54 protein-coding genes (2 of these 54 only partly in view) are annotated in these 57,010 nt (G+C 64.0%); 20 read left to right on the plus strand and 34 right to left on the minus strand.

Translation table 11 applies throughout. From position 1 onward, the window contains the following. Positions 1-143, plus strand: partial view of a DUF3309 family protein gene (locus UB31_RS40830; protein ID WP_007595743.1) — the 3' portion only. 22 nt of this gene lie to the left of the window's left edge; the window shows 143 of its 165 coding nt (coding positions 23-165); its start codon lies beyond the left edge, outside the window; the stop codon is at positions 141-143. A gap of 96 nt (positions 144-239) precedes the next feature. Here the strand turns inward: UB31_RS40830 and ligD are convergent, their stop codons facing one another. Further along, positions 240-2,903 carry a DNA ligase D gene (gene ligD, locus UB31_RS31555; protein WP_045013643.1) on the minus strand — a complete coding sequence of 888 codons (2,664 nt, stop codon included), beginning with the start codon at positions 2,901-2,903 and terminating at the stop codon, positions 240-242. A 118-nt stretch (positions 2,904-3,021) separates the two neighbouring features. Between ligD and ku the strand changes: the two genes are divergently transcribed. Further along, positions 3,022-3,906 carry a non-homologous end joining protein Ku gene (ku, locus tag UB31_RS31560; protein WP_045013644.1) on the plus strand — a complete coding sequence of 295 codons (885 nt, stop codon included), beginning with the start codon at positions 3,022-3,024 and terminating at the stop codon, positions 3,904-3,906. A 9-nt stretch (positions 3,907-3,915) separates the two neighbouring features. Here ku and UB31_RS31565 read toward each other — a convergent pair whose 3' ends face one another. The 6 genes from UB31_RS31565 to UB31_RS31590 form a co-directional block, all read right to left on the minus strand. Further along, on the minus strand, positions 3,916-4,605 hold the full coding sequence (locus tag UB31_RS31565) for a response regulator (protein WP_045002064.1): 690 nt from the start codon (positions 4,603-4,605) through the stop codon (positions 3,916-3,918). Further along, positions 4,602-7,325, minus strand: coding sequence for a DUF4118 domain-containing protein (locus UB31_RS31570; RefSeq protein ID WP_045013645.1), 2,724 nt, complete (start codon positions 7,323-7,325; stop codon positions 4,602-4,604). The genes UB31_RS31565 and UB31_RS31570 overlap by 4 nt, the downstream gene beginning before the upstream one ends. A 40-nt stretch (positions 7,326-7,365) precedes the next feature. Beyond that, complete coding sequence (locus UB31_RS31575; RefSeq protein ID WP_045013646.1) at positions 7,366-7,971, minus strand: K(+)-transporting ATPase subunit C; 606 nt, start codon at positions 7,969-7,971, stop codon at positions 7,366-7,368. Positions 7,972-8,031: 60 nt separating this feature from the next. Then, on the minus strand, positions 8,032-10,146 hold the full coding sequence (gene kdpB / locus UB31_RS31580) for a potassium-transporting ATPase subunit KdpB (RefSeq protein ID WP_045013647.1): 2,115 nt from the start codon (positions 10,144-10,146) through the stop codon (positions 8,032-8,034). 18 nt (positions 10,147-10,164) lie between these two features. Then, the gene (gene kdpA, locus UB31_RS31585; protein WP_045013648.1) at positions 10,165-11,868 is read right to left on the minus strand and encodes a potassium-transporting ATPase subunit KdpA; all 1,704 of its coding nucleotides are present in this window, start codon (positions 11,866-11,868) and stop codon (positions 10,165-10,167) included. A 112-nt stretch (positions 11,869-11,980) separates the two neighbouring features. Further along, the gene (locus tag UB31_RS31590; protein ID WP_038965694.1) at positions 11,981-12,070 is read right to left on the minus strand and encodes a K(+)-transporting ATPase subunit F; all 90 of its coding nucleotides are present in this window, start codon (positions 12,068-12,070) and stop codon (positions 11,981-11,983) included. 605 nt (positions 12,071-12,675) lie between these two features. Here UB31_RS31590 and UB31_RS31595 point away from each other — a divergent pair. The 9 genes from UB31_RS31595 (at position 12,676) to UB31_RS31630 (ending at position 18,014) form a co-directional block, all read left to right on the plus strand. After that, entirely contained in the window at positions 12,676-13,143 is a 468-nt protein-coding gene (locus UB31_RS31595; RefSeq protein ID WP_045013649.1) for a hypothetical protein, read from the plus strand. 58 nt (positions 13,144-13,201) lie between these two features. Further along, positions 13,202-13,462 (plus strand): hypothetical protein, encoded by a 261-nt coding sequence (locus tag UB31_RS31600; protein WP_045002053.1) that lies wholly within the window; start codon positions 13,202-13,204, stop codon positions 13,460-13,462. 132 nt (positions 13,463-13,594) lie between these two features. Beyond that, positions 13,595-13,843 (plus strand): hypothetical protein, encoded by a 249-nt coding sequence (locus UB31_RS31605; RefSeq protein WP_045002245.1) that lies wholly within the window; start codon positions 13,595-13,597, stop codon positions 13,841-13,843. A 24-nt stretch (positions 13,844-13,867) separates the two neighbouring features. After that, entirely contained in the window at positions 13,868-14,785 is a 918-nt protein-coding gene (gene dapA, locus UB31_RS31610) for a 4-hydroxy-tetrahydrodipicolinate synthase (protein ID WP_045013650.1), read from the plus strand. Between the two features lie 130 nt (positions 14,786-14,915). Continuing rightward, on the plus strand, positions 14,916-15,107 hold the full coding sequence (locus tag UB31_RS31615; RefSeq protein WP_045013651.1) for a hypothetical protein: 192 nt from the start codon (positions 14,916-14,918) through the stop codon (positions 15,105-15,107). 17 nt (positions 15,108-15,124) lie between these two features. Then, on the plus strand, positions 15,125-15,487 hold the full coding sequence (locus tag UB31_RS31620) for a hypothetical protein (protein WP_045013920.1): 363 nt from the start codon (positions 15,125-15,127) through the stop codon (positions 15,485-15,487). Position 15,488: 1 nt separating this feature from the next. Next, positions 15,489-15,617 (plus strand): hypothetical protein, encoded by a 129-nt coding sequence (locus UB31_RS42890; protein WP_283806017.1) that lies wholly within the window; start codon positions 15,489-15,491, stop codon positions 15,615-15,617. Positions 15,618-15,773: 156 nt separating this feature from the next. Further along, positions 15,774-16,409: a uracil phosphoribosyltransferase gene (gene upp / locus UB31_RS31625; RefSeq protein ID WP_045002048.1), complete on the plus strand. Its 636-nt coding sequence runs from the start codon at positions 15,774-15,776 to the stop codon at positions 16,407-16,409. A gap of 33 nt (positions 16,410-16,442) precedes the next feature. Beyond that, positions 16,443-18,014 carry an AMP-binding protein gene (locus UB31_RS31630; RefSeq protein ID WP_045013652.1) on the plus strand — a complete coding sequence of 524 codons (1,572 nt, stop codon included), beginning with the start codon at positions 16,443-16,445 and terminating at the stop codon, positions 18,012-18,014. Between the two features lie 27 nt (positions 18,015-18,041). Here UB31_RS31630 and UB31_RS31635 read toward each other — a convergent pair whose 3' ends face one another. The 12 genes from UB31_RS31635 to UB31_RS31690 form a co-directional block, all read right to left on the minus strand. Next, positions 18,042-20,330 (minus strand): tetratricopeptide repeat protein, encoded by a 2,289-nt coding sequence (locus tag UB31_RS31635; RefSeq protein WP_050044891.1) that lies wholly within the window; start codon positions 20,328-20,330, stop codon positions 18,042-18,044. Between the two features lie 223 nt (positions 20,331-20,553). Further along, the gene (locus UB31_RS31640) at positions 20,554-21,465 is read right to left on the minus strand and encodes a flagellin (RefSeq protein ID WP_045013653.1); all 912 of its coding nucleotides are present in this window, start codon (positions 21,463-21,465) and stop codon (positions 20,554-20,556) included. 17 nt (positions 21,466-21,482) lie between these two features. Further along, entirely contained in the window at positions 21,483-23,258 is a 1,776-nt protein-coding gene (gene flgK, locus UB31_RS31645) for a flagellar hook-associated protein FlgK (RefSeq protein WP_045013654.1), read from the minus strand. Positions 23,259-23,276: 18 nt separating this feature from the next. Then, positions 23,277-23,750: a hypothetical protein gene (locus UB31_RS31650; RefSeq protein WP_045002040.1), complete on the minus strand. Its 474-nt coding sequence runs from the start codon at positions 23,748-23,750 to the stop codon at positions 23,277-23,279. A gap of 9 nt (positions 23,751-23,759) precedes the next feature. Continuing rightward, positions 23,760-24,020 carry a hypothetical protein gene (locus UB31_RS31655; protein WP_045013655.1) on the minus strand — a complete coding sequence of 87 codons (261 nt, stop codon included), beginning with the start codon at positions 24,018-24,020 and terminating at the stop codon, positions 23,760-23,762. Between the two features lie 3 nt (positions 24,021-24,023). Beyond that, positions 24,024-25,289: a flagellar hook protein FlgE gene (flgE, locus tag UB31_RS31660; protein WP_045013656.1), complete on the minus strand. Its 1,266-nt coding sequence runs from the start codon at positions 25,287-25,289 to the stop codon at positions 24,024-24,026. Between the two features lie 31 nt (positions 25,290-25,320). Continuing rightward, on the minus strand, positions 25,321-25,989 hold the full coding sequence (locus tag UB31_RS31665; RefSeq protein WP_045013922.1) for a flagellar hook assembly protein FlgD: 669 nt from the start codon (positions 25,987-25,989) through the stop codon (positions 25,321-25,323). Positions 25,990-26,239: 250 nt separating this feature from the next. Beyond that, complete coding sequence (locus UB31_RS31670) at positions 26,240-26,512, minus strand: hypothetical protein (protein WP_045013657.1); 273 nt, start codon at positions 26,510-26,512, stop codon at positions 26,240-26,242. Positions 26,513-26,672: 160 nt separating this feature from the next. After that, positions 26,673-27,113, minus strand: coding sequence for a flagellar export chaperone FliS (locus UB31_RS31675; RefSeq protein ID WP_045013658.1), 441 nt, complete (start codon positions 27,111-27,113; stop codon positions 26,673-26,675). After that, positions 27,113-28,816 carry a flagellar filament capping protein FliD gene (gene fliD, locus UB31_RS31680; RefSeq protein WP_045013659.1) on the minus strand — a complete coding sequence of 568 codons (1,704 nt, stop codon included), beginning with the start codon at positions 28,814-28,816 and terminating at the stop codon, positions 27,113-27,115. The genes UB31_RS31675 and fliD overlap by 1 nt, the downstream gene beginning before the upstream one ends. A gap of 78 nt (positions 28,817-28,894) precedes the next feature. Further along, positions 28,895-29,719, minus strand: a complete 825-nt coding sequence (locus tag UB31_RS31685; RefSeq protein ID WP_045002027.1) for a flagellin — start codon at positions 29,717-29,719, stop codon at positions 28,895-28,897. 141 nt (positions 29,720-29,860) lie between these two features. Then, positions 29,861-30,559: an RNA polymerase sigma factor gene (locus tag UB31_RS31690; RefSeq protein WP_045002025.1), complete on the minus strand. Its 699-nt coding sequence runs from the start codon at positions 30,557-30,559 to the stop codon at positions 29,861-29,863. A gap of 513 nt (positions 30,560-31,072) precedes the next feature. Here UB31_RS31690 and UB31_RS31695 point away from each other — a divergent pair. The 3 genes from UB31_RS31695 to UB31_RS31705 all read left to right on the plus strand — a co-directional run bounded on the left by UB31_RS31695 (position 31,073) and on the right by UB31_RS31705 (position 35,447). Then, positions 31,073-33,487, plus strand: coding sequence for a hypothetical protein (locus UB31_RS31695; RefSeq protein ID WP_045013660.1), 2,415 nt, complete (start codon positions 31,073-31,075; stop codon positions 33,485-33,487). A gap of 91 nt (positions 33,488-33,578) precedes the next feature. Continuing rightward, positions 33,579-34,898: a hypothetical protein gene (locus UB31_RS31700; protein ID WP_045013661.1), complete on the plus strand. Its 1,320-nt coding sequence runs from the start codon at positions 33,579-33,581 to the stop codon at positions 34,896-34,898. A 12-nt stretch (positions 34,899-34,910) separates the two neighbouring features. Next, positions 34,911-35,447, plus strand: a complete 537-nt coding sequence (locus tag UB31_RS31705; protein WP_045013662.1) for a hypothetical protein — start codon at positions 34,911-34,913, stop codon at positions 35,445-35,447. Between the two features lies 1 nt (position 35,448). Here the strand turns inward: UB31_RS31705 and UB31_RS31710 are convergent, their stop codons facing one another. From UB31_RS31710 to UB31_RS31730, 5 genes are read right to left on the minus strand one after another with little or no spacing between them, the layout of a single operon-like run. Further along, on the minus strand, positions 35,449-36,699 hold the full coding sequence (locus tag UB31_RS31710) for an acetyl-CoA hydrolase/transferase family protein (RefSeq protein ID WP_045013663.1): 1,251 nt from the start codon (positions 36,697-36,699) through the stop codon (positions 35,449-35,451). A 31-nt stretch (positions 36,700-36,730) separates the two neighbouring features. Beyond that, complete coding sequence (locus UB31_RS31715; RefSeq protein WP_045013664.1) at positions 36,731-37,897, minus strand: acyl-CoA dehydrogenase family protein; 1,167 nt, start codon at positions 37,895-37,897, stop codon at positions 36,731-36,733. Positions 37,898-37,937: 40 nt separating this feature from the next. Next, entirely contained in the window at positions 37,938-39,227 is a 1,290-nt protein-coding gene (locus UB31_RS31720; RefSeq protein WP_045002019.1) for a TRAP transporter large permease, read from the minus strand. Between the two features lie 12 nt (positions 39,228-39,239). After that, positions 39,240-39,794 carry a TRAP transporter small permease gene (locus UB31_RS31725; protein ID WP_156175644.1) on the minus strand — a complete coding sequence of 185 codons (555 nt, stop codon included), beginning with the start codon at positions 39,792-39,794 and terminating at the stop codon, positions 39,240-39,242. Between the two features lie 30 nt (positions 39,795-39,824). Next, a complete protein-coding gene (locus UB31_RS31730; protein WP_045013665.1) occupies positions 39,825-40,850 on the minus strand; it encodes a TRAP transporter substrate-binding protein in 1,026 nt (341 codons plus the stop codon). Between the two features lie 226 nt (positions 40,851-41,076). Here UB31_RS31730 and UB31_RS31735 point away from each other — a divergent pair, with 226 nt between their 5' ends. From UB31_RS31735 to UB31_RS31750, 4 genes are read left to right on the plus strand one after another with little or no spacing between them, the layout of a single operon-like run. Beyond that, on the plus strand, positions 41,077-42,279 hold the full coding sequence (locus tag UB31_RS31735; RefSeq protein ID WP_045013666.1) for a CaiB/BaiF CoA transferase family protein: 1,203 nt from the start codon (positions 41,077-41,079) through the stop codon (positions 42,277-42,279). A gap of 16 nt (positions 42,280-42,295) precedes the next feature. Continuing rightward, positions 42,296-42,775: a MaoC family dehydratase gene (locus UB31_RS31740; RefSeq protein ID WP_349509926.1), complete on the plus strand. Its 480-nt coding sequence runs from the start codon at positions 42,296-42,298 to the stop codon at positions 42,773-42,775. Further along, the gene (locus tag UB31_RS31745; protein ID WP_045002237.1) at positions 42,775-43,626 is read left to right on the plus strand and encodes an HpcH/HpaI aldolase/citrate lyase family protein; all 852 of its coding nucleotides are present in this window, start codon (positions 42,775-42,777) and stop codon (positions 43,624-43,626) included. Before UB31_RS31740 ends, UB31_RS31745 begins: the two co-directional genes overlap by 1 nt. 33 nt (positions 43,627-43,659) lie before the next feature. Then, entirely contained in the window at positions 43,660-44,400 is a 741-nt protein-coding gene (locus UB31_RS31750; protein ID WP_045002013.1) for an IclR family transcriptional regulator, read from the plus strand. An 11-nt stretch (positions 44,401-44,411) separates the two neighbouring features. Here UB31_RS31750 and UB31_RS31755 read toward each other — a convergent pair whose 3' ends face one another. From UB31_RS31755 to UB31_RS31795, 9 genes are all read right to left on the minus strand, one after another. After that, positions 44,412-45,167: a transporter substrate-binding domain-containing protein gene (locus UB31_RS31755; protein ID WP_245306102.1), complete on the minus strand. Its 756-nt coding sequence runs from the start codon at positions 45,165-45,167 to the stop codon at positions 44,412-44,414. Between the two features lie 43 nt (positions 45,168-45,210). Continuing rightward, positions 45,211-46,002 (minus strand): fumarylacetoacetate hydrolase family protein, encoded by a 792-nt coding sequence (locus tag UB31_RS31760; RefSeq protein WP_045002010.1) that lies wholly within the window; start codon positions 46,000-46,002, stop codon positions 45,211-45,213. Positions 46,003-46,087: 85 nt separating this feature from the next. After that, a complete protein-coding gene (locus UB31_RS31765) occupies positions 46,088-46,906 on the minus strand; it encodes an alpha/beta fold hydrolase (protein WP_045013668.1) in 819 nt (272 codons plus the stop codon). Further along, entirely contained in the window at positions 46,906-47,694 is a 789-nt protein-coding gene (locus UB31_RS31770; RefSeq protein WP_045013669.1) for an SDR family oxidoreductase, read from the minus strand. The genes UB31_RS31765 and UB31_RS31770 overlap by 1 nt, the downstream gene beginning before the upstream one ends. 16 nt (positions 47,695-47,710) lie before the next feature. Continuing rightward, the gene (locus UB31_RS31775) at positions 47,711-48,682 is read right to left on the minus strand and encodes a Bug family tripartite tricarboxylate transporter substrate binding protein (protein WP_045013670.1); all 972 of its coding nucleotides are present in this window, start codon (positions 48,680-48,682) and stop codon (positions 47,711-47,713) included. 40 nt (positions 48,683-48,722) lie between these two features. Then, entirely contained in the window at positions 48,723-50,159 is a 1,437-nt protein-coding gene (locus tag UB31_RS31780; protein WP_045013671.1) for an MmgE/PrpD family protein, read from the minus strand. A 17-nt stretch (positions 50,160-50,176) separates the two neighbouring features. Next, a complete protein-coding gene (locus UB31_RS31785; RefSeq protein ID WP_045013672.1) occupies positions 50,177-51,631 on the minus strand; it encodes an MmgE/PrpD family protein in 1,455 nt (484 codons plus the stop codon). Beyond that, entirely contained in the window at positions 51,621-52,652 is a 1,032-nt protein-coding gene (locus UB31_RS31790) for a PdxA family dehydrogenase (RefSeq protein WP_045013673.1), read from the minus strand. Before UB31_RS31790 ends, UB31_RS31785 begins: the two co-directional genes overlap by 11 nt. 18 nt (positions 52,653-52,670) lie before the next feature. Further along, the gene (locus UB31_RS31795; RefSeq protein WP_045013924.1) at positions 52,671-53,984 is read right to left on the minus strand and encodes a cation:dicarboxylate symporter family transporter; all 1,314 of its coding nucleotides are present in this window, start codon (positions 53,982-53,984) and stop codon (positions 52,671-52,673) included. A gap of 133 nt (positions 53,985-54,117) precedes the next feature. Between UB31_RS31795 and UB31_RS31800 the strand changes: the two genes are divergently transcribed. After that, the gene (locus UB31_RS31800; protein ID WP_045002000.1) at positions 54,118-55,083 is read left to right on the plus strand and encodes a LysR family transcriptional regulator; all 966 of its coding nucleotides are present in this window, start codon (positions 54,118-54,120) and stop codon (positions 55,081-55,083) included. A 61-nt stretch (positions 55,084-55,144) separates the two neighbouring features. Then, a complete protein-coding gene (locus tag UB31_RS31805; RefSeq protein ID WP_045013674.1) occupies positions 55,145-56,044 on the plus strand; it encodes a LysR substrate-binding domain-containing protein in 900 nt (299 codons plus the stop codon). 3 nt (positions 56,045-56,047) lie between these two features. On the opposite strand, the gene UB31_RS31810 is transcribed toward UB31_RS31805, so the two are convergent. After that, positions 56,048-57,010, minus strand: partial view of an amidase gene (locus UB31_RS31810; RefSeq protein ID WP_045013675.1) — the 3' portion only. It continues 525 nt past the right edge of the window; the window shows 963 of its 1,488 coding nt (coding positions 526-1,488); the start codon falls outside the window, past its right edge; its stop codon occupies positions 56,048-56,050.

Here is a 57,010-nt window from a genome sequence, read left to right on the forward strand (position 1 = left end):
TGATCATCTTGGTTATCGCCCTGCTTGGCGGCTTCAGCGGCATCGGCGGTGGCCCGTTCTATGGCACCGGCTATTACGGCGGCGGCGGCCTCGGGCTCGTCATCGTTATCCTGCTGATATTGCTGTTGCTGGGACGGATCTAGCCGGCGGCTTCGTAGGGTGGGCAAAGGCGCAATGCGCCGTGCCCACCTCCTGCCGCAGTGCACGAAAGATGGTGGGCACGCTTCGCTTTGCCCACCCTACTTCTTCCCCGCGAGCTTCTTCATCGCGGCCTTGATCGACGCGGCAGCATCATCATATCCCTCCCAGGCTTTCGAGCGCGCCAGCAAACCCGGCACAGTCCGCACCGTATATCGCTTCGGATCGAGATCGCTCTTCACCTGCGCCCAGATGACAGGCATCGAGACAGTCGCACCATCACGCGCGCGAGGCGATAGCGGCGCCACGGCCGTCGACAAACGATCGTTGCGCAAATAGTCCAGAAAGATCTTCCCGTTGCGCAGCTTCTTCGACATGTTGAGCAGATAGCGCTCGGGATCATCATCGGCCATCCATTGGCAGACGCCTTGCGCAAAAGCCTTGGCTTCCTTCCAGCCCACTCTGTCGCGCGCGCCGTGAAGCAGCGGCACCACCACATGCAGGCCCTTGCCGCCGGTGGTCTTGCAAAAGCTCTCCATGCCGACATGGGTCAGCCGCTGCCGCATCTCCTTCGCCGCCTCGACGACATCGGCAAAATCGACGTCCGGAGCGGGATCGAGATCGAACACCAGCCGACCCGGCGTATCATAGGCGTCAGGCGCGCAATTCCAGGGATGCAGCTCCAGGCCGCCGATCTGCGCGACCGCGGCAAGGCCCTCGACGCGGTCGATCTGCAGGTAGGGCTTGCGGTCGCCCGCGACCTTGGCGAGTTCGAGCAGATTCGATGAGCCCTGCATGGCATGACGCTGGAAGAATTTTTCGCCGCCGATGCCATCGGGCGCACGCAGGATCGAGCAGGGACGCCCCTTCAGATGCACGATCATCCAGCTGCCGACCGCCTCGAAATAGCGGGCAAGGTCGAGCTTCGTCACGCCTTCGCCATCGCCGCCGTCCGGCCATAGCTCCTTGTCCGGCTTCGAGATGACGACGCCCATCACCTCGGCAGCGCCGGCGCCTTTTCCTTTGCCGGGCTTCGCTGGGGCGCGATTTCTGGCAGCAGGCTTGGCGAGCGCGGTGTCAACAGGCGTCTCCGCCTCGACCTCCTCCGCCGGCTTGTCCTGCCGCAGCCCCTTGAAGGCGGCCTGGCGGATATTGCCGTCGGCAGTGAAGCCGGCGAACTCGATCTCCGCGACGAGCTCGGGCTTCAGCCAATGCACATCACGGGTTTTCTTGGGTGCATTCTTGCCGCCGAACGGACTGTCGTTCGACGCGGCCTCCTTCAACAGCGGCATGATGCGCCTGACCTTGTCGGCGCCAAAGCCGGTGCCGACGATGCCGACATAGGCGAGATGATCGCCGCGATAGACGCCGGCCATCAGCGAGCGGAATTTCCCTGCCGTCGTCTTCCAGCCGCCGATCACGACCTCATGGCCGGCGCGACATTTTGCCTTGGTCCAGCTCTCCGTCCGCCCCGAGCGGTAGGGCGCGTCAAGTTTCTTCGACACGATGCCTTCCAGCTCGAGCTTGCAGGCCGATTGCAGCACTGCATCGCCGCCGCTGACGAAATGCTCGACATAGCGAATCTGGCTCGACTTCCGCCTACGCGCTTCCAGAAGCTTCTTGAGCCGTTCCTTGCGCTCGCCCAGCGGCAGCCGGCGATAATCGAGGCCTTCCGCAAACAGCAGATCGAAGGCAAAGAAGATGAGATCTTCGGTCTTGCCGTCCGACAGCGCAGCCTGAAGCGACGAAAAATTCGGTGCGCCGTTGTGGTCGAGCGCAACGATCTCGCCGTCGATCAGCGCGTCCGGCAGCGAACCCGCTTCCTTCGCGATCGACGCAAACTTGTCGGTCCAGTCGAGCCCCTTGCGGGTCTTGAGTGTTGCATTGCCGTCCTCGACGCGAAGCTGGACGCGGTAGCCGTCGAACTTGATCTCGTGGCACCAGCCATCGCCGGACGGTGGGCGCTCGACTGGCGTGCAGAGCTGCGGCGCCATGAAGTCCGGCATCTCCGAGACTTTTTTGGCGGTCGTCGCGGTCGTCGCTTTTTTCTTTGTGGTCTTGCGTGCCTTCAACGCTGTGCGAGGCGCCGGCTTTATCGTGCGCCCTTTCGTCTCCTCGGCGCGGTTCGACTGCCAGACCGCATCAGCCTTGCTCTTGGCGCCCTTCGCCAGCATGAAGGGCTTTGGTGCCCTCCCCTTGCCGTCGGCGATCTCGGCCATGGCGCGACCAGAGGCGACCGATTTGTCCTCGTTGAGGATGTCTTCACCCTCGCGCGCATAGTCGTCGCGATGCTTGATCAGGAGCCAGTTGGTGCGCTTGCCGCCAGTGCGATCGTTGCGCATGCGCACCAGCACCCAACTGCCGTGCAGCTTCTCGCCGTGCAGCGTGAACTTGAGGTCACCCTTCTTGAAGCCGCGCTCGGGATCATCGGATTCCCAGGTGCCGCGGTCCCACAGCATCACTGTGCCGCCGCCATACTGGCCTTCCGGAATCGTGCCTTCGAAATCGCCGTAGTCGAGCGGGTGGTCCTCCACCTCGACTGCGAGCCGCTTGTCGTGAGGATCGAGCGAAGGCCCCTTCGTCACCGCCCAGGACTTGAAGACGCCGTCGAATTCGAGCCGGAAATCGTAGTGCAACCGGGTCGCATCATGTTTCTGGATGACAAAGCGTCGTTGCTTCGACGGCGCGACCGCTGACTCACCGGACGGCTCCGGCGTCTGTTCGAAATCGCGTTTCTGTCGATAGGTGGAGAGTTTTCGCAGCACGACCGGACCCGCATCACTTTCGGCGCTTCAGCCTATCACGGCAAAAGTCCCACCCGGAACCAAAACCCCGGAGCCCGGTTGGAGTTCCTGAAAAGCCTTGAAATCACTGGAGAATGAAATGGCTCCCCGCGCCTATTGGAAGGGAACGTTGAAGCTGTCGCTGGTTAGTTGCCCGGTCGTGCTGTACCCGGCGACCACGGCGGCAGAGAAGACGCGGTTTCACATGATCAACCGCGAGACCGGCAACCGGCTTAAGCAGCAGATGGTGGATTCCGAGACCGGCGACGTCGTCGAGAGCAATCAGAAGGGCCGCGGCTACGAGCTGCGCAAGGGCAAATATGTCGAGATCGAGCCGGAGGAGCTCGAGGCGGTCCAGATCGAGAGCAATCATACGATCGACATTGAGAGCTTCGTGCCGAGCGACGAGATCGACCAGCGCTACCTCAACCACCCCTATTATATCGCGCCCGAGGGCAAGGCCGCGGTCGATGCCTTTGCCGTGATCCGCGACGCCATGAAGGACGAGGGGCGCGTGGCGCTCGCCAAGATCGTACTGACGAACCGCGAGCATGTCATCGCGATCGAACCGCTCGGCAAGGGGCTGCTCGGCACGACGCTGCGCTACCCGTACGAGCTGCGCGACGAGGATGAGTTCTTCGACGACATCAAGACCCCGAAGATCACCAAGGACATGGTCGAGCTGGCCGGCCATATCCTGCGCACCAAGGCGGCGCATTTCGATCCCGCCAAATTCAAGGATGAGTATGAGAACGCGCTGAAGGCGTTGGTGAAGCGGAAGGCCAGCGGCAAGACAATCGAGCTGCCCGAGCCTGAGGAGAAGCCCAGCAACGTCGTCAGCCTGATGGATGCTTTGAAGCAGAGCTTGAAGGGGCGCGGTGGAGGGAAGGCGCGGGCCAAGTCCCACGCGCGCCACGCGACGGGACGACAACGAGCTGCGAAGAAGATGCAAAGGTCCGCGGCGGGGCGCCGGAAGGCGGGTTGAGAGACCCCGTCAATCCCCTGCCTTCAGCCGATACCCGATCCCCGTCTCCGTGAGCACATATTGCGGCCGCTCGGGATCGGCTTCGATCTTCTGGCGGAGCTGGCGGACATAGACCCGGAGATATTGCGCGTCGGTCAGCTCGTCCCAGAGCTCCTTGAGCAGGAAGCGATGGGTGAGCACCTTGCCGGCGTGCTGCACCAGCACGCGCAGGAGATCATACTCCTTCGGCGACAGTTTCACGTCGCGCTCACCGAGCTTGACGATCCGGCGGACGAGATCGACGGAGAGATCGCCAGTGCGAAAAACCGGCCGCTCGCCCTGAACCTGAAGCTGATGCCGTAGCGCGGCGCGCAGTCGGGCCAGCAGCTCGTCCATGCCGAACGGCTTTGTCAGATAGTCGTCGGCGCCTAGATCGAGCGCCTGCACCTTGCCGGCCTCGTCGCCGCGGCTCGACAGCACCACGATCGGCACGGCTTCATTGCGGGCACGGATCGTGCGCAGGAGCTCATGGCCCTGGATGTCGGGCAGGCCAAGATCGAGAATGATCAGCGCGGGATCTTCGGTGAGCTTTTCGAGCGCCATCTTGCCGTTCGACGCCTCCAGGATCTCATAGCCCTGCGTCGTCAATCCCATCCGCAGTAGTTTTCGGATCGGCGGCTCGTCGTCGATGACCAGAACCTTGATCGGGGCAGCACTCATGCGGCGGTATCCAATGCTTTAGTCTGTGCGGGAACCGGCAGACGGATGGTGAGGATGGCGCCGCTCCGGTCGCTGCGGTTGGCGGCCGAGATCGTGCCCTGCATCGCCTCGACGAAGCCGCGGGAGATGGCGAGCCCGAGCCCGGTGCCGGGACGGACATGATCGCCCTTCTGCGCGCGATAGAACTTGTCGAACACGCTCTCAAGCTCGTCGGGCGGGATGCCGTCGCCTTCGTCGGCGATTTGGAGCATCACCTGATCCCGCTCGCGCTGGCTCGTGATCGAGATCGTCGTGTCGGGCGATGAATATTTCGCAGCATTGTCGAGCAGGTTGAACAGCACCTGCTCGAACAATACGGCATCCAACTGGAGCATCGGCAGATCGGCGGCCAGCACCAGCTCCACCTTGTGCGCGGTCAGGATCTTGGCTGCCCGTCGCAGCGCGCTGCCGACGATCTCGCTGAGATCGTGCAGCGCCGTATTGGGTACGATGGCGCCGGACTCGAGTTTTGTCATGTCGAGCAGATTGGCGATGAAGCGGTTGAGCCGCTCAGACTCGTCGATCACGGTCGCCAGCAAATCGCGCTTCTCGGTGTCGGACAGCGCGTTGGCGAGATCGCGCATGGTCGAGGCGGCCCCGAGCACGGAGGCCAGCGGCGTCTTCAGATCATGCGAGATCGAGGTCAGCAACGCCGAGCGCAGCCGCTCGGATTCGACGGTGCGCTTGACGCGGTCCATGTCCTCGACCAGCAGCACGCGCTCGATCGCGAGCGCGCCCTGGTCGACCAGCGCGTCGAGCAACCGGCGCTGGTCCGGGGTCAGCAACGGACCGGTGCGATCGTTGTCGATGCCGATCACGCCGATCGGGCCGCGGCCGGTCCGCATCGGCAGGAACAGCCGTTTTGCACCCGGCAGGGTATCCGCGCCGCGCCCGGCGGAGCGATCGTTGCTCCAGGCCCAGTTGGCGGCGGCAAGGTCGGCCTGGTCGAGCTGGTCCTCGGGCGGATAGCCGGATTTCACCGTCAGGAGGCCGTCCTCCGGCAGCAGCAGCACGACGCGAACCTTCAGCATCAGCGCAATCTGATAGGCGGTCGCCCACAACACGTCGTCGAGCGTGGCGGTGCCGGCGAGCTTGCGGCTGAAGGCATAGAGCTGTTCGGTGGTCCTGATGCGACCGATCGCGGTGTCGGCCTGGGTCCGCACCCGCCCGGCTACATTCGACACCACGAACGCAATCAGCATGAAGAAGAAGAATGCCGCGACATTGGTTGGATCAGTGATGGTGAAAGTGTAGACCGGCGGCAGGAAGAAGAAGTTATACGCCAGCGACGCCGCGACGCTCGCAAGCAGCGACGGCCACAACCCATAGCGGACGGCCACGGCAACCACCGCGGTCAGGAACATCAGGTCGACGTTCTCGACGCCGAAATACGGCTTGATGACCACCGCTGCTGCAAGGCCGAGCGACGTGATCCCGAGCGCCTTCAGATAGGGCCGTGCATCGAACGGCTCGGATCGCGCCGCCGTCTGCACCGAGGTCTTCGGCGCCGGCTCGCTCGTGAGCTCGTCGCCGGGAATGACGTGAACGCTGATATTGCCGGAGCGGCGCACCAGATCAAGTACGACCGAGCCACGCGTCAACTCGAACCACGGCGAGCGCGTCGACTTGCCGATCACGATCTGGGTGACGTTGTTGCCTTGCGCGAAGTTGATGACGTCGTCGGCGATGCGGCGGCCGACGGCTGGAATGGTCAAGGCTTCACCACCCAGCGATTCCGCAAGCCGTAGCGTATCGGCCAGCCGGTCGCGCTCCTCGTCGGAAAGCTGGAGCGACCGCCGCGTCTCGATCGAGACCGCAGTGAATGGCGCATGCAGCCGGTCCGCGAGGCGCTTGGTATAACGCACGAGCCCGGCTGCGCGCGGATCCTCGCTGACGCAAACAAGGATGCGTTCGCCTGCGGCCCAGGGGCCGGCGATGGCATTCGCCTGCATGTGCGTGAGAAGCTGCTCGTCGACCCGCTCGGCCGTGCGCCGCAGCGCGAGCTCGCGCAGCGCCGTCAGATTGCCCGGTGAGAAATAATGATCAAGCGCGCGCTCGGCCTGTTTGGGGACATAGACCTTGCCCTCCCTCAGCCGCTGGATCAGATCGTCGGGGGTGAGGTCGATCAGCTCGATCGCATCGGCGCGATCGAAGACCGAATCCGGGACGGTCTCGCGCACCCGCACATGAGTAATTTGCGCGACGACGTCGTTCAGGCTTTCGATGTGCTGGATGTTGACGGCGGTATAGACGTCGATGCCGTGAGACAGCAACTCCTCGACGTCGAGATATCGCTTCGGATGCCGGCTGCCGGCTGCGTTGGTGTGGGCGAGTTCGTCGACCAGCGCGATCCGAGGCCGCCGCGCGATCACGGCGTCGAGGTCCATCTCCTCGACGATCTGGCCGCGGTAATCGAGCTTCTTGCGCGGGATCACTTCCAGCCCTCGCACCAACGCCTCGGTCTCAACCCGGCCATGGGTCTCGACGAAGCCGACCACGACATCGATACCGGCCTTGCGCTTGGCGTGGGCGCTTTGCAGCATCTCGTAGGTCTTGCCGACGCCGGGAGCGGCGCCGACGAAGATTTTCAGCTTGCCGCTCGCGCTCTCCTCCCGGCGCGCTGCTTCCAGCAGCGCCTCGGGGGACGGACGTTGTTCGGGATCGCGGCGCTCTCGGACCATCAGGTCATTATAATCATCGGAGCGCCGCGAGCCTAGACCGCTACTTTGCGGCGGCGCGATCGAGCGCGAGGTTCAGCGCCAATACGTTAACGCGCGGTTCGCCAAGCAGGCCGAGCAGACGACCCTGGGTGCTGGAAGCCACGAGCTGCTTGACCTGATCGTCCGGCATATTCCGCGCCTTGGCCACGCGGGGCACCTGGAATTGCGCCGCTTCCGGCGAGATGTCCGGGTCGAGCCCACTGGCCGAGGTCGTGACCAGATCGACCGGGACGGCGGCATTCGGGTTCTCAGCCTTCAGCTTGTCCACATCCTCCTTCAGCCGGTCGGCCAGCGCCTTGCTGGTCGGGCCGAGATTGGAGCCGCCCGAGTTGCCAGCGTTGTAGGGCACCGAGACGGTCTTGGTCGAATCGTTCGGGTCCGGCGCCAGCGTCGCCGAGGGGCGGCCGTGGAAATATTTGTCGTCCTTGAACTCCTGCCCGATCAGGGCGGAACCGACGACCTTGCCATCCCGTTCGATCAGGCTGCCCTGCGCCTGTGCGGGGAAGATCGCACCGGCGATGCCGGTCATGGCGAGCGGATAGGCTAGGCCCGTGATCGCGGTGAGCACCAGCAACAGGACGATGGCGGGGCGGATTTCTCTGAGCATGTGTTTCTCCTAATTCTTCGTCTTTGCGCGGGGACGCGCACTGCGCCCCCGCGACGACGATCAAGCCAGGTGCAAGGCAACAACGACGAGGTCGATCGCCTTGATGCCGATGAAGGGAATGACGATGCCCCCCAAGCCGTAGATCAACAGATTGCGCCGGAGCAGCGCACCGGCACCGACCGCGCGATAGGCTACGCCTTTCAGTGCGAGCGGAATCAGCGCGATGATGATGAGCGCGTTGAAGATGATCGCCGACAGGATGGCGCTCTGCGGGCTCGACAGGTTCATGACGTTGAGCACGTTGAGCTGCGGGTAGAATGCCAGGAACATCGCGGGGATGATCGCAAAGTATTTTGCGACGTCGTTGGCGATCGAGAAGGTCGTCAGCGCACCGCGCGTCATCAGGAGCTGCTTGCCGATCTCGACCACTTCGATCAGCTTAGTCGGGTTGGAATCGAGGTCGACCATGTTGCCGGCCTCGCGCGCCGCCTGCGTGCCGGTGTTCATGGCGACGCCGACGTCGGCCTGGGCAAGCGCCGGCGCGTCGTTGGTGCCGTCGCCGCACATCGCCACCAGCTTGCCCTTGGCCTGCTCGTCGCGGATCAGCTTGAGCTTGTCCTCGGGTGTGGCCTGCGCCAGGAAGTCGTCGACGCCGGCTTCCGCCGCGATCGCCGCCGCCGTCATCGGGTTGTCGCCGGTGATCATGATAGTGCGGATGCCCATGCGGCGCAGCTCGGCGAAGCGCTCGCGGATGCCACCCTTGACGATGTCCTTGAGCTGGATGACGCCGAGCAGCCTTCCGTCCCTAGCAACCGCAAGCGGCGTGCCGCCAGCCTTGGAGATTTCGTCCGCAATGGCCTGAACCTCACGGCCGATATCCGAAAGTGCCGCAGGCTGGATCGCGCGAGCCGCATTGCCGGAGGCAACCGCCATCGGCGCACCGCCACCGACATAGTTGAGCATGGCATCGACGGCACCCTTGCGCACCGACGAGCCGCCGGCATCGACGCCGCTCATGCGGGTCTGCGCCGTGAACGGAATGAAGGTCGCGCCAAGCTCGGCCATGTCGCGGCCGCGGATGCCGTATTTCTCTTTCGCCAGCACGACAATGGAGCGACCTTCCGGCGTCTCGTCAGCAAGCGAGGCGAGCTGGGCTGCATCCGCCAGCTCCTGCTCGGTGACGCCGCGCACGGGCCGGAACGAGGTCGCCTGACGGTTGCCGAGCGTGATCGTTCCGGTCTTGTCGAGCAGCAGCGTGTCGACGTCGCCGGCGGCCTCGACCGCACGGCCGGACATCGCGAGCACGTTGAAGCGGACCAAGCGGTCCATGCCGGCAATGCCGATCGCCGACAGCAGCGCGCCGATGGTGGTCGGGATCAGCGTCACGAACAGCGCGACCAGCACGACCACCGAGATCGAGCCGCCGGCATAGGCCGCGTAGCTCGGGATGGTGACGGTGGCGAACACGAAGATGATGGTGAGGCCGGCCAGCAGAATGTTGAGCGCGATCTCGTTCGGCGTCTTCTGCCGCTCGGCGCCCTCGACCAGCTTGATCATGCGGTCGATGAAGGTCGAACCCTGAGCTGCCGTGATGCGGACCCGGATCCAGTCGGACAGCACTTGCGTGCCGCCGGTCACCGCCGAGCGATCGCCGCCGGACTCGCGGATCACGGGCGCGGATTCACCGGTGATGGCGGCTTCGTTGACGGACGCGACGCCCTCGATCACCTCGCCGTCGGAGGGAATGGTGTCGCCAGCCTCGACCAGCACGATATCGCCGACCTTGAGGCTTGTGCCCGGCACCAGCTTGAACGCCTGCCCGGCGCCGCTCAGCAGCTTGGCCTGGCTCTCGGTGCGGGTCTTGCGCAGCGAGTCAGCCTGCGCCTTGCCGCGGCCTTCGGCCACGGCTTCAGCGAAGTTGGCGAACAGCACCGTGAACCAGAGCCACAGGATGATCTGGAAGGTGAAGCCGAGGTTAGCACCGCCCGAGACCAGATCGCGCAGGAAGATCACGGTGGTGAGCGCGGCCACGATCTCGACCACGAACATCACGGGGTTCTTGATCATCAGGCGCGGATCGAGCTTGGTGAAGGATGCGCGGATCGCGGGAACGACGATCTTGGGGTCAAGCATCGCCGAGACGGAAGCGCGTTTTTGCAGTTTCATGGTTTCCATGGAGGTCACTCCAAACAATCAGAATACGTTGCCGGCGTTCATCGCGAGATGCTCGACGATGGGGCCGAGCGCGAGTGCCGGGAAGAAGGTCAGGCCGCCGATGATCAGGATCACGCCGACGACAAGGCCGACGAACAGCCCGCCGGTGGTCGGGAACGTGCCCGCCGACGGCGGGATCGATTTCTTGGCGGCAAGGGAGCCCGCAATCGCCATCGCCGGGATGATCATGAAGAAGCGGCCGACGAACATCGCGCTTGCGAGCGTGAGATTGTAGAAGAAGGTGTTGCCGGTGAGGCCCGCGAAGGCCGAGCCGTTATTGCCGGTCGCCGAGGTGAAGGCATAGAGCACCTCGGTGAAGCCGTGCGGACCAGCATTCGCCATCGAGGCGACCGCTGCCGGATAGACCACGCCGACCGCGGTCCAGCCGAGATACATCAGCGGCAACACCAGGATCGCGAGCATCGCCATCTTGACCTCGCGCGCTTCGATCTTCTTGCCGACATATTCCGGCGTACGGCCGACCATCAGGCCCGCCACGAAGATTGCGAGCACGACGAACAGCAGCATGCCGTAGAGGCCGGCGCCGACGCCGCCGACGATGATCTCGCCGAGCTGCATGTTGATCAGCGGGATCATGCCGCCGAGCGCGGTGAAGCTGTCATGCATCGCGTTGACCGCGCCGCAGGACGCGGCCGTCGTAATCACGGCAAATAGCGAGGACGCGACGATGCCGAAGCGAACCTCCTTGCCCTCCATGTTGCCGCCGGTCAGGCCGAGCGCATGCAGCGTCGAGGTGCCGTTGGCTTCCGCCCAATAGGTGACGGCGACACCGGCGAGGAACAGCACGCCCATCACCGAAAGGATCGCCCAGCCCTGGCGCTGGTTGCCGACCATGCGGCCGAAAACGTTGGTCAGCGCAGCGCCCAGTGCAAAGATCGAGATCATCTGCACGAAGTTCGACAGCGCAGTCGGGTTCTCGAAGGGGTGCGCCGCGTTAGCATTGAAGAAGCCGCCGCCATTGGTGCCCAGCATCTTGATCGCGACTTGCGAAGCGACCGGGCCGACCGCGATGGTCTGCTTGGCGCCTTCCAGCGTCGTGGCCTCAACATAGTCGCCGAGCGTCTGCGGCATGCCCTGCGAGATGAGGAACACCGTGTAGACGACGCAGAGCGGCAGCAGCACATAGAGCGTGCAGCGGGTGACGTCGACCCAGAAATTTCCGACCGTGCGCATTGACGCACGCGAGAAGCCGCGGATCAGCGCCACCGCAAGCGCGATGCCGGTTGCTGCCGACAGGAAATTCTGGTGCGTCAGGCCGATCATCTGCACGAGATAGGAGATCGTGCTCTCGCCGCCGTAGTTCTGCCAATTGGTGTTGGTGATGAAGGAGATCGCGGTGTTGAAGGAGAGATCCTCGGCGACTGCGCCCTGACCTGCCGGATTGAAGGGCAGCACGGCCTGGAGCCGCATCACGCCGTAGATGATGAGGAAGCCTCCGATATGGAACAGCAGCATCGAGACCGTATAGGTCAACCAGTGCTGCTCGCGCCTCTCGTCGACGCCGGAGAACCAGTAGATGCCGGCCTCGATCGGACGCAGCACCGGCGACAGGAACGTCCGCTCGCCGTTGAAGACGCGCGTCATGTACCAGCCGAGCGGCTTGGTCAACGCGATGATAATCGCGCAGAAAAGAATGATCTGGAACCAACCGATCACAGTCATGGCATTAACCCTTCAGGCTTTGTGTCCGGCGCAACAGCGGCAGCAGCACCGCGAGGAGACAGGCGACGAGTACGGCGTCCGCCAGCAGCAATTCGAGAAGCAGCAGCACGGGTCAGAACCGCTCGGGCCGCAGCAGCGCGTAGGTGAGGTAGAACAGGAGGCCGAACGAGACGGCACCAGCGAGCGCATAATCGAAAATCATGATCCGCTCCCTCACAGCCGTTCGCAGGCGTAGGTGTAGCCGATCGCAAGGGCAAAGAAGGCGAAGCCCAGCGCCAGCATCAGAATGTCCATCATGGGGATACTCCTCGTTGCGTCCTTATGTCGGGAGCAACTGTTTCTCAGGCGTCCGGCGGGCGTGAGTGGAAACGGAAATGGAACGCATCTCCACAGCGCCAGTCGGGACTTTTGACCGTTTTGAAATGCCACCGCGGGCATAGGTTTTCGAGACGAGGGCTATGGCGAAGTTATAGGAATCTCATAAAGGTGCCGTGGGTCGAACGACGCTCGCGAGGCAATACAAGCTGTCGTCCCGGCGAAGGCCGGGACCCATAGCCACGGAGAGTGGTTTGGTGAAGACTCGGAGTTACCAGCTTCGCGCTACAACTTCTCCCTGTGGTTATGGTCCCGGCCTTCGCCGGGACGACAGCTGTGCGGTTGGCAACACATTGCGTCCCTGACCGCACCATCCCGACACTTATGAAATCCTTATATCTCCCGCCCCGCTCTCATCTCGTTTTCAAATGCCCTTCTAGCCATCCTGAAGAGGCCGGCCGACTGACCGACGCCAATTCCGGGAGGCCTGATATGACCGCCGCGCTCCAACACTACGATCCACCCTCGCTCAGCAACCTCTTGCGCAATGCGCATGCGATGACGCGGCCGTTGATGCTCGAGATCATCGACAAGGCCTGCCGGCGCTTCCCCTCGCTCGGGCAGGGCGAACGTACCGCGCGACTCATGCGCCTGATCGATGCGGAGGCCTGGGCCGATGCCGCGCTGGCGCTGATGGAGCTCGAGCTACCGCTGTGGCAGGTCCGCCGCATCGCCTATGACGAGGGTGAATGGTACTGCGCGCTTTCGCGCGAACGCGAACTACCGGACTGGCTCGACGCCGCGGTCGAAGGCCGCCACGCCGATCTTGCGCTTGCGTTGCTGTCGGCTTTCATCGAGGTCCAGGCGTTGGCCATGGACGTATCGCGGCCGAGCGTTCCCACCGTACGTCCGGCGCTGGACCCGCTCTATGAGCCGGTCGCCTGCGACCATTTTGGCTAGAGCAACCCCGACGGGTTCAAGCCTCTGACAGGTTCAAGCTTTGCCGCAATCTCCGGACATGCCGCGAGCGATAGGCCCGACGCGCGTGCTGGCACGCTTTGCCGTCCGCGTCGCGCTGCTCGCAATTTTTGCTGCATTCGGCAGCGTCGGCTTCAACCGAAGCCTCGCCGCCCTGCTCTGGATGTCGATCATCCTGTGCGCTGTCGTCGCTCTCCTCAGGCGCGAGCCGCTGTTCGCCACCACTCTCAACCATTGGGACGAATGCGTCGCGTTCGGCACGCTGTTCGCGCTGGTTCATATCGTTAATGAATTGGCCTGAGCGCCGGCTTTATGACGTTCCTATGAGATCGTCGTGCGGCCGCCCTCGAAATCATATCCACGAGGAAAGATATTGAACGCGCAGGTGCTGGACATGCTCCCGCTGCCTGCGTCAATTGGAAGGACCAAATCCGTGAAACTCGTCGAACCTCCCTCGTGCAGCTCCCCCTCGACCGTCGTCTTCATCGGCCGCAACCACCGGGGACAGTGGATTGCCCAAGAGCAGAACGGCCTCTATGGCGGCCTGTTCGTCAGTCGCGCCCAGGCCATCAAATATGCGCTGTTCGAAAACGGACAGCATCCCGAGACCATCGTCGAGCTGCCGCGCGAGATCGAGCTCGATATGGGTAAAAGCCCCAACCTCTCGCAGCGCGCCGCCTGAGCAGGCCGCACCCAGCAAAAAGCCATGTTCATCCCTCCCTCTGCCTGGTTCACCGGCTTCATTCCGGACCTGCCGACGCCGTTCGATGCGGCTGACGCGATCGATCTCAAGGCGTTCGCCGCACTCTGCGAGCGCCAGGTGACAGCGGGCGTTCCCGCGCTCGTGGTCTGCGAGACCGCCGGCGAAGCGCCGACGCTCTCGCCGGCCGAGCAGGAGCTCGTCATTCGCACCGCGGTCGATGTCGTCCGCGGCCGCGCGCGGGTCATCGCGGGCGCCGTGTCGAATTCAACCAGTCACGCCGTCGCGCTCGCGCGTCGCGCAGAAGCGGCCGGCGCCGATGCCATCATGTCGGTGGTGCCCGCCTACAACAAGCCGATGCAGGACGGGATGCTCGCGCACTTCCGCAGTGTTGCCGGGTCGATCGGACTACCGGTGATTCTGCACGACATTCCCTCCCGCACGCTGCGTCCGCTCGCCGACGAGACGCTTCTGCGTCTCGTCGAATCCCGCCAGTTCGTGGGGCTGCGCGATGGGAGTGGTGACATCACCCGCCCAATGCGCCTGAGCCGGCTGCTGCCGGCCGACTTTCGCCTGCTGTCCGGTGACGACGCCACCGCCTTCGGCACCATCGCCTGCGGCGGCGATGGCGCGATCTCGCAGGTCGCCAACATCGCGCCGGATCTGTGCCGGACGATATTCTCCCAGGTCAGGCAGGGCCGCCTGCAATCGGCGCGCTATCTGCACAAGCGCCTCATCCCGCTCATTGCCTGCCTCTCGAGGGAAAGCCCGGCCGCGCTCAAATTTGCACTGAGCACGCTCGGCCTGATGTTGCCAGCTACAAGGCTGCCGATCGTGCCGCTCGATGATGCGGCTCAAATCGAGATCGCAAGAGCGTTCGCCGCGATCGCCGATGAGGAACTGATCGACAGCATCGGAGCGTAGCAAGGTGCGCCTATGGCGCTCCTATACGACAGCACGGCCGCTCATCTCGCATTCCTATGCTGCAACGCCCATCATACGAGACAGATGACGGCGGCCGGGACAGCTGCTGGAGACGAAGGATACATTCAAAATGTCGATGCTGACACATGGCCTTGAACGGCCTTTTAACTGGGCTAAGCGCCCGGCGCGGATCTCGAATGAGCACAAGGCCCAGCTCAAGCGCGTCGCGCTGCGCGCGCTGGCCGTGCTGTCGATGGGCGGCCTGCTCGCGGCGGTCATCGCGCTGAAGACCGCAATCTATGTCTGGCACCTCCACGCCTGAGCGCACCGGTGACCATCATGACCTTGCAGATGTGTGAGGAGGCCGCCATGGCCGCGATTGCTCTCCAAGCCTCCCGTCGCGAGTCCGAGGCCCAACTGGCGCAGGCAGCAACACTCAGGCCGCTCGATCCCGATGTCGTCAGCGCTTCCATTCCGGCGTTCTTCATCGGCCGCAACAAGGCCGGGCTCTGGGTCGCCCGCGAGGCAAGCGGCCGCATCGGCGGCCTGTTCCTGTTCAAGAGCTCCGCAGTCGATTTCGCCAACCGTCAGAGCAAGCCTGCACGGTGCGCGTTGGTGTTTCCCACAGACACCTTCGAGCTCGACATCGAGAACCACGGCAATCCGCTGATCGTGCTGGCGGCGCGGTTACTGAGAGGCTAGCGTGCATCTTCTCAAGGGAAATCTGGAGCACGCGGTCACCACGACCGTCCTGACCATGACGCTGAGTCTGGTCTGGGGTGCGATCCTGACGCTCGTGATTACGCTTCTCGCGCGCGGGCTCGGCGTCTAGACTTCACCGCGATCGACTGCGAATTGACCATGGCTGCCTACGAGGCGAGCAACCGGGCGCGAACCGCGGTGGCGATGCCTGCCTAAGGCCGCCCTATCCCGCGGAAAAACCTCGGCCGATCTGGCGCAGTTTCGCGGAACCGTGTAGATCGGTTTCATGAGCAGCAGCAACGTCCATGTCGTCGCCCACCCCCTGGTCCAGCACAAGCTTTCCCTGATGCGGGAGAAGGACCGTTCGACCAAGAGCTTTCGCGAGATCCTGAACGAGATCGGAATGCTGCTCTGCTACGAGGTGACGCGCGACCTGCCGCTGGAGCTGGTCGAGATCGAGACGCCGATCTCGCCGATGCAGGCGCCGAAGATCGCCGGCAAGAAGCTGACGTTGGCGCCGATCCTGCGCGCCGGCGTCGGCTTTCTCGACGGCATGCTGGCGCTGATGCCCTCGGCGCGCATCGCCCATATCGGGCTCTACCGCGACCCCGAGACATTGCAGGCCGTGGAATATTACTTCAAGGCACCGCAGGACCTGTCCGACCGCACCGTGATCCTGATGGACCCGATGCTGGCGACCGGCAACTCGGCCTGCGCGGGCGCGTCGCTGCTCAAGAACCGCGGCGCCCGCGACATCCGCTTCGTCTGCCTCTTGGCCGCGCCTGAAGGCATCGCCCAGTTCCAGAGCGAACATCCTGACGTACCGATCTGGACCGCCGCGATCGATGAGCGGCTCAACGATCACGGCTACATCGTGCCGGGCCTTGGCGACGCCGGCGACCGGATGTTCGGCACCAAGTAGACAGGTTTGCCCGATCGCGTTACTCCGGTTGCCATGCATGCCGACGATTTTTCACTGCAATCGCTGATCGTATCGGAGACCACCGCCGATCCCGCCTTCGTGTTCGGCGGCACGCCCGTCTCGCGCGCGGAATTTTCCCTAAAGATCGAGCAGACCGCAGCGTGGCTTGCCGCGCAGGGCATCGGCAAGGACGACGTGGTTGCGGTCTGGCTGGTCAACCGGGTCGAATGGATCGCGCTGCTGTTCGCCGCCGCGCGGCTCGGCGCGGTCATTGCTGCGGTCAATACGCGCTACCGCAGTGCTGAGGTCGCACATCTCCTGAAATTGTCCGGCGCCAAATTGCTCGTGGTCGAGGCCGCGTTTCGCACGATCGATTTCACCGCCATTTTCGCCGATATCGCCAAGGCCGAGGTGCCCGCGCTGCAAAAGCTCGTAGTGGTCGGCGCGGGTGCAATCCCCGCGCACTGGCCCTGCATCCGGTTCGATGCGTTCGATGAGCGCTATCCGCAAGCCCCCGCCCAAGATGACGTCGATCAGCCCGTGCTGCTCTACACCACATCGGGCACGACCAAGGGGCCAAAGCTCGTCGCGCATTCGCAGCGGACGCTGGCCACACACGCCACCTCCGTCGCCAAGGCGCTCAAGCTTGATCCGCAACGTCATTCGCTGCTGGCGATGCTGCCGTTCTGCGGCACTTTTGGCATGACGAGCTTGCTCGGCTTCATCGCGGCGGGGGCGACCATTCACGCGCTTGACGCATTCGAGGCGGCACCGGCGTTAAAGATCCTGAGCGAGCGCAAGATTACGCACGCCTTCGGCTCCGACGAGATGTTCCGCCGCATCCTCGCCCTCACCGACGCGTCGCGCCCGTTTCCGCATGTCGAAGTCTGCGGCTTCGCCGCGTTCCAGCCCAGTTGGCGCGAATTGGCCGCGGAGGCCGCGGCGCACGGCATGCCGCTGTACGGCCTCTATGGTTCGAGCGAGGTGCAGGCGCTGTTCTCGATCAGCCGCGCCAGCGACGCCTTCGCCGACCGCATCGAGGGTGGCGGCTGGCCGATGTCGCCTGACGCCAGGGTCCGCGTGCGCGACACCGAGACCGGTGATCTCGCAGCCGACGGCGTCTCCGGCGAGATCGAGATCAGCGCGCCGTCGTGCTTTCTCGGCTATTTCAACAATCCCGAGGCGACGCGCGATGCAACCACTGCGGACGGCTTCTTCCGTACCGGCGACATCGGCCGTCTCCGCTGCGACGGCTCCTTTGTCTATGAGACCCGTGCGGGCGATGCGATGCGGCTCGGCGGCTTCCTGGTCGCGCCCGGCGAGATCGAGGACGAGCTCAAATCCTGCGCCGGCGTTGCCGATGCCCAGGTCGTCGCGGTCGACCTGAAGGGCCATGCACGCTGTGTCGCGTTCGTAATCCAGGCGGATCAGCCACCGCTACAGGAGGCGCTGGTCGCACACTTGCGCGAGCGGCTGGCGGGTTACAAGATTCCGGCACGGATCTATATCGTCGACGCCTTTCCTGTCACCGACAGCGCCAATGGCGTGAAGATCCAGCGCGCCAGGCTCCGCGCCCTGGCGATGGAGCGGATCGCCGCCGAATAGGCTACGCCAGTGCGCTCACATATGCCCTCAGGGCTGGAGGTTGGCGAATGCGGTGAGCGCCGCGCGCACCCGTGCAACGACATCGACCCAGCCGCGGTCATCGCTCTGCCGGAACAGGCGCACGGTCGGATACCAGGGGCTGTCGTCACGATCGAGCAGCCAGCGCCAGTCGGGCGCATGCGTCACCAGGATCCAGACCGGCTTGCCGAGCGCCCCCGCCAGATGGGCAACGCCGGTATCGACCGCGACGATGAGATCAAGCTGCGAGATCAGCGCCGCCGTGTCGGTGAAATCCTGCAAATCGCCGCTGACATCACGAATGCCGGCACGCGACAGCACTTCAGCTTCGCCGGCGCCAAGCTGCTTCTGCAGGCTGACGAAGTTCACATCGACGTCCAGCAGCGGCAGCAGATGATCCAGTTGCATCGACCGTTCGCGATCGCGAACGTGGTTTGGATTGCCGGCCCAGGCCAGGCCGATCTTCAAACCGTGCATGTCGCGAAGCCGGAGCGACCATTGCGCCATTGCGGAGTCCGGTGCATGCAAATAAGGACCGTTCGCCGGGATGGTCTCCAGCCGGGTCGCGAATGCCAGCGGCAAGCTCGGTAGCGGACAGTGGAGATCGTACTCCGGCAGGATGTCGCCCTTGACGACAATCTGCGCGACGCCGGGGAGGTCGCGCATCAGGCCGCAGAGCGGCTGCTCGAGCTCCAGGACCACGCGCGCACCGCGCGCCGCAACCATCGGCACGTAACGGCAGAACTGAATGGAATCGCCAAAGCCCTGCTCACTGTGAAGCAGGATTGTCTTGCCGGCGAGATCGACGTCGCCGAGCCAGAGCGGCCGCGACCACTCGCGCGACGTCAGTCGTGCCACCGGCGCTCTATGGCGCCACTCATACTCGGCCCAGCCGGACGCCAGGTCGCCGGTGACGAGGCTGGCCAGGCCTTTCAGGAAGTGCGCGTCGGCGTAGTCCGACCGCAGGGCGATCGCGCGCTCATAGCTCGCCAACGCCTCGTCGAAACGCTTGAGATCGTACAGGGTAATGCCTCGATTGGCGAACGCCTCGGCATGGTGCGGCCCGGCCGCAATCGCCAGGTCGTGGCTGGCCAATGCGTCCTCCAACCGCCGCAGCTTGTGAAGCGTGACGGGGCGATTGTCGAGGGCTGCGGCATCGTCCAGCCGTGCGGCGACAGCCTTGTCGTGCGCCGCCAGCACCTCGCCATAGCGAGCCAGGTCATGCAAGGCAACGCCACGATTGGTCAGCGCTTGGACGTTGTCCGGCCGACTGATCAGCGCGCGCTCGAAGCTCTCCAAGGCCTGGTCGAGATGCCCGCGCGCATGCAGCAGGGCGCCACGATTGATATGAGCCTCGGCATGATCGGCTTGCAGCGCCAGCGCGCGATCGTAGCTCGTCAGGGCCTCGTCGAAACGCATCAGGTCATGCAGCGTGATGCCCCGGCCGACCAGGACCTTTGGATCATCGGGGCTCAGCTTCAGGGCGGCGTCGTGGCTCGCCAGCGACGCCTCCAGCTTCCCGAGGACGCGCAACGTAACGCCGCGATTGTAGAGTGCCTCGGCATGCCTGGGCTGCAGGACCAGCGCGCGATCGTAGCTTGCCAGCGCATCCGCGTGACGGTGCAACCGGCCGAGCGCATTGCCACGATTGCTGAACGCATCGGCATAGTTGGGCCGCAGGACGATGGCACGATCGTAGTCCGCAACAGCATCCTCGAAACGCCCCAGCTCATAACGGGTAATGCCCCGATTGAGGAAGGTCTCGACAAAGTCGGGTCGATACGCAAGCGCGGCTGCATAGCTCGCCAGCGCCTCTTGATGTCGTCCCAGAGCCTGCAGAACGATACCGCGATTGTTCAGGGCCTCCGGATAGTTCGGCTGCAACGCCAGCGCCGCATCATAGTCGATCAGCGCGTCCTGATTGCAGCCAAGCTCCTGCAGCAGGGCAGCGCGATTGTTGAGCACGTTGACGTGCTGCGGCTGGAGCGCAAGCGCGTGGCCGAAGCTCTCCAGCGCATCGGCCGGGCGTCCCAAGGATTTGAGGAGGGTGCCACGATTGCTCCACGCTTCCGCGAAGTCCGGCCGCAGCGCCAGCGCCCGGTCAAAATGGACAAGAGCCGCCGTGTTACGACCCCGCGCCATGTGGACGACCGCGAGAAGATTGAGGGTGATCGCCGACGACGGATCGGCGGCCAGGATCTTCTCGCATGTCTTCTCGGCCTGGCCGAGCTTGCCCGCGGAGTAGGCTTTCAGGGCAATCTCGAAAACCTGCGAGACTGTGAGGGAGACGGTCTTCATTCCGATGCGACTGCTCCAAGGCGACGCCAGATCGACGAGCTATATCTGACTCGACCGAATCCTGCCTAGACCATCGCGACGATTTGGCCGAGCCGACGGCGATAACCGGCCCGCCTGACGATGCCGATGAAGTTGGCAGACCGCCTGTCGTATGGTCTCTGCGACACGTAAATAGAACGTCCTGGGAAACCGACGAAATCAATGACTGCCGAACAGGTCTCGCCTATTTCAAATAGCTTGCGAGATTCATGCTGAGAATCTTGGACATTGCCGAATAGGACGCGGTGAGCTGCGCCTGGTAGGTCGACAGCTGTGCGGTGATGGCCGCGACGTCGACGCCGGTGAGGTCATTCGACAGGGTCTCGGCATAGCTCTTGTAGTCGGTCTGGCGCGCGCTCGCCGTTTCGATCGAGGATGCCGAGCTCGACAGCTTGGCCTGCACGGCCGCGGTGTCGTCGAGCGCCGTGCTGGCCAGATTAAGCGCACTGGTGATGTCCGAGGACGACAGCGAGGTGCTGTTGGCCACGAACTTCAGCACGCGCATCACCTCCTCGAACGCCGAATTGTCGGCCGTCACTCCGTAGGAGACGGTCTGGTCGGAGGCGACGCGCACCGAGGCGATCTCGTCGTCACCTTTATAGTAACTGGTGTCCGCCGTTGTCGTGGACCCCGTACCCGACGAGAAACTCGTGAGATCGACCGGCGCCGTGTCCGTCTTGCCGCCGGCAAAGACATACTGGCCGTCATATTGCGTGTTCATCAGCGAGCCCATCTCATCGAGCATCTGCTGAGCGGACGAGATCACCGAGTTCGTCTCGGTCGAGCTGCCGGTCGAGGCGGCGCTGAGCTGGGAGCGGAGCTGCGTGATGATGTCGGTCATCGAGCCGACGGCCGAATACATCACCTGGACCTTGCTGTCGGCGAGCGTGGCCGCGTCGACATAGGATTGCGCGCGCGTCACCGAGACCTGGAGATTGACGACATGCTGCGCGTTCGAGCCATAACCGCCGTAATCGGTCGAGACCATACCCGACGATTCCTGGACCTGCTCGTTGGCCATGACCGACTCCACGCGCATCGCGTCGGCGATCATCTTGTTCGACTGGGCGAACGTGGCGATCCGCATCGCGACCATGGGCCTGCTCCTGCGCTTTAAGACGACTGCACGGCGGTTATGAGCGCCGCGTACATCGTGTTGATGGCCGAGATCAGCGCGGAGGCCGCCGAATACTGGTTCTGGAGCGTGCTCAGATTGGCCGATTCCTCGTCGAGGTTGACACCCGACTGCGACGACAGCGAGCTCGCATAGGTCGACTGCGCGGTCTCCTTGGCGGTGTAATTGGTGGACGCCTGCGAGGACTTGGTCGCGACGTCGGCCACGATGGTCGAGGCATAGTCGGCGAACGAACCGGTGGTGGCCGCAAGCCCTCCGGCGGACGAAAACGTCCGGGACGCCGTCAATGCGTCGTAGAACGCATTGACCACCGTCGCCGATCCCGATGTCAGCACGCTGCTGCCGACCGTGAGGCTCGAGGAAGAATCCAGCGTCGCGAGCTGCAACTCGCTAGTGCCGGACAGGATGCTGCTGTTGACCGCGATATCCGACGCACTCGTTCCCGTCACGAGATCGTTGAGGCCGAAATAGTCGGAAAATCCCTCGCTGGAGCTTCCCACCGAGCTCGTCATCTCGTTGATGGCAACCCCATTGCCCGAGCCGGTCGCCGTGATCGAGAGATGGCCGTTCGCATCGACCGACGCCGACATTCCGGAGATGCCGTTGATGGCGGTGACGAGATCGCCGACGGTGGCATAGGACGACAGATCGAGATCGCTGTAGGAGACCAGATTGCCGCTCTGGTCGGTGACGGCGAGGCGCACCGTGCCGGTGGCGGACAGCGCCGTGCTACTGGTGACGCTGGCGGTGCCCGTCAGGCTGGTCGGCGCCGGCACCGTGGAGGCGCTGTTCGAGACGGTGTTCACCGCGGAGGCAAGCTGCGTTGCGAGCTGGTCGAGCTGGGACTGCGCCGCCGGCAGAGTCTTGTCGCGCAACGTGATCAGCGCGCCGATATCGCCGCCGGTGATCTGGGACGTGATGTCGACACCGTTCACGGAGATCGCGCTAAAACCGCTCGACGACGAACCGGCGGTGTAGGTCGTCGATGATGACACGTTGGCCGCGGCGGTATAGCTGATCTTGTGCGCGGAGCTGTCGACCAGCGCCTGCCCGGTCGTGGTGTAGATCTGGAGATCGCCGTTTGACGCCGTAAAATAGCTGACGTTCATCTTCGAGGCGACGTCCTGGAGCGCGGTGTTGCGCTGGTCCTCCAGGTCGGCCGTCGACTGGCCGGCCGCCGCCGTCTGCTTGATCTCGGCGTTCAGATCCGCGATGTTCTGCAAGTCCGTGTTGACGTCGTCGATCGAGGACGAGATGTCCTGGTCGGCATTGGAGCGCAGTTTCTGGATGCTGCTTGAGGTCTCCCGCAACTGGCTCGTGACGTCATCGAGTGCGCTGACCACGTTGGATTGCAGCGAGGCGCTGCTCGGCGTGCTCGCAAGCGACGACAGTGCCGATTCGAGCGAGGCGATACTGTTGGCGAGCGAGGTCCCGGTCGACGAACTATCGGTGCTGCTGGTCGAGCCGTAGAGCTTCTCCAGCGACGTCAGATAGGTATTCGTCGTGTCGGCCGAGCCGAGATCGGAGGTCGCACTGACCAGCGACTTCAGCAGCAGCTTGTCGACCGTCGAGGTGATGCCCGTCACCGTGACGCCGGTGCCGACGCCGTCGGTGACGCTGCTCGACTGGTTCGCGGTCTTCTTGGTGTAGCCCGTCGTGTCGGCGTTCGAAATGTTCGACGACGTCACGCTGATCTGGACCGACGTGGACGACAGGCCGCTGAAGGCGATCGATCGTGCGATGTCGAGCGACACGGCGGGCTCCTCTCGTGGTCAGGCGCTACGGCTGGTGCCGCTGGAGACGGCGCGCGCGGCGACACGGCCGGAGGCGCCATAAGGCGACACCGCGGCAATCTGCTCGCGGATCGCCTGCATGACGGCTTCGATCCGGCGATTGCTGGCCTCGATCGCCGCGCGCAGGCGCACCAGATTCTCGTCCATCGCCGCGCGCAGCTTCAGGATCCGCTCCAGCAGCTGCTCGCGCAGGAGACGGTCCCGCACGTTCAGGGTGGTCGTGCCGGCCGCGCACTCGGCGACGGTCCGCTCGAAGATCTCGGCCAGCCGGTTCTTCTCGTCGACCTGCTTCAAGCGGGAGGCCGGCAGACCCTTGGCCAGCTCCGCATTCTCCTCCGCGACCAGCGCGGTCAGGACGTCGATCAGCGCGATCAGCGACTTGATCTGTGCGTCGCCGGTTGCAGCGTTGGTCTTCGTGGCTTGGCTGTTGGCTTTGGCTACACTCATGGTCATCGCCTTCTTCTAATTATGCCGTTTGCCGCGACCGGCCTGCGAGTTGCGCAAATACGCGCCGATCGCGATCGTCCGGACGGTCGCCTGCCTCATCTCGCCCTCGACCTCCGCGCATTCCTTCAACAGGCCGCGGCGGGTCGTCTCGAAATCGTCGAGCAGCGCGAGCAATTGCTTGCGGTCGCTGCCCTTGACGGTCGCGGCCCGCGCCACCAGCCGCCGCAGCCGGCGCAGCAGCGCCTCTCCGGTAGCCTTGGCTTCCTCACCGCGCATCACTCACCTCATCGCCGAGATCAGGGTGTCGTACATCTTGTCCACGGTGGAGATGACCTGGGACGCTGCCGAATAGGCCTGCTGCGCCGAGATCATGCTCGAGAACTGGCTGGAGGTGTCGGTGGTCGAGGATTCCAGCTCGCTGCCATAGATCGTGCCCGCACCGTTCTCGCCGGACGCCTGCAAGGCCGCATTCCCCGACGTCACGGTCGCGGAATAGAGTCCGTTGCTGGCGGCGGAAAGCCCGGTTGGATCGGCAAAGGTCGCCACCGCGATCTTGTAGATCGCAATGGTCTGGCCGTTGGAATAGGTGGCGTCGACCACGCCGTTCTTGCCGATCGCGATGCTGGACAGCTTGCCGTAGGACAGGCCGTCCGAGTCGATGCTGGTGACGTTGACGGTGGGCGTCGTCTCGCCGGAGGCGTACTGCGTCAGACCGTCGGTGCCTCCGACCGTGCCGAGATTCATCGTGATCGTGCTGTCGGCGGCGCCATCGGTCCAACCCGTGACCGCGACGGTTGCCGGGCTTGGGCTGGTGCTGGCAAGCGAGCCGTCGCTGTTGAAGGTGATATCGACCGTGCTGCTGGTCGTGCCTGTCGCAGTCGTGGTATCCGAGGTCGAGGTCGGATCGGCGAAGCTCGCGCTCCAGGCGTTGGTTCCAGTCTTGGTCCAGGTGACCTGCATTGAGTTCGCTGCACCAAGCGAATCGTAGACGGTCATCGAGCTGGTATAGGTGTCGCCGGTTGCGGCATCCGACGGCAAATTGGCCGCAATCGTGGTCTTGGTCGTGGCGCTGCCGCTGGTCGAGGCGACCTGGGTGTTGATGGCCTGCAAATTGCTCGCCGACTCATTGCCGACGACGTTACCGTCCGAATCGGTGCGCCATCCCTCCAGGTAACTGCCGTTGTTCTCGAGATAGCCGGCGTTGTCGGTCGAGAAGGCGCCGTTGCGGGTGTAGGAGACGGTGCCGCCCGACGTGGCACTGGTCACCACAAAGAAGCCCGAGCCCTGGATGGCGACGTCGGTGGCGTTGGAGGTTGCCGCGAGCAGGCCTTGCTGGGTGATGTTGGCGCGACCAGAGACAGTGACACCGCCCGAGGCATAGGAGGTCGTGTTGCTCGACGCGGTGACGAGGTCGTCGAACATCGCCGAGGTCGTCTTGTACCCCGTCGTGCTGGTATTGGCGATGTTGTCGCTGATCATCGACAGGGATTGGCTCTGCGCGCTGAGCGCCGAGATCGCTGAGGACAATGCGCCGGTGAGACTCATGATGAAACTCCAGAGAGATCGGGACGTAAGATCAGGACGTGACGCCGATGATGTTTGCGGCGCTGACGGAGACGCCGTTCACGGTCAGCGACGGCGTGGAGGTCGAAGTGTCGATGCCCGTCACGGTGCCGGTGATCGTCGTGTAGTTGAGCACCGAGTTTCCGGCGGAATCCGTCGCGGTCACCGAAATGGTGTATTGGCCACCATCAGTGAGCTGGGTACCGCTGGAATTCTTGCCGTCCCAGGTGAAGGTGTTGGAGCCGGAATTCCCGGTGCCGGTGCCGGTGTAGACCGTGTTACCCGAGGAATCCTTGACGGTGATCGCGACGTCGGAAGCGGCCGAGGACAGCGAGTAGCCGAACGTCGCCGAGCCACTGCTCAAGGTCGACGTGTCGGTCTTCGCCTCGACCGTGTGGCCGATATAGTTGACCGAGTTCAGCGTCACCAGGCTCGAGAACGAGCTGGAGAGCGAGGTCAGGTTGGAGTTGATCGACTGCTGCTGGCTGAAATTGGCGTAAGACGTGAGCTGGTTGATGAAGTCCGTGGTCGAGGTCGCGTTCAGGGGATCCTGGTTCTGAAGCTCGCTGACGAGCAGACTCAGGAAATCGCTCGAGGTCAGCGTCGAACTGGACGACGTGCTCGACGACGATGACGTCGTGGTGGCTGTCGAGGCAGAACTCGTTGCGGAAACTGTCGTCATCAGAAACTCCGGCTTTCCCGCGCCGCCGGCGACAGGGATGTCGGCCGGCGGCACTTGAAATCTGTGTGCTGATGAAACGCGTGGGCGTATAAATTCAGGCGCGGATTCACCCGCGCGAAAATCGCTTTCGATTAGGCAAAATCTGCCGTGCGCGGCACTGCTGAAGGCGCGCTCACGAAAAAGCGCAGCCGGTCGCTTGCGACGGCGCGATTAGTCATGCTGCGGATCAGAATGTCAGCGGTAGAGAAGTTCAGCTCCCCGCCGTCTCGCCTTCCGTGCGCGGCTCGGCGGTGTCGCTCTTCATTTTTGCGGCAGCGGCGACGATGCGGTCGGCGAGGCCTGCGGGCGCCCGCACCGGAGGCGCGGCGAGTGCGCGGCGCAAAGTACGGGCTTCTTCCAGCAGGGCGTGGGCGGCGGAGGATCGCGCAAGCAGCTCTTCGGCAGGCAAGCGCCGGTCGTCGGGCCAGAGCGAGAGATCCTCGCCCAGCCGGTCGATCAGTTCCTCAAACTCAGTGACGTCCATCGCCCGCCGATCCCACCTCGGTCAGGCTCGTCATAAAGCATTGCAGGCGCGGCGAAAACCGGGATTTGCGCGGTGTCCCACGCCAAAACCGCGCAAAACCTTGCGAAAAGCGGCCGAAACCGCGCCCGGGCAATCGCCGGCCCGTCAGGGTCGGGGGACGCTAAGGGCTTCCGTGGCCCTTGCGAGACGAATCACCGGGTGCGGGCTTGGCACCCCGCACCGTCGTGTCGACGGACTCCCAGGCCTCCCGAAGCTCGGTCAGCCCCGCGATGATCCGCCGAAAGCTTTCGCGCGCGTGCGGACGACCATAGGCCTTCAGACTCGCCAGGATGAGGGCGTTGTAGGTTTGGAACAGCCGCTCGGCCACCGCCCCGCCCTTGGTGAAGTCGAGATTGTGGCTGAGGCCGCGCAGGATCGCGGTCGCCTTCATCAGGTGCTCGTGCCCCTCCTCGAAGCGCCGCGCTTCCTGCGCGGTCAGCGCCTTCTGGAGGAAGGTGATCGCGCCGCCGAGCAGCATGGAGATCGCCTTCAGCGGCGGCACGCTGGTTGCCGCGCCCCGATAGGCCTGATTGGCCATGTACGCCATCGGATTATGCATCATCAACTACTCGAGCTGGAGTTAAGCAAGGCCTTGAGATAGGTGAGCGTGTTGTTGGCGCTCTCGATCGCGGCCTGGTAATTCGCGTATTGGACCTGGAGCTGCGCCTGGTAGGCGGACGCAGCGCTGTCGATGTCATCGACCTTCTGCTGGAGATCGCTGTCGCGGTCCGTCAGGTTGGTGATCAGCGTCTGCAACGCGCCCGAGCTCGACGAGTAATTCTTGGCGATCTGATAGACCTGCGTGGCGAGACCGGAGGTCGAGGTCACCGTGATCGACTGCGACGTCGAGCCCGAATAGGTGAAGGCCATGCCGGCATAGGCCGTGCCGGAATTGCCGATGATCGAGGTGCCGTTGACGGTGAACAGCGACGAATCGCCGCCGATCGAGGCCGAGGACAGGTTACCGGAGGAATCGACCGAGAGATCCACGGTGAAGGATTGCGGCGACGTTCCGGTGTTGACGACGGTGAGCTGGCTCGACGAGGTCTTGGTCTGCGCCGACAAGAGCGTGGTGACCCCGCTCAGATTCGTGCTGAGGATGTCCGACAATGTCGAGGTGTCGAGCTCGAGCTCGTTGTTCTCGTTGAAGGACAGGCCGAGGTCGGCCATGGTGAGGCCGCCGACGGTGCTGTTCATGGCATTCTGGAGCGCATCCATGATGTCGCGCATGGTGCCGTCGCCGAACAAGACTGCACTCGAATCCGCCGTACCGTCCGAACCGGTCGCCTGCTGGGCGATCACCGCATCGCGAAACGTGTTGTAGTCGGTGACGAACGTCTGGACCGCCGTTTCGATCTGACTGGTGTCGGGCTCGATGCTGATGTTGAGCGATGTTCCGCTCGGTGTCGCCTGAAGCAGATTGAAGGTCACGCCCGTGAGCACGTCGGTGATGTCGTTGGTATCGCGGGTCATCGAGATGCCGTCGAGGGTGAACTCGGCCGCCTGAGATGTCTGCAACACGTCAGAAAATGCGCCCGAGCTGTCGGTCACCCCGAGCTTGTTCAGGATGTCGTCGCCGGACGTGCTGGAATAGCTGATGTCGGCGGCATCCTCGGTCCCCGTCAGCACCATCTCGTAGGACCCGCTCGACACCTGGACGATCGAGGCCTGGACATTGGTGGTCGAGGTCTGGGCGTTGATGGTGTCGACGATGTCCTGAAGCGACATCGTGCTGTCGACGGTAATATCGGCCGTGCTGCCGCCCGCAAGGCCGAGGGAGAACGTACCGGAATAGCCGAGCTCGCTGGTCTCGCTCGACTGCGAGGTGCCGAGCACCTTCTGTGCTGTCGCGATCTGGCTGATCGTCAGCGTATGATCGCCGGTCGCCGCGCCGTTGCTGACCGACATGGAGAGCGCCGAGGACGCGCTCACGTCGCCGGTCGAGCTGATGGTCGCCGCGCGCGTGGCAAAAACGTTGGTCGCCAGCGAATTGACGACGGCGGTCGCGAGCGAGGACAGCCCGCTCGACAGCGTCGAGAGGTCGGTCTGGAGCGCCTGGTAGGCGGTGACCTTGGCTTCGTTGTTGGTGATCGTGGTCGAGATCGTGGTCGCCTGGGTGAGCTTGGCGTCCACCGCCGCCGTGATCAGCGCGCTCCAGTCGAGACTGGTCGACGTGGTGGTGCCGGTCGTGGTCACCGAGGAGGCGCTCGACGTGCTCGAGCTGGTCGCCGCCGTGCTGCTGGTGCTCGAACTGACGCTGGTCACTTTGCTGCCCGATCCATCGCGAAGAGTGCCGGACCGGCATCAAGCCGGCCCGGTAGGACGTTCGTCAGGCCCCGCGCCTTAGCCGAGCAGCTTGAGCAGGTACTGCGGCATCTGGTTCGCCGCGGATTCGGCCGACACCGCGGCCTGGGTCTTCACTTCGGCCGAGGACAACGTGGCCTGCTCGGACGCGATATCCACGTCCTTGATCGCCGAGTTCGCGGACTGCAGGTTCTCGGTCTGGGTCGAGATCGAGTCGGACGAGAAGTTGAACCGCGATTCCTGCGCGCCGATGCTGGCGCGGGCGGCCGAGACAGTGTCGATCGCGGAGTCCAGCGTGTCCAGCGCCGAGGCCGCGTCCGACAGTGTGGTGACGTCGAGCGAGGACACGTTGAGCGTCGACGCCGTCAGGCTTGACAGCGTGATCGTGATGGTGTCGGAGCCGGAGGAGCCGACCAGGACCGAGACGCCCGAGGAGAACACGCTGGTGCCGTCGAGCAGGCTCTGGCTGGAATAGCGCGTGCCCGTCGCGATGGAATCGATTTCGCTCGTGAGCTGCGAGAATTCCGATTGGATGTAGGTGCGGCTGGAGTCGGTGGTGGTGCCCGACGCCGACTCGGAGGCCAGCGACTTCATGCGCGCCAGGATGTCCGAGATGTTCGAGGCGCCGCCATCGGCGGTCTGGAGGATCGCGGTCGCCTGCGAAGCGTTGGTCGCGGCCTGCTGGAGGGTGGTAACGTCCGACGAGATGCGGGTGGAAATCGCGAGACCGGCGGCGTCGTCGGAGGCCGAGGTGATGCGCGAGCCGCTCGACAATTTGGCGAGCGCGCTGCTCTCCTGCGCGGAGTTGATGTTGAGGTAGCGGACCGCGGAGTTCGCCGCGGTGTTGGTGGAAATTGCGGGCATTGGAGGCTCCTGTGCTGATGGGCATCACGTGCCGCATCGTTGAAGACGATTGACGACGCGGACCGCAGCCCCGTCCGTTCGCTCAAACGATGGAGCGCAAGGAGATCAGGCGCGAAAATTTTCGCAGGGCCAATTTTATGGTTAGCAATCGGTAAACGCGGTGCGGATGTCGCGCTCGTGCTTGCGCAGGAGTTGACGAAGCTGCTGGCGCCCGCGCTTGAGCAGCGACTCCACGGCGGCCACCGTGGTGTCCATCACCTGGGCGATCTCGCCGTTGCTCATGCTCTCGTGGTACGAGAAGATCACCGCGATGCGCTGCTGCTCGGGCAGGCGCTGCATCGCGAGCTCCAGCATGCTGTTCAATTCGTTGCGCTCGATGATATCAGCGGCGTCCGGCTGGCCGTCGGCGACTTCCGGCACGGTGTCGACATTCTCGGTGCGCGGCTTGCGGCGCAGATCGATGCAGCGATTGGAGATGACGCGGTAGAGCCAGGTCGAGAATTTGGCGCGGCCGTGCTGCCAGCGTCCGCGATGGCTCCAGATCTTGAGCATGGTGTCCTGCACCACGTCCTCGGCATCCGCCGCGTTGCCGACGATGCGCAGCGCGATTGCGTAGGCGCGATCGATGTGGCGCTCGACCAGCATGCGGAACGCCGCCTCATCGCCGGTGGCAAGCCTGTCCAGGAGTTCGCTGTCTTCGTCGAAGACAATTTCGGCGGCGACCGGCGTGCAATCCGGCGCGAGCGGCACCGACGGCATCACCGGCACGATCTCTTCAGCCGGCACCGTCGTCGTGATCTCGGCCTCGGCGGGAGCCCAGACATCAGCAGCGTAACTCATCCCGCAACCTCCAACCCGCAATGCCAGCGGCGCACATGCCACACGGCTTCCAGGCGTTGAACGCGGGGCCAAAACAATCCAGGCGGAGAATTTTTGTTATTTTTCAAGATGTTAGCCGGTATCTTTTGCCGAGCATCGGGCAATAATTGCCGACTGCGCGCTTCTCTCGCGCGTCACACCTGCAATCATCACATCGTCTCGCGCCATGGCGGATCATCCATCCTGAACAGATGTACGTGAGAGAAAACGCTGACATTACGCGGCACTAGGTGACCAAACGCGACACGCGCGCAGCGCATCAAGAAGCGATTGTTTCCGAATGTGAATGAACGCGAGACGACTTCCGCACTCGGCAATTTTTTCCGAATCACCTTTTTCGAACCTAGCGATTTTTTTGAATCTGTCAGTCGTAACGAATGCGTTTTTGAATCGCGCGTGAACTTTTTTCGTCGTTGTGGCGCCTGACATGGCGAATACGAACGTTAATCGCTCTGATGGGCGGGGAATCTTGGCATGACGATCGCAACGACCGGCCTCGAGCGCCGCGCGCAAATTGTTTCTGCTTGGTCGTTCGATGTTTTCGATACATTTCTGTTGCGCGCCTGCACGACACCAGATGGCGTATTTGAAAGGACTTACGAGCTTTCTGGCATTTCAAGAACTTGTCCAAATGTTTCCGCGAATTTCATTCAGCATCGCATCCAGGCCGAAGCACGCGCGCGCAAGACCGCGAAGGACAAGCGCGGTGCGAGCGAAGTCCACATCGATGAAATCTATTCCTATTTTCCGTTCAGGCTGTTCGGCCTCGCACGCCGCGATCTGAACGACCTGGCCGAATCAGAGTTTTCGGCCGAGCTCGAGCTCTGCCGCGCCAACCCGGACATGCTTCGGCAATATCTAGACATGAAGCGCGCCGGCCACCGCGTCGGATTCATCTCCGACACCTATTGGGATTCCGATCGACTTGCGCGGCTGTTGCGGGCCTGCCGCCCCGGGCTGACGTGGGACTTCCTGTATGCATCCTGCGACCACGGCAGCGGCAAGGGCGAGGCGCTGTTCGCCAAATACCTGTCCGAGCAGGACATCGACGCGAGCGCGTCCTTTCACGTCGGTGACAACGACAAGGCCGACATCAGGGGCGCGAAGCGCCATGGCATTCGGCCGCGCTATTATCCGCAGGCCACGCCGCAGCTCGCGTCGAAATTCCAGCGCGAGACTGCGGTGTTCGAGCTCCTATGCGCGGGCGCTCCGTCGCGGCTCGATCACGGCGCGCGCACCTTGCGGCGCATGGCCGCCGCGGGCAACGCCGAGAGGTCGCCCGCCTTTCACCTTGGCATGACCGTGATCGGCCCGGTGATGACGGCGTTCGACGCCTTCATCGCTAGGGGCTGCGAGGAGGTCGCGGGCCCGGGCCGAAAGGTCGCCCTCGCCTTCCTCGGCCGCGACGGCTTTTTGCCACACCGGATCTGGCAGGAGTTGCACGGGACGACATCGGCCTATCTCGATATCAACCGGCGCGTCAGCCTGATCGCCTCGGCCGATACCATGCAACCACTCGTCGATCTTCTCGCCAAGATCCTGAAGATCGATGCGCCGACGTTCCGCGACATGATCAAGATCCTGCCGCCGGAGGTCGCCGCGTTCTTCGCGACGTCGCCCGACGGCATCGTGACTGGTCCGGAGATCGCCGAGGCGCTGCCCGACCTGATGGACGCGAGCCAGATTGTCGAGCTTGCCGCGGCTTTGCGCGCGCGGTTGCTTGCCTATCTGCGCCACACGATCCCCGGTTTCGACGAGTGTACCGACCTTGTGCTTGCCGATCTCGGTTATTCCGGCAGCGTGCAGAAGGCGTTGCGCCGCGTCTTCGACCTGGCGGGCCTCAAGATCCGCCTCCACGGCGCCTATCTAATTTCGCTCGACGACGCGTTCGACGATGTCGCCGACGACGACACCGCGGCAGGCTTCATCTCGGACTTCGTGGTGACACCACACATCAAGCGCATGCTGATCCGCAACATCGCGCTCCTGGAACAGATCTGCTGCTCCGCCGATGGCTCGGTCCGGGACTATGACGGCGACCAGGTGTTGCGTGAGATCAATCCGCGCCCGGCAAGCCAGATCGCGCTTGCCGCGGAGATCCAGGCCGGCGCCGTCGCCTTTGCAGACAGCGCCGAGGATGTCGCGCTCGACTTCTGTCTCAGCCCTTATGAGGCGCCCGAAATCGCCGCACGCTGGTGCACGGCAACGCTGGCGCGGCTGTTGCTGTTGCCTGACGAGGACGAGCTGGCGCTGCTCGGCGAGTTGAAGCATGACGTCAATCTCGGCACGCATGCGCTGGCGCCGATGCTCGACGTCGACTTCGTCCGCAATCAGATCACCGCCCGCGGCCTGTCTGCCGCCTGCGCGTCGGCTGCACCGCCAATGTGGCTCGCGGGCAGCTTTGCCCGCCTGTCGCCGTCCCATGCCTATCTTTACACGCTGTTTGGCGCCAACCGCCTGCCCGCGAATGTCTTTGAAGAAAGCCCCTGCGGCGCGGTTCAGATCGGTCTGTTCCGCGCAAATGGCGAAGCGGCACTCGAGAGTGTGTCCGTCCACCGCACCGGCCTCGGCGAATTGCACCTGCGCATTCCCCTCTTGCGCACCATGGGCATCGCCACGATCGCGCTCCCGCTGCCGAAATTCGCCCCGGAGGGCCTGCTTCATGGCGTGACCATCCAATCTGGCGACGACGTCCGCGACGCCACCGAGAGCCAGGATGTGACCAGCATCGCCGCCGAGAGCCTGGTCCATGCCGGTGTACAGCGGAACGGCGCGCATTATCGCAGCGAGAACGAGGACGCCTGCCTGCTGATCCCGGTCGCCCCGATGACGCAGGACTTCGCCGTCTATTCGGTCGCGATTACCCCGCTCGGGTCCAGCCTCAAATAGTGCGCCTGATCACGTCGCCCCGGCCGTTGAAGTCCAAGGCTGGAATCCAAGGTTTGGAATCCGAGCGCTGGCGACGCGAGGGGGCACAGAATTGACGGACGGGACGCACGCAAACCTTGATCGTCTGCTGCAAGCCGGCGGCATCCGGCTCGGCCGGGCCCAACACGATCGCCTGAGCTGGCTGATCGGCCAGTACGGCGCGCCGACGCTGGACGAGAACACCGACGGACGGCGAAGCGGCATCATCATCCTCAAGGAGCCGCCAAGCGGCGCGGCGGCCGAGTTGTTCTACCGCTCGCTCAATCCCGGCTGTGCCGTCGTCATTCCCTTCAGCGAGAATCCCGGCTTCGATTTCCTCAAGTCCAAGCTGACCGAGTTCGGCACCGTCGGCCCCTGCGGCGCCGATGGCCCGCATGAGATGTGGTGGGGCGGCATCGGCTGGTCGAAGTTCCTCGCTGCGGCCGATAAGTCGGCTGTTCGCCCGCGGATCGTCTCCTGCTACCCGCGCGGCGGCGACGCGACTGCGGCCTTCGCACTCCGGCACTCGCTCGAGCGGTTCGACCTCGCCTGTCATATCGAGCCGATCGATACCCAGCTCGGCGACCGCATCCTCTGCTTCGAGAAAGCCGAGTTCATGCTGCGGATGTGGAACAAGTACCGCGAGCCGCTGCTGTTCGTGGAGGCCGGCGCCGTGCTGCGCGAGCCGCCACTGCTGCCGTCGTTCCTCGGCTGCGATGTCGCGCTCCACAAATGGAACCGCTGGGAGATGTCGGCACGCACGCTCTATCTCGGCCGCTCCAAGGGCGCCGAGATGCTGCTGCGCACTTGGCAGCAGCTCGCCGCATCTTACCCTGCGATCTGGGAAGGCTATCTGCTCGACCAGGCCTGGAGCCTGACCTCGTCGCAGGTGCCGCTCGACACCGTATGGCTGCCGCGATCCTATCACGCGCTGAAGGGCGATCTCGGCGCAATGCGTGCCACGATCTTGCATGACCAGCAGACGACGACGCTGGAGCTCGGGCCTGATCCGGCCTTCGCAGGCCTCGTTCGCGCGCCCCGCCGCGCCGGCCGCACCGGCGCCCGCGATGCCTTTATGGTGATGACGTCGAAAGCCGAGACCAGCAACGGCATCTCCGTGATTCTGCGCGATATCTCGGCCAGCGACGCGGGCGCTGTCGCCGCCACCGTGGAGGCCGTGACCGGCGCCTACGCCACCGATTGCGGTGGCTACGGTCGGCTGGAGCTGTCGCTCTGCGCCTGGCAGGACGACGTCGGCGCCGCGCGCGACGCCGCGGCGCTGGCGCGTTACCGCATCCTGGAGATCGCACCGGGACAGCGTATCGCCAACGACTTCTTCGCCGCCCACGCATCCGACGATGCGGTCATGACTGCTCGCCACCTCTTCCCCTGAGGGACATCACAGATGCTCAAGACCATCATCCTGCTCACCGACACCGTGCAACAGCAGCAGCCGCTGGCCAATTTGCTCAGAGAACACCATCGCGAGCTCGCCTTCTGCTCCGCGCTACGCGCGTCCGACCTCAGCGCGATCGACCCCGACGTGCTGAGCGAGGCGCGGCTGGTATCCTTTGCCAACGATGTCGCCGTCTCCGAAAAATTCCTGCTCCAGCTCGGCTATGGCGCCTACAAATTCTACGCGGCGCCGGTGCAATATCCGGGCCTGCCACCGGCACCCGACGAGAGCGATGAGGATCCGCGCTGCTACTCCGTCATCGCGCAGTCGATGACGATCTGGCCGGACTTCAAGAAGGTGGTCGGCCTGGAAACCGTGACGATCCCCGACGGCACCGTTCCTGCCGAGCGCGAACGGCTGGTGTTCTCCCGCCTGGCTCACCTGTTCTGGCAGATGTCGGGCATGATCGCCGGTGAAGCGACGGATCTCCCCGGGATCATCGGCTCCAGCGAGAGCCAGCGTCCGACGCTCGCGATGATGAACTGAGCTAGCGCGAAGAGCCGCGGAGCCGAGCCGACAGCGCGTCGCGGTGTTCGGGCGCCGCGATTGCGATCATACGGCGTGCGCGTTCGGCAAGGCCGCAGCCGCGCAGCTCGGCGATGCCCCATTCGGTCACGATGGCATCGACATCGGCGCGCGGCGTCGTCACGGTCTCGACATCAGCGACGATCCGGCTGGTGCCGTCCGAGGCCGTCGCCGGCAGCGCGATGATCGCCCTTCCCCCCGGAGATGCATTGGCGCCGCGCACAAAATCGAGCTGCCCGCCGATGGCGCCGATTGCAATCCCATTCAGCGTCTCGGAATTCACGCTGCCATCGAGCCCGACCTGAAGCGCCGAGTTGATCGCGACCAGCCGGTTGATCCGCGCCATCACGCCTTGGCCGTGCGTATAGGACGTCGGTCGCACCGCAACCGCCTTGTTCTCATGCACGAAGCGGTATAGCCGCTGCGTGCCAATCACCTGGTTGGTGACCGTGATCCCGGCATCGATCCCCTTCTCCGCATTCGTCACCGCGCCGCGCTCGATCAGATCGACGACGGCGTCGTTGATCAGGCCGGAATGGATGCCGAGATTGCGTACATGCGAGAGCGACGATAGGATCGCGTCCGGAATCCGGCCGACGCCGAACTGGAGCGTGCTTCCGTCGGAGATCAGGCTGGCCGCATGCGCGGCGATGCGCCGGGAGATGTCATCGAGCGGCGGCGACGCCAATTCAACCGGCGGACGGCGAGCGGCTATGCGCACATGGATCGGCACGTCCGTGGGCCATTCCGCGCCAAACGTCCAAGGCGCATCCGGATTGATCTCGGCAATCACCATGCGCGCACCGCGTGCGGCACCGATGACATAGTCGTTGGAAAGACTCGCGCTCAGCCGGCCGTCGCCGGACTCCGCGAGTTGCACCAGAACGACATCCGCCTTGTGGCGTCCCAAGGCGAAGTCGGCGCAGAAGGCGCTGTAGTTGCTTGGGATCACGTCGAGCCGCCCGGCCTTGGCGAGCCGCCGCACATTGCCGATCACGCCGTAGCTCTGAAACGAGATGTTAAGCGCGCAGGCCGCGGAGAACGTCTGCGAGAAGATCGGCCCGACCATCACCCGAAACGCAGGCAGATGCTCAGCCTGGGCAACCAGCGCTTCGGTCAGCGTCAGCGGCTCCGCCGTCGCCTGCCCGCACACGACGCGGTCGCCCTCCCGGATCGGGCCGGAAAAATCGATCGGCGTGGTGTCTCCAAGCATCGTCGATCCTGCCGAACGGTCTGCGCGAAGACTAATAAGACTTCGCCAGTCCGAGCACCTTTTCCGCGATGAAGCTCAGCGCAAGCTGCGGACTGACTGGGGCGATGCGCGGGATCAGGCTCTCGCGCATGTAACGCTCGACGTGGAACTCCTTGGCATAGCCGAAGCCACCATGGGTCATCACCGACTGCTCGCAGGCGTGGTATCCGGCTTCGCCCGCCAGATATTTTGCGGCGTTCGCGGCAGCGCCGCAGGGCATGCCCTTGTCGTACTGCCAGGCGGACGACATCACCATCAGCCAGGCGGCCTCGAGCTCCACCCAGTTCACCGCGAGCGGATGCTGGATGCCCTGGTTCTTGCCGATCGGGCGGTTGAACACGACACGTGTCTTGGCATATTCGCTGGCGCGCGACAGCGCAACCTTACCGAGGCCCACCGCTTCCGCCGCGATCAGGATGCGCTCGGGGTTCATGCCTTCGAGGATGTACTGAAATCCCTTACCCTCTTCGCCGATGCGGTCCTCCATCGGGATCTCGAAATCCTCGAAGAACAGCTCGTTGGAATCGACGACCTTGCGGCCCATCTTCTCGATCTCGTGGACCTTGATCTTCTTGCGGTCGAAATCCGTATAGAACAGGCTGAGGCCATGCGTGGGCGAACGCACCTCCTCCAGCGGCGTGGTGCGCGCCAGCAGCAGGATCTTGTGCGCAACCTGCGCGGTGGAGATCCAGACCTTCTGGCCGTTGACGATGTAGCGGTCGTTCTTGGCGACCGCGCGGGTCTTGAGCTGCGTCGTGTTGAGACCGGTGTTCGGCTCCGTGACGGCGAAGCACGCCTTCTCACGGCCCTCGACCATCGGCGGCAGCATGCGCTTGCGCTGCTCCTCGGTGCCGAACACGACGACGGGGTTGAGCCCGAACACGTTGATATGCACCGCGGAGGCGCCGGACATGCCCGCGCCGGATTCAGCGATGGTGCGCATCATGATCGCCGCTTCGGTGATCCCGAGACCGGAGCCGCCGTAGGCTTCCGGCACACAAATGCCAAGCCAGCCGGCATCTGCCAGCGCCTTGTGGAAATCGTGCGGGAAGCCGCCGTCGTGGTCCTTCTTCAGCCAATAGGCGTCGGGAAAGCCTTCGCAGATTTTTGCGATGGCGTCGCGAATGGCTTCCTGCTGATCGGTGAGCGCGAAATCCATGTTGTTGATCTCCTTATTGGGAGCCGCGAGGGCTCCGACCCTAGCGCCCCATCTGCGAGGGCAGCCAGAGAATGATCGAGGGAAACGCCACCAGAATCGCAATCACGAACAGGTGCGCAATGAAGTGCGGGAAAGTGCCGTGAAAGACTTCAGCGACCGGTCGCTTGGCATAGCGGGCGACGATGAAGCAGTTCAGCCCCACTGGCGGCGTGATCATGCCGACCTCGGCGGTGACGATCTTGATGACGCCGAACCAGATGGGGTCGAAGCCGAGCGTCTTGATCAGCGGCAGCACGATCGGCACGGTCAGCACCAGGATCGCGATCTGGTCCATGAAGGAGCCGAGCACGATATAGCCGCACAGAATCAGCGTGATGATCACCCAGCGCGAGGCCGGAAGCGAGCCGACCCAGGCGACGAGGTCTTGCGTCACATGGGTGAGCGTGAAGAAGTAGCCGAAGATCGAGGCACCGACCAGGATCATGATGATCATGCAGGTGCCGTGGCTGGCGCGCAGCAGCGTCTTGTAGAGCGAGGACGGCGTGATCTTGCCCTTGACGATCGCGAGCAGGAAGGCACCGAACGCACCGAAGGCGGAAGCCTCCGTCGGTGTCGCCACACCGAGATAGATCGTGCCGGTCACGATCGAGAACAGCACCACCATCGGCGAGACCTGCCACAGCAGCGCGAACTTTTCCCGCCACGGCACCGATTTCGCGGTCGGCGCGCGCGAGGGATCCTGCCAGACCAGGAAATAGATCGTGGCCATGATGGTGAAGGTGACCAGGATCGCCGGAATGATTCCGCTGATCAGCAGCTTGCCGATATTCACCTCGGCGAGCAGGCCGAAGATGACGAGCGCCACACTCGTGGGCAGTAGCATCGCCAGCGTGCCGGAGATCGCAACGACGCCTGCGGCCATCTTCGGCTCGTAACCCTGGCGGATCATCGCCGGCAGGCTGGTCGAGGACAGCGTCGCGGCTGATGCCGTCGAGGTGCCGCAGATCGCACCAAAACCGGCGCCGGCCAGCGCCGTCGCCATGCCGAGCCCGCCGGGAACGCGGCCGACCCAGGCCGAGGCCGTCTTGAACAAATCGTCTGCGACACCCGACAGCAGCACGAGATCCGCCATCAGCAGGAACATCGGGATGGTGATCAGCTCATAGGACGATACGGTCGAAAGCGGTGCCGTTTCCAGGATGCCGAACAGTGTCGGGAAGCCGCCGACCATGACGAGGCCAACCGAGCCGGAAAAGGCCATGGCGAAGCCGACGGGCGTTCCGAGCGCGAGCAGGCCAAACAGAAGAGCGAGAACGATGAGAGGTGTCATGGATATCCGCCGTTACTCAAAGCCGCGCGCTTCGCCGACGCCGGTGACCGGCGGCAACGGATAGAGATCGCGACCGCTCACAAGGCTCAGCACATTGCCGATGAGCTGGAGCGACAGCCGCAGCACCAGCACGCCGCAGCCGAGCGGCACAAGCGCCGCGGAGATCCAGGTCGGCCAGGGAATGGCGCCGGAGAGCACGTCATGCTGCTCGTAATTCTCCAGCGCGCGTTCGAATCCGACCTTGCAGATCAGGACGAACACGAACAGACCGGCGAGCGCCGTGATGATCTCGGACAGACGGCGCCCGGTAGGCGAGAAGCGCGACAGCAGAATGTCGACACCGACATGGACATGCTCGCGCAAGGCATCCGACAGCGTGAAGAAGAACACGCCGGCGAGGAGATAGAGCCCGATCAGATCATAGGTGAAGGAAAACGGACGGTTCAGCGCATAGCGCATGAACACGTCGGTCACGACTAGCATCATGATCACGAACATGAACACGACCGCGATCACTGTCAGCGCGCGCTCCAGCGCGCCGAGCACATCCCCTGCCCGCTTGATCACCTTGCGCGCCTCCCCCGTTCCGATCCCGAATTACTTGCTGCCGGCGGCGAGCAAGCCTTCGAACTCTTTCAGCGCAGCGGAGGCTTGCTTGCCGCGGCTGTCGAGACCGCTGGCCCATTCCTGGCCGACGCCCTTGAGCTTGTCCTTCATCTCGGCGCGCGTAGCTTCCGGCAGCGGATCGAAGCTGACGCCTTCGTCCTGCATCTGCTTTTTGGTGACTTCGCCTTCTTTTTCAACGCCGGCGCAGGCTTGCGGCGTAATCGCTTCGGAGGCCTCATTCATCGCGGTCTTCACGTCGTCGGGCAGCTTGTCCCAGACCGACTGGTTGATGGAATAGGCCACGATGAAGCTGCCGAAGCTGACGCCTTCGGTGGCGTGCTTGACCAGCTTGTCGAGGCCATAGGCCACGACGCTGTCGAGCGGGAACAAGAGACCGTCCATCGTGCCGCGCGACAGCGATTCATAGGCGTCCGGCGCGGCCATGCGCACCGGCACGGCATTGAGCGCGCGCAGTGTGAGATCTTGCGCGCCGCCGGTGGTGCGCAGCTTCAGGCCCTGCATGTCCTTGGTGGTCTCGACCTTCGACTTGACGGTCCACACCTGATAGGGCGGCAGCACCACCGCCATCAGCAGCTTGATCTTGTTGGATGCATATTCCTGCTTGGCCAGCACGCCCTCGCGCGCGGTCTTCCAATAAGCGAGCGTGCCCTGGCAGCTGGTCGCGAACGCGCCTGGCAATTGCGCGACTTCCGACAGCGGCATCTTGTCGGAGACATAGGAGGGGCCGATGTAGCCGATATCGACCACGCCGGATTGCGTCAGCCGCAGCATGTCGGCGGCCTTGCCGATCTGCTGGTTCGGATAATAGGTGAAGGTCACCGCGCCATTGGTGCGCTTGGTGACGTCGTCCATCCAGGGCTTGAGCATCAGGCGGACGAGATAGTGGCCAGCGGGGAAGCTGTCGGCGACCTTCAGCTCCAGCGCCTGCGCCGACAGTGTCGAGACCGGCAGCGAAAGCGCGAGCAGTGCGGCAACCCGGACCAGATTCGTCTTCATTGGCTTCTCCTTGACGCGTCCCCACGCCGAAGGCGGCAGCCTGCTGCTGCCTGCCGTCCGGCCCTCACTCCAGTTCTTGCTTGAGATAAACGTACATATATGTGAATTTATCTGTCAAGTATATGAACTATGCATGGAGCTATGCGTCGCAAAGCGTCATCCCGAATTGACACGCGCCATTTATGAATTCTAACTCCACATATATGAATTCATCCCACGAGGCCCCATGGGACCGCTTGCCGGCTTCACCATTCTCGACCTGACCTCCGTGCTGATGGGCCCCTACGGCACCCAGGTGCTGGCGGACATGGGCGCGGAGGTCATCAAGGTCGAAAGCCCCGAGGGCGATATCGTTCGCCAGATCGGCCCCGGGCGCACGCCCGGCATGGGCGGGATGTTCCTCAATGCCAATCGCGGCAAGCGCAGCATCGTGCTCGATCTGAAAAAACCGGAGGGCCGCGACACGCTGCTGCGGCTGGCCAAGAGCGCCAACGCACTTGTCTACAATGTGCGCCCGCAGGCGATGGCGCGGCTCGGCCTCGACTACGAGACGCTGGCCGCGATCAACCCCGCCCTCGTCTATGTCGGCGCGTTCGGCTATGGCCAGTCCGGTCCCTATGCCGCCAAGCCCGCCTATGACGATCTGATCCAGGGCGCGGCGACCATTCCCACGTTGCTCGCGGCCGCCGGTGACGGCACGCCGCGCTACGTTCCCGTCACCATCGCCGACCGCATTGTCGGCCTGATGATGGTCAACGCCATCATGGGCGGGCTGATGCATCAGAGCCGCACAGGCATCGGCCAGCGCATCGACGTGCCGATGTTCGAATCGATGACGGAGTTCGTGCTGGTCGATCATCTCGGTGGGCTCACCTACGATCCGCCGCTCGACTATGGCGGCTATGCCCGCCTGCTCTCGCGCTATCGAAAACCCTACAAGACCAGCGACGGCTATCTCTGCGTCCTCGTCTACAACGACAAGCATTGGCGCAGCTTCTTCGAGGCGATCGGCCGGGCGGAATTTTTGCAGCAGCCCCGCTTTGCCAACCATGCCGCGCGCACAAAACATATCGACGAGATCTACGAGGAAATCGGCCACATCTTCCTCACCCGCACCACCGCGGAGTGGCGCGAACTGCTGGAACGCGCCGATATTCCGGTGATGCCGATGCATACGCTGGAAACGATCCTTGAGGATCCGCATCTCCAGGCAATCGACTTCTTCAGGACGGTGGATCACCCCGTGGAAGGCCGCATCCGCCAGATGCGCGTGCCCTCGACCTGGAGCGTGACCCAACCGGAACCGGCCGGCCCCGCGCCGACGCTCGGCCAGCACGGCCGCGACATTTTGGCCGAGGCCGGCTTCTCGACTGAGGAGATCGAAAAGCTCGCAGAGCAGAAGGCAGTTCACCTGGCGGCGCCGCCCTAAGCGCAGCGCCAGCCAAATCGCAGGACACAGGGAGGAAACCGCGATGGCCGGACTTTATTTCGAGGAATTTTCCGTAGGCCAGGAGTTCAGGCATCCGCTGACCCGGACCGTCACGGAGATGGACAACACCATGTTCAGCCTGCTGACGCTCAATCCGCAGCCACTGCACATCGATGCGCATTTCTCGGCCCAGACCGAGTTTGGCCAGCGCATTTTCAACAGCCTTTACACCCTCGGCATCATGATCGGCATGACGGTCTATGATACGACCATGGGCACCACCGTCGCCAATCTCGGCATGACCGACGTCACTTTCCCAAAACCGGTCTTCCATGGCGACACGTTGCGGGCGACGACGAAGGTGCTTTCGTTACGGGAATCCAAATCACGCCCCAAGGCGGGCATCGTCGAGTTCGAACACCACGCCTTGAACCAGAACGACGACATCGTCGGCAAATGCCGCCGTATGGCGATGATGCACAAGAGGCCGGTCTGATGCGTTCGATGCTGTTCGTGCCGGGCGACTCCCCGCGTAAATTCGAGAAGGCGAGCGAAGGCAAGGCCGACGCGCTGATCATCGATCTCGAGGATTCCGTCGTCACCGAGAAGAAGGCGGAGGCGCGCGGGCTGACACTGACGATGCTGAAGGGCTCTCGCGGCCCCCACCAGCTCTATGTCCGCGTCAACGCGCTCGACACCGGCATGACGCTCGCCGACCTCGCCGCGGTGATGCCGGGCAAACCCGACGGTATCGTGCTGCCGAAATCGCAAGGCGGCGACGATGTGCGGCAGGTCGCGACCTGGCTGGAAGCTTTGGAAGCTGCGTCTGACATCACGGTCGGTGCGACGCGTATCGTCTGCGTCGCGACGGAGACCGCCAGCTCAATCTTCGGACTCGGCAGCTATAAAGGTTGCTCCCCTCGCCTCGCCGGCCTGATGTGGGGCGCGGAAGATCTCTCCGCGTCGCTCGGCGCCACCGAGAAGGCTTCGGGCGGCGTATTCCACAGTCCCTATCGCCTCGCGCGCGATCTCTGCCTGATGGCGGCGGCTGCTGCCGAAGTTGCTCCGATCGACACCGTCTATACCGACATCGACAATCTGACAGGTCTTGAGCAGGAAACACGCGCCGCGCGGCGCGACGGATTCTCGGCGAAGGCGCTGATTCACCCCAAACATGTTGACGTGGTCAATGCGGCATTCGAGCCGACGGAAGCCGAGCGCAGCTGGGCGGAGAAGGTGATCGCGGCGTTCGCGAACAATCCAAACTCCGGCACGCTGCGGCTCGACGGCCAGATGATCGACAAGCCACATCTTCGCGCCGCGAAGAAAATCCTCGGCCAACCGTAGAGAGATCGCGCGTCGCGCCAGACGGGACCCATCATGATCGTTCGCCAAGCTGCAAACGTCCTGGAGATCATGGAATTCTTCGCGCAAACGAGGAAGCCGGCGACGCTTGCGGAAATCGCCGATCATTTCGGCTGGCCGCGCTCGTCGACCTTCAACCTGCTCGCGACGCTGTCGGAGAAGGGCTATCTCTATGAGCCGCGACCGCGCGCCGGATTCTATCCGACTCCGCGATTGCTGGCGATGGCGCAGATGATCTCGGAGGTCGAGCCGCTGCCGCCCTGGACGCACACGCTGGTCGCTGATCTCTCGGCGGAAACGGGCGAGACCGCCTCGATCGTGGCGCCGGCCGGCGTGATGGCTGTCTTTATCGACGTCGTCGAATCCCAGGCCGCGATCCGCTATTTCGCGACCATCGGCCACCGCGTGCCGATCCACGCCACCGCCAGCGGCCGCGCGCTGCTGCTGCAATATTCGCAAGAAGAGCGCGACTCCGTCTACCGCAAGATCGAGTTCAAGCAATACGGCCCGTCGACGCCGATCAGCATCGATGCGGTGGAAGCGGAGCTGCGTAATTCGATCGACCGCGGCTTCTGCCAGAGCTTTGGCGATTACAGCCGCGATCTCGCCGGCGCGGCGATCCCATTGCCGATCGGCGGCCGCAGGCTCTCGGTTGTCGTGGCCGGTCCGGAATTTCGCATCGGTCCGAGAGTTCAGGAGGTCGCTGCGCTGATCGCGCGAACAGTCGATCGGCTGCGGCCAAAGGCAGCGGCGTAAGGCGCGAAACGCTACGGCTCGACCTTGTCGGCGGTAAATCCACCGCCATCGAGCGCGCGGCGCACCGTGCCATCCGCCTTGGCCTCATCGAGGAAATGCGCGGCCCAGGCCTTCGCCACGCCCTTGCCCTTGGGAACGACGACGACCACGCCGGTCGACTGGATGACTTCGTCCAGCACCTTCGTTCCCGGCAGCTTTCGCGAAAGATCCTCCAACGCACCCATGCCCATCGCGAGCGCATCGAGCTCGCCCTTGCCGATCAGTTCGGCCGCCTCTTCCGGCTTCACGAACTTTGTCAGCTTGGCCTGCTTCAGCGACTTCTCGACCGTACGTGACGTTGACGTTCCTTCGATGCAGCCGACCCGTCGTCCAGCGCGATCGACATCGGCAACGGAGCGGATGTCCGAGCCCGCGCGCACGAGATAGCCGCTCATATACGCGACATAAGCCGGCCCCTGGTCCACGAACGGCTCGCGTTTGACATCCGCCGGCATGAAGGAGAGGTCCCAGACGTCCTTGCCGCTCGCTGCGGCAATCTCGTCGGAGCTCCGGTATTCGACGAGTTGCAGCGGAACGTGCAGCTTGTCCGCGGCGGCCTTGGCGAGCTCGACGGTGACACCGCGTGGCTTGCCCGTCGCCGGATCGCGCGTGCTCCAGAACGCCGACGCCGCGGGCCCAACGGCTATCGCCACGCGCAGCGATCCCGTGGGTGCAATGTCGCTCGCGCCTTCGGCCTTTGCGCCGGCGACGGCAAAGGCGAGGCTCAACGTGGCTATCACAACATGCCGCAACATCTGCACCTAGAACTGCTTAGACGATCTTGATCGACATGTCCGGCAAGCCCTCGAGCTTGCACAAGAGCACGTCACCCTTCACCACAGGCCCGACATTCTCCGGCGTGCCGGAATAGATGATGTCGCCGGCCTTCAGCTCGAACGCTTCCGACAGCTTTGCGATCTGCTCGGCGACGCTCCAGATCATCTTGCTGAGATCCGAGCTCTGCTTGACGGTCCCATTGATCGCCAGTGAAATCGCGCCCTTGTCGAAATGGCCGGTCTTGCTCGCGGGGTGGATCGGGCCGATCACCGCGGCATGGTCAAAGCTCTTGCCGATCTCCCACGGCTTCTTCTCCGCGGCCATGCCGTTCTGAAGGTCGCGCCGCGTCATGTCGAGACCGAGCGCATAGCCATAGACGTGGTCAAGCGCCTTCTCCGCCGGAATGTTGCTGCCGCCGGATTTCAGCGCGGCGACCAGCTCGACCTCGTGATGATAATTCTTGGTCAGCGATGGATAGGGATGATCGGCGACCTCGCCGACCGCGACGTTCTGGATCGCGTCGGTCGGCTTCTGGAAGAAGAACGGCGGCTCGCGGTTCGGGTCGGAGCCGCGCTCGATCGCGTGCGCCGCATAGTTGCGTCCGATGCAGTAGATGCGGCGCACCTGGAACACGCTGGTCTCGCCGACGATCGGGATCGAGATCATCGGCACCGCGAACATCGGCTTCGGGCCCGCCTGAGCCGCGGCTGGAGCGCTATCTGCGATACCCGCAGCGGTCATCGCGGCGGCGGCGGTGAGCACGTTACGTCGAGTTGTTTTTGTCATGTTCTTGTTCCCTGGCTTGGGCAGGCGTTTCCTAGGCTATTCTTAGAGCCAGACGCCGCGCAGGCCAATGGCCGTCTGCTACGTCTTAAGTCGCGACACGATCGAAGAACTCCCGCACCTTCCGCGCACAGACGTCGGGGTCGGTTGCAGCAACGTGGTAGGAATCGCCGGGCAGCACTTCGAGCTTCGAGCCCGGAATCGTCTCCTGCCACGCCTTCACCGAGTCGACACTGCCAAGTCCGGAGCCCGTCGTGGTGATGACCAGCGTCGGGCGTTTGATAGCAGGCAATTCGCCGGTCACGTCGACCGTCGGCACCATCTGGAGGAACGCCTCGAGCGTCGAGGCCTTGGTCTTCGACATCAGCTTGATCCACCAATCGAGCGCTGCCGGCGGCAGCGACGAGCCGAGGCGGCCGGCGGTGGTCTCCCGCACCCAGGCTTCGACACCCTGCTCGCGGATCTGCTTGCGCCAGGTTGGCGCCCGCTCATTAAAAGAGGTCAGAGAGGCCGGCGCACCGACCGCTGCGGTCGCGATCACGCGATCCGGGTGCTTCGCCGTAAGATGCATCGCCAGTGTACCACCGATCTTGCCGCCGACCAGGAACACGCGATCGAGCTTCAGCGCGTCCAGCATCCGGATGATATCATCGCCGAGCCCCGCGAAACGATAGACATAGTCGCCCTGCATCGGCGTCGAATCGCCGTAGCCACGCAGATCGGGACGCACCACGAGATGATGCGTGGCGAAATACGGCACCCAGCGCCGGAACGCCTCGCCGCTTTCCGCAAGCCCGTGCAGCATCACGACCGGCGGCCTGATGTCCCATGGCAGCAGATAATCGTCGATGCGAACCGCGAGCTCGCAATCGTCGCTGACACCGATTTTCCGCAGTTCGCTCACCATCAGATACACCTCGTTCCACCGCCATCGACATTGATGCAGGTGCCAGTAATGAAAGATGCGCGATCGGAGCAGAGGAAAGCAACAAGGCCGGACACCTCGTGCGGCTGCCCGACACGGCCGAGCGGCACCGAGGCGATTGCCGCGGCATTCGCAGCGCCGCGATCCTGCCCCGCGATCGCCGCGCCCTGCGAGACCAGGCTGTCCCAGCGATCGGTCTGCACCGGGCCCGGATTGACGCCGGTGACCAGCACGTTATCCGGCGCGCATTCCTCGGCAAGCGCCAGCGTAAAATTCAGCAGCGCCGCGTTGACTGCTCCGCCCGCGAGATAGGCCGCGCGCGGCTGATGGCCGCTGCGGCCGATGATGTTGATGACGCGGCCCCAGCGACGGTCGCGCATCGCCGGCAACACGTCGCGCGCGCAACGCATGTAGCCGAGCAGTTTCAGCTCGATCGACTTGGCCCAAATCGCGTCCGGGGTCTCCGCGATCCGGCCCATCGGTGAGGCCCCGGCATTGTTGACGAGGATATCGATACGGCCGAAGGCATCGCGCGCGGTCTCCATTGCACGGGCGATATCGTCGGGCTTGGTCATGTCGCCGGCACAGGCGATCACGCGCCGGCCGGTCTCGCGCGACATCTCCAGCGCCGCCGCCGATAGTCGCTCGGCGTTGCGCGCGACGATCACGACATGCGCCTGCTCACGCGCGAGCTCGGCGGCAATCGCCCGGCCGATGCCGGTGCTGCCGCCGGTGACTACGGCAACCTTGCCGCCCAAGTTCAAATCCATGACGCTGCCATCCCGCCTAATCTACCGTAGCGCCCGAGGCCTGAATGATCTTGCCCCATTTCGTGGTCTCGTCCGTCATGAATTGCCCGAATGCAGGACCGAAGACAGTCCCAGGCTCGGCGCCGAGCTCGGCAAGCCGCTTCTTGACGTCCGGCATCTTCAAGATGATTTCGAGCTCGCTGCTCAGCTTGGCAAGCACCAGCGCGGGCGACTTTGCTGGAGCCACAAGTCCGAACCAGGACGACGCCTCGAAGCCGGGCACGGTTTCGGCAACCGTCGGCACGCCGGGCAGCGCGTCCGCGCGCTTTGCGCCGGCGACCGCGATTGCATTGATGGCCTTGCCCTGGACCTGCGGCAGCACCGCCGGCATGTTGTCGAACATGAACGGGATTTGCCCGGCGAGCAGGTCATTCATCGCCGGCGCCGCACCCCGATAGGGCACGTGCACGATATCAATTCCCGCCATAGTCTTGAGCAACTCCCCCGCGAGATGATTGGTCGACCCGATGCCGGACGAGCCAAAATTCAGCGTACCCGGCTTGGCCTTGGCGCGCGCGATCAGCTCGCCGACGTTCTTCGCGGCCACTGACGGATTGACCACCAGCACGATCGGAACGGAAGCGACCAAGGCCACCGGTGCAAAGGCCTTGGCCGGATCAAACGGCAGCTTCTTGTAGAGCGAGGCGTTGATTGTCAGCGGTGGCGGCGCAGTCAACAACAGCGTGTAGCCATCCGCCTCCGCGCTCGCAACCGCCTCGGCGCCGATATTGCCGCCGGCGCCGCCACGATTTTCAACGATGAAGGTCTGCCCCGATCGCTCGGCGAGCTTCTGCGCGACGATGCGGGCGATGATGTCGTTGGATCCGCCGGCCGGGAACGGCACGATGATCTTGACCGGACGGACGGGGTAATCCTGAGCTACCGCGGCGCCGCAGAACAGAATGGCCGCGCAGGCGGCAAGAAAGCAGCGACGGAGAACCCCGCGCATGGGCATTGCCTCGATGTTTGTCTTGTTGTTTGTTGTCGCATCACGCGATCAGCAATGGCCTCAACTTTGCGACGTCGTCAAGCCGTTCGAGATCGCTGATCTGCGCGATCAGCTTCTCGGCCTTGTCGGCGCCAAGCACCGGCGCGATCAGGTCCCGCGTCTTGGCCGCCACGGCTTCCGTGCTCAGCGGGTTTTCCTTGGTGCCCGGCGGATATTTGGTGAAGTGCTCCACCTTCTTGCCATCGCTCAATGTCACCTCGACGACAGCACCGCGCGGCGCCGCCGGATCCATCAGCGCCTTGTCGCCCGCCAGCGTCACCTTGTCGCGCTGAGCGAGAATTTTGGGATCATGCATCAGCGCGACGTCGTGGCTGTCGTTGAACGAGACGGCGCCCTTGACTAGCGCGACCGCCACGAGATGCTGGCAATTGACGTCGGGCATCGCACTTTCGCCCACGATCCCCATCGCGTCGGTCGGGAGCTTGACCAGGATGCCGCGCACATTGTCCGGGGTCAGGCCGTGCTGCTTGCGCAGCGTCAGCATCGCATCCAGCGGCGATTGGATGGGATAGCCGACCGAGAAGGTCTTGATCGCTGTTTCCGTAACATAGAAGCGTTTGCCGAGATCCTTCACCATCTCCTCCGGCTTCGGATCGGTCGAGAGCGCAATGAAGAGATTGTGGGTGCCATCGAGCACGTCGTCGACGCCGGTCAGGCCGTTGCTCACCATGTCGACGGCCATGACGCCGTTGCGCGCACCCATGCCGGCGAAGTCGAACGCCTTCTCGATGTGGTCATGATCCTTGACCCAGCTCCACAAGCCCGCAACCTGCTGCGACGAATAGGAGATCGCGTAGCGCATCCCTTTCTCATCGAGCTGCGCCAGCGAGGCGGCAGCCCCCAGCGCACCGAAGGTCGACGACGTCCCTTCGGCGCTCCGATGCGAACCGCGCACAAGATCCGGACCCAGCGCCATCAGCAGACGGCAGGTCAAATCGTAGCCGAGCGCGACGGCGCGAATGACATCCTGCCCGCTGCGATGTTCCCGCTCACCGAAGGCGAGCGCGGCGGGCACCACCGAGCATCCCGGATGCGCCTTGGTGACCGGCTCGAAATCATCCGTTTCGTCGGCATGAGCGCACATCGCATTGGCCAGCGCCGCGTTCACCGCGGTGGTCCGGAAGTCGGAGCCGACGACGGAGGCCTGCGCGTCGCCGCCAAGCGCGCGCACGTATTTCAGCGCCATCTCGCCCGGCTTCATCCGCGAGCCCGACACCATCGCGCCGAGCGTGTCGAGAATCCGGTGTTTGCATTCGCGCAGCACCTGTTCGGGCAGCTCCTGATCGCGTGCGGCGACCATGTAGCGGGCGAGACGCTCAGTCACGCCGGGCCCTGCCGCCAAGGTCGTACGGCCGCCGGTTGCAGCCAGAGCGGCAATCGAGCCGGCGGATTGAAGGAGACGGCGGCGTGACGGCATTCCAAGTGACTCCAGAATCAGGATGAGACCGACATCTTGGCGATTTCGGCTGCGCTGGCCAGACCTTCGACGTTCCAGCATGCATCCATGACACGCCTGATCATCGCTGTGGGAATGATGCCTTCTGCAAGGTCGGAGAACTTGGTTTCGAGCTGCTTGTCCGTCATCGGCACCTCGACGCTGCCGATGGCGTGCTCGATGTAGCGGTTAAGCTTGCGGCCGTCCTTGAGCACGATGGTGAGATCGACCTGCTCCGGCTTGATGCCGGGCGTGATAACCGGGACGACCTTGCAGCGCAGCGCGACGATGGTCGGATCGGTTACGGCGCGGTCGCTGAACTGTTTTTCGCCGCCGGCGCCCTCGACGATTGCGACCGCAACCGCATGATAGATGCTGAACTTGCCTTCGAGACCCTGGCGCGGCGTCTTCTTGCCGGTAAGCTCCAGCACCAGCGGATGAACCTTGAGGTCGACACGCTCGATCTGGTCCGCGGTCACCTTGTTCTCGTTGCGGAGCTGGATCGCGGCATCGATCGCCGGATGCATGACGATGCCGCAGGCGAATGGCTTGTAGGTGTTGAGCGCGGCCTCGTAACGCTTGCCGAGATCGCCCAGGATCTCGTTGTAGTCCTGCTTGGTGCTGATCGTGTTGGCCCAACCGCGCTTGGCCTCGATCATCGCGTCGGACGAGGTGAAATTCTTCGAGGCCAGAATGGCCGCGAAGATGCCGCTTGAGGCGGCGCGACCCGGATTAAAGCTCTTGTTCATCGAGCCGAAGGATTCGCGCAGGCCCACAGGCTGGGACGCGGCCAGGCCGAGCGCCCAGGTCATCTGCTGCTCGTTCAGCTTCAACAGCTTGCCTACGGCGGCAGCGGAGCCGAACACGCCGGCCGTGCCTGTGATGTGCCAGCCGACATCGTAATGGTTCGGATAGACCGCGTTTCCGATCCTGCACTCGGTCTCGACGCCGAGCACCAGTGCGTTCAGGAATTCCTTGCCAGAGACCGGCTGCATTTCCGACAGCGCAATGATCGCCGAGGCGACAGGGCCTGCGGGATGAATGATCGTCTTCAGATGGGTGTCGTCATAGTCGAAGATGTGGCTCGACACGCCGTTGATGAAAGCGGCGTTCATGATGTCGAACCGCTCCCGCCGTCCGAACAGCGACGCTTGCTGCGGACCGGAGAACGGGCCGAGCGCGGACACCGCGATATCGACGGTCTCGTGATGCGAGCCGCCGATGGCGACGCCGACCCAGTTGAGAAGCGTGCGGACGCCTTCTTTCCGGACATTGGCCGGCAGATCGTCATAGCTCGCAGTCACCAGATAATGGGCGAGCGCGCGCGTGACGTCCTTGGGTGGCGCGGCCGCGGGGGCCGCGGCCGGGGTCTCCGCGAAGGCAGCACCGGTGCCGACGGTGGCAAGCGGAAGCGCGGCCGCCGCCTGGAGCAGGGTCCTGCGATCAGTTTGCATAGGCGGCCTCCTTGACCTTGATCGATACCAGTTGCGCGGCAAGGCGGACTGCGCTCTCAAGCGCGCCGGTCTTGGCCACGCCTTGGCCTACGATATCGAACGCCGTGCCATGCGACGGTGTCGTAAAGACGGTCTCGAGTCCCGCGGTGACGGTGACGCCGCGGTTGAAGCCGCGCAGCTTGGTCGCGATCTGGCCCTGGTCGTGATACATCGCGACCACGCTGTCGAACTCGCCGGCAAAAGCCCGGACATAGACGGTATCGGCAGGATACGGCCCGGTGCAGGCGATCCCGGTCTTGGCGGCGGCTTCGACGGTGGGTCGGATCATCTCGATCTCATCGCGGCCGAACAGGCCGCCCTCACCGGCATGCGGGTTGAGGGCTGCGACCGCGATGCGCGGCTTGGCAACGCCGGCCTTCCGCATCATGCGGTCAACCAGCTCGATCGATTCCGTGATGCTCGCCGGATGGATGCCGTCCAGCGCCTCGCGCAAAGACTGATGCCCGGTGACCCGCGACATCCATTGCCCATCGAGCACGTTCATCTCGGAGAAGTAGGTCTTGTGCCCGAGCAGGCTCGCGAACATTTTGTGCTCGTCGGGAAACTTCCAGCCGCCGTCGAACATCGCACGCTTGTTCAGCGGCGCAAAGGAGATGGCGTCGACCTCGCCGTCCTTGGAGAAATCGATCGCGCGCGACAGCGTCTCGCCGGTCAGCCGACCGGATTCGGCGCTGGCCTTACCGAGCGGGAATTTGGCGGGGTCGGTGTTGCCGAGATCGACGAGCTGCACCGTGCCGCGGCGCCATTTGGCTGCCTTGGGCGAGGCAATCCGCTCGATCTTCAGCTTCACGCCGGCATGTTCCATGCCCATGTCGAGCACGCGGACATCGCCGACCACGACGAGACGCGCGACATCCGCGAGCCGGTCGTCGGAGAGGATGCGCGCAATTTGTTCCGGGCCGATGCCGGTGCAATCGCCGGGGGTCAGCGCGATGACGGGGAGTTCATTGGTGTTGGCCATATTGGAAACCTTGGATCCTTACTTCATTGCCTGGATTTGAGCGGCGGACTGGGCCCAGTCCTCCCGGTTGAATTCGCCGTCCCATTTGGCGACCACGATCGAAGCGACCGCGTTGCCGATGGTGTTGGTGATGGCGCGCGCCATCGACATGAAGCGATCGATGCCGAGCAGCAGCGCCAGGCCCTCCGCCGGCAGCCCGGCGGCGATCACGGTCACGGCGAGCGCGGCAAACGCGCCGCCGGTGACGCCGGCCGCGCCCTTGCTGGTGAACAGCATCACCACGAACAGGCTCAACTGCTGCATAGCGGTGAGCTCGATGCCGTAGACCTGGGCGACAAAGATGGTCGAGAGCGGCAGCGTCAGCGCGACGCCGTCGAGATTGAAGGAATACCCGGACGGAATGACGAGGCCGGCGACCGCGCGTCCTACGCCGGCCTTCGGCAGCTTCTCCATCATGCCGGGGATCGCGGTCTCGGACGAAGAGGTGCCGAGCACGACCAGCAGCTCGGTCCGCAACAGACGCAACAGGTCCATCAGGCGGATGCCGACCAAGCGGCAGATCGTGCCGAGAATGACGAAGATGAAGAACGCCATCATCGCCCAGGCGGTGCCGACCAAAAGCGCCAATGCGTAGAGCGTGGCCGCACCGAATTTCGCGACCGTGAAGGCCATGGCACCGAAGGCACCGATCGGCGCCAGCGCCACCACGACATGGACGACGCTGAATACAAGCTCGGTGACCCGCTCCATCCCCGTCCGCAACGGCGCGGCTTTTTCGCCGAGCAGCAACATGCCGATGCCGCACAGCAGCGCCAGTACGAGCACCTGGAGCACGTCGCCGCTCGCAAACGCGCCGACGAAGCTTTCGGGGACCATGTGCTGGATGTAGGCCGACAGCGATCCGACATGGGCCTGCGAATAGCGCGCGACAGCCTCGGCCTGCTGTGCGGTGGCATGGGCAACGCCCGCGCCGGGCTGGACCCAACGCACCACGACGAAGCTGATCAGCAGGCAGATCGTCGTCACCACCTCGAAATAGGCGAAGGCCTTGAGCCCGATGCGGCCCACTGCCTTCATGTCGCCGACCTGCGCGATGCCGGTGACCACGACCAGGAAAATCAGCGGCGCGATCGTCATCTTGATCAGCGAGATGAAGACATCGCCGAGCGGCTTGAACTCGACCGCGACGGTCGGAAGCAGGAAACCGAACAGCGCACCGAGCGCGGCACCGGCGACCACGAGGACATACTGCTCGCGCCAGAGCGGCTTGCGGCGGCGTTCGGACATCGGGCTCGGGAGTGGCTGAGACAGCGGCGGTGCGGCGACCTGCAATTTGCTTTCCTCCAACGGCATCGTCGCGCCATGGATGGCGCTTTGTTCTTGTCTTGCGATATCATTTACATTGGACCAGCGGCGTCCCGGGCGCTAATGCCGTATCGGTATGATTTGAGGACAAAACGTTATTATGGATCTGGTCTGGCTGGAGGATTTCATTGCCATCGCCGAGGAGGGCGGGTTCTCCCGCGCCGCCGAGCGACGGCACGTGACCCAGCCGGCGCTGAGCCGCCGCATCAGGTCGCTCGAGGAGTGGCTGGGAACGCCGCTGTTTGAACGTTCGACCCATACGATCACACTCACGGCCGCCGGCGAAAGTTTTCGCCCCGTCGCGGAGGACGTGCTGCGCCGGATCCTGGTCGGACGGGAGGAAGCTCTCGAAGTGGCGCGGCTGAAGGCCGAGACTATCACCTTCGCGGCCACGCATTCGCTGTCGCAGACTTTCTTTGCGGAATGGATCCGTAACTCGGACGGCGCACGCGCCGGCGCGGCCGTTCAGCTCGTCGCCTCGAATTTCGCCGGTTGTGAGAAGCTGCTTCTCGACGCGCAGGCGCATTTCATGCTGGCGCATTATCATCCGTCACTGGTGAGCCGGCTCGACATGGACCGCTTTCAGCGCGTCGATCTCGCAACCGACGTGCTGATCCCGATCAGCGCACCGTCGACGCGTCCCACGCGCGGCCGGCGCAGCAAGAAGGTACAGCCTCGCTACGCCCTCCCCGGCGCATCAGGTGCGCCGCTGCCCTATCTCGCCTACCACCCGGGCTCGGGCGTGGGGCGACTTGTCACGTCATTCCTGGCGGTCAAGGATCCGGCGGCCTGGCTCGTTCCGGGCTTCGCCGCACCGGTCATGTTGCTGATCGATATGGCGCGCGAAGGGCGCGGCGTGACATGGGCGCCGATGAGCCTCGTCCGCGCCGATCTCGACAGCGGCCGTCTGCTGCGTGCGGGTGGCGGGGAATGGGATATCCCGATCAGCGTCTCGCTGTTCCGCACGCGCGCCCGCATGACCCGCGCGGCCGAGACTTTCTGGAACGCGGCGCGCAAGGGCCGGCCGGGAGGAAAGTCCGCCGGCGCGACGCCACGGGCGAGGTGACGTCTGCGCCGACCGGCGTTAGCACGGAACTTGCATAAATTCTGGGCGACATGGACGCCGCATGAACCTCATCAGTCTCGACATCCGCATGCTCCGATCGCTGATCTCGGTGGTCGAGACCGGCAGCATCACCGAGACCGCGCGACGACTGGGCCGTACCCAGCCGGCGATCACCCTGCAATTGCAGCGGCTGGAGGAGCTCACCGGCAAGCAATTGTTCGAGCATGCCGGCCGAAGGCTGATGCTGACCGACGACGGCACCACGGTTCTCACCTACGCCAAATCCATCCTGCGGTTGCATGACGAGCTGATTTCGCAGCTGGCGTCGCAGGAGATCGAGGGCCAGGTGGTGCTCGGCACGCCCGACCTCTATGCGGCCTTCATGCTGCCCTCGATCCTCAGCGTGTTCCGAAAATCGTTTCCGCGTGTGCAGGTTCAGCTCAACTGCGCGCTGTCGACGCCGCTGGTCGGCCTGGTCAAACGCGGCGACGTCGACATCGCGCTCGTCACCCGCATGAATGATTTCACCGGCGGCCAGGTGGTACGGCGCGAGCAATTGGTCTGGATGACCGGCGAACAGTCCTCGGCGCATCAGGAACGTCCGATCCCGCTGGCGTTGCTGCCGCCGGGCAACATCTATCGCGACTATGCGATCGATACGCTGGAGCGCGCTAGCCTGCGCTGGCGCATCGCCTGCGTCAGCGAAAGTGTCGGCGGCCTCCAGGCCGCAGCCTTTGCCGGCATGGCCGTCACCGTGCTTGGCCGCAGCGCGCTGGTGCCGGCGATGCGCGAGATCGGGCCGAATGAGGGACTACCGCCGCTGCCGAAGATCGAGCTCCTGCTCTACAAGTCGAGCGGCGCCACCTCGAAGGCGGCCACCGCGCTGCACGACTACCTCGCGCACTATCTGCGCTTGGACGAAGAGCTCAGCGGCAGGGGCATTCCGATCGAGCTGTCCTGAGCTTCATATCTTCGCGCGGACGGTGTTTTCGCGCAGCGCCAGCGACGGCCAGAATTTTGCCCAGGGCTGCGCCGCTTCGAACGCAGCGGCGATACGGAAGATCGTGGGCTCGTCGAGCCAGGGCGCGACGATCTGAAGGCCGATCGGCATTCCGTCACGGTCGAAGCCGCAGGGCAGCGTCGCCGCCGGAAGACCGGCGAGATTGATCGGCCAGGTGAAGGGCGACCAGCCGAGATGCGGATCAACCTTGCTGCCGTCGATCTTGTCGACGCCGATCTGACCGGCCTCGAACGCGGTGACCGCAACCGTCGGCGTCACCAGCGCATCGACCCGCTCGAACAATTTCACGAAGGCGTTGCGCGCCTGGCCGCGCCGGTAGCCGGCTTCGATATAGTCTGTACCGCTGTAGCGGCGGCCAGCGCTGACGACATCGCGATAATCAGACTCAGAGCTTGCAAGATCAGCCGTAGTCTTGCTTGCGACCGCCGCCGCCTGCTCGGCGAAGGCGATCGGCTTCAGCGTGTGCTCCAAAATGCCGGGATCGAGGCCCGGGCCGTCCAAGGTGACCTGCGCGCCGCAGGAATCGAGAATAGCCAGCGCCTTGTTGAATGCAGCACGCACGTCGGGGCTGATCGCGGCGTAGCCGAGATCGGCGCTGGCGCCGATGCGAATGCCGTTCAACGGGGCGGCGTTGGTGTCGAAGCGTCGCGGCGACACCGGCAGGCTCGCGGGATCGCGCAGATCGTAAGCAGCGATGATCTCGAGCGTCAGCGCCGCGTCCGCAACCGTGCGCGTGATCGGGCCGGTATGCGCGAGCGAGGCCCAGGATGGTGGCGAGAAGCCAGGCGAGCGCGGCACCAGACCGAAGGTCGGCTTGAGCCCGAACACGCCGCAGAACGACGAGGGCACGCGGATCGAGCCGACGCCGTCGGTGCCGATCGCGATCGGTCCGCAGCCGGCGGCAAC

This window comes from Bradyrhizobium sp. LTSP849, assembly GCF_000938255.1.
Classification (GTDB): Bacteria; Pseudomonadota; Alphaproteobacteria; order Rhizobiales; family Xanthobacteraceae; genus Bradyrhizobium.

What these genes read in the sequence shown, in the direction of transcription:
- UB31_RS31775 (WP_045013670.1), bottom strand. Translation starts at nt 48,682, where the DNA reads ATGCGCGGGGTTCTCCGTCGCTGCTTTCTTGCCGCCTGCGCGGCCATT.
- UB31_RS31790 (WP_045013673.1), bottom strand. Translation starts at nt 52,652, where the DNA reads ATGGCCAACACCAATGAACTCCCCGTCATCGCGCTGACCCCCGGCGAT.
- UB31_RS31800 (WP_045002000.1), top strand. Translation starts at nt 54,118, where the DNA reads ATGGATCTGGTCTGGCTGGAGGATTTCATTGCCATCGCCGAGGAGGGC.
- kdpA (WP_045013648.1), bottom strand. Translation starts at nt 11,868, where the DNA reads ATGACTGTGATCGGTTGGTTCCAGATCATTCTTTTCTGCGCGATTATC.
- dapA (WP_045013650.1), top strand. Translation starts at nt 13,868, where the DNA reads ATGTTCATCCCTCCCTCTGCCTGGTTCACCGGCTTCATTCCGGACCTG.
- upp (WP_045002048.1), top strand. Translation starts at nt 15,774, where the DNA reads ATGAGCAGCAGCAACGTCCATGTCGTCGCCCACCCCCTGGTCCAGCAC.
- UB31_RS31705 (WP_045013662.1), top strand. Translation starts at nt 34,911, where the DNA reads ATGCTCAAGACCATCATCCTGCTCACCGACACCGTGCAACAGCAGCAG.
- UB31_RS31780 (WP_045013671.1), bottom strand. Translation starts at nt 50,159, where the DNA reads ATGCCGTCACGCCGCCGTCTCCTTCAATCCGCCGGCTCGATTGCCGCT.
- UB31_RS31770 (WP_045013669.1), bottom strand. Translation starts at nt 47,694, where the DNA reads ATGGATTTGAACTTGGGCGGCAAGGTTGCCGTAGTCACCGGCGGCAGC.
- UB31_RS31655 (WP_045013655.1), bottom strand. Translation starts at nt 24,020, where the DNA reads ATGCGCGGTGAGGAAGCCAAGGCTACCGGAGAGGCGCTGCTGCGCCGG.
- UB31_RS31670 (WP_045013657.1), bottom strand. Translation starts at nt 26,512, where the DNA reads ATGGACGTCACTGAGTTTGAGGAACTGATCGACCGGCTGGGCGAGGAT.
- UB31_RS31760 (WP_045002010.1), bottom strand. Translation starts at nt 46,002, where the DNA reads ATGACAAAAACAACTCGACGTAACGTGCTCACCGCCGCCGCCGCGATG.
- flgE (WP_045013656.1), bottom strand. Translation starts at nt 25,289, where the DNA reads ATGAGTCTCACCGGCGCATTGTCCTCAGCGATCTCGGCGCTCAGCGCG.
- UB31_RS31715 (WP_045013664.1), bottom strand. Translation starts at nt 37,897, where the DNA reads ATGGATTTCGCGCTCACCGATCAGCAGGAAGCCATTCGCGACGCCATC.
- kdpB (WP_045013647.1), bottom strand. Translation starts at nt 10,146, where the DNA reads ATGGAAACCATGAAACTGCAAAAACGCGCTTCCGTCTCGGCGATGCTT.
- UB31_RS31635 (WP_050044891.1), bottom strand. Translation starts at nt 20,330, where the DNA reads ATGAAGACCGTCTCCCTCACAGTCTCGCAGGTTTTCGAGATTGCCCTG.
- UB31_RS31695 (WP_045013660.1), top strand. Translation starts at nt 31,073, where the DNA reads ATGACGATCGCAACGACCGGCCTCGAGCGCCGCGCGCAAATTGTTTCT.
- UB31_RS31620 (WP_045013920.1), top strand. Translation starts at nt 15,125, where the DNA reads ATGACCTTGCAGATGTGTGAGGAGGCCGCCATGGCCGCGATTGCTCTC.
- UB31_RS31710 (WP_045013663.1), bottom strand. Translation starts at nt 36,699, where the DNA reads ATGCTTGGAGACACCACGCCGATCGATTTTTCCGGCCCGATCCGGGAG.
- UB31_RS31750 (WP_045002013.1), top strand. Translation starts at nt 43,660, where the DNA reads ATGATCGTTCGCCAAGCTGCAAACGTCCTGGAGATCATGGAATTCTTC.
- UB31_RS31630 (WP_045013652.1), top strand. Translation starts at nt 16,443, where the DNA reads ATGCATGCCGACGATTTTTCACTGCAATCGCTGATCGTATCGGAGACC.
- UB31_RS31720 (WP_045002019.1), bottom strand. Translation starts at nt 39,227, where the DNA reads ATGACACCTCTCATCGTTCTCGCTCTTCTGTTTGGCCTGCTCGCGCTC.
- UB31_RS31745 (WP_045002237.1), top strand. Translation starts at nt 42,775, where the DNA reads ATGCGTTCGATGCTGTTCGTGCCGGGCGACTCCCCGCGTAAATTCGAG.
- UB31_RS31665 (WP_045013922.1), bottom strand. Translation starts at nt 25,989, where the DNA reads ATGACGACAGTTTCCGCAACGAGTTCTGCCTCGACAGCCACCACGACG.
- UB31_RS31590 (WP_038965694.1), bottom strand. Translation starts at nt 12,070, where the DNA reads ATGATTTTCGATTATGCGCTCGCTGGTGCCGTCTCGTTCGGCCTCCTG.
- UB31_RS31805 (WP_045013674.1), top strand. Translation starts at nt 55,145, where the DNA reads ATGAACCTCATCAGTCTCGACATCCGCATGCTCCGATCGCTGATCTCG.
- ku (WP_045013644.1), top strand. Translation starts at nt 3,022, where the DNA reads ATGGCTCCCCGCGCCTATTGGAAGGGAACGTTGAAGCTGTCGCTGGTT.
- UB31_RS31690 (WP_045002025.1), bottom strand. Translation starts at nt 30,559, where the DNA reads ATGAGTTACGCTGCTGATGTCTGGGCTCCCGCCGAGGCCGAGATCACG.
- UB31_RS31675 (WP_045013658.1), bottom strand. Translation starts at nt 27,113, where the DNA reads ATGATGCATAATCCGATGGCGTACATGGCCAATCAGGCCTATCGGGGC.
- UB31_RS31575 (WP_045013646.1), bottom strand. Translation starts at nt 7,971, where the DNA reads ATGCTCAGAGAAATCCGCCCCGCCATCGTCCTGTTGCTGGTGCTCACC.
- UB31_RS31570 (WP_045013645.1), bottom strand. Translation starts at nt 7,325, where the DNA reads ATGGTCCGAGAGCGCCGCGATCCCGAACAACGTCCGTCCCCCGAGGCG.
- UB31_RS31785 (WP_045013672.1), bottom strand. Translation starts at nt 51,631, where the DNA reads ATGCAAACTGATCGCAGGACCCTGCTCCAGGCGGCGGCCGCGCTTCCG.
- UB31_RS31565 (WP_045002064.1), bottom strand. Translation starts at nt 4,605, where the DNA reads ATGAGTGCTGCCCCGATCAAGGTTCTGGTCATCGACGACGAGCCGCCG.
- UB31_RS31730 (WP_045013665.1), bottom strand. Translation starts at nt 40,850, where the DNA reads ATGAAGACGAATCTGGTCCGGGTTGCCGCACTGCTCGCGCTTTCGCTG.
- UB31_RS31600 (WP_045002053.1), top strand. Translation starts at nt 13,202, where the DNA reads ATGCCGCGAGCGATAGGCCCGACGCGCGTGCTGGCACGCTTTGCCGTC.
- UB31_RS31640 (WP_045013653.1), bottom strand. Translation starts at nt 21,465, where the DNA reads ATGGTCGCGATGCGGATCGCCACGTTCGCCCAGTCGAACAAGATGATC.
- UB31_RS31650 (WP_045002040.1), bottom strand. Translation starts at nt 23,750, where the DNA reads ATGACCATGAGTGTAGCCAAAGCCAACAGCCAAGCCACGAAGACCAAC.
- UB31_RS31595 (WP_045013649.1), top strand. Translation starts at nt 12,676, where the DNA reads ATGACCGCCGCGCTCCAACACTACGATCCACCCTCGCTCAGCAACCTC.
- UB31_RS31615 (WP_045013651.1), top strand. Translation starts at nt 14,916, where the DNA reads ATGTCGATGCTGACACATGGCCTTGAACGGCCTTTTAACTGGGCTAAG.
- UB31_RS31735 (WP_045013666.1), top strand. Translation starts at nt 41,077, where the DNA reads ATGGGACCGCTTGCCGGCTTCACCATTCTCGACCTGACCTCCGTGCTG.
- UB31_RS31685 (WP_045002027.1), bottom strand. Translation starts at nt 29,719, where the DNA reads ATGCCCGCAATTTCCACCAACACCGCGGCGAACTCCGCGGTCCGCTAC.
- UB31_RS31765 (WP_045013668.1), bottom strand. Translation starts at nt 46,906, where the DNA reads ATGGTGAGCGAACTGCGGAAAATCGGTGTCAGCGACGATTGCGAGCTC.